This window comes from Sutterella megalosphaeroides (assembly GCF_003609995.1).
In the GTDB taxonomy this organism is placed as follows: Bacteria; Pseudomonadota; Gammaproteobacteria; order Burkholderiales; family Burkholderiaceae_F; genus Sutterella; species Sutterella megalosphaeroides.
The window spans coordinates 1,782,793-1,839,902 of record NZ_AP018786.1; the positions used below are offsets into that span (position 1 = coordinate 1,782,793).

Below are 57,110 nucleotides of genomic sequence, written 5' to 3' on the forward strand. Positions count from 1 at the left end.
CCGTCGCTTCGTTTCTCGCTTGGGTAGCCTCGTACCTTCCCGAGTCGCTCTCTTTCCTGAAAGCCGATCGCAATGCGGTCGCAACGTGCCTGATCGCGCTCGGGACGGTCGCGGACATCGCGCTCGCCGGCCTACTCCTCCGTTGGGCGCTGAGGCGGAACGTCTTTTCGACGAACGTCGTGTATTCGGTCGCTTTCGCGTCCTATGCGTCCGTGCATATCTTTGCGTCCTACGTATTCTTAACCGTCTACATTTTTGATTGAGTCGCCTCGGGCGCCGGGCGACCTGCGCGGACACCGGCGGAGGTGCTCACCCGCCCGACAGCTCGGCACTTCAACCACGCTCTGCCATGATCGACCCCGTAATCGCACTCATCGTCCTCTTCGCTCCCGTCGTCTCTTTGCTCGCTTGGGCAACCTCGAACCTTCCCGACTCATTCGCATTTCTTGAGGCCGGTCGCAACGCGGTCGCAACGGGTCTGATCGCGCTCGGGACGCTTGCGGACATCGCGCTTGCTTTCCTGCTTCTCGTTTGGGCGCTCAGACGCGAAAAATTCTCGCTGAGCGTCATCTCGTCGGTAGCCTTCGCGGCTTATGCGGGCGCGCACCTCTTGGCGTCGTATCTCTTCGTCACTCTCGTGATTCTCGATTGAGTGTCTCGAGAGACTTGCCCGGTCTAAAGACCCCCCGCTTTGACGCACCGATCGTGCCTGAAAGCCTGAGAGCGACCGTGCTGGCTATCGCGCGGCCGCTCACCTCATCTTCCTACACCCAACGCGATTACAGCACCGCCGAGATCTGCAAGGCGAGCCTCAGAACGTAGCGCCCGTCCGCGAGCCTCTGAATCGCCGTTTCTCCCTCTCGCGTGGGCACCTTCGCCCACACCCGATACGTTTCCATCAGAAAATCCCCGAAGGCGCTCGACGTCGGCTCAAAGACGATCCGCGTCCCGTCCGCTTTCGTGAGGACGAACGCCCGACTCTGGCGTTCGACGCCGTCCCAACGCACGTCGGGCGTCGCCCCCGCGTGGAAGGCGAGCAGCATGGCTCGTACCTTGTAGCGGAGCATCTCCACGACCTCCGACGGGCAGAGGACTACGCCATCCGTCCATCCGAAGCCAAGGCGGTTCGGGTTCTTTTCCGACGCGAGCACGTCGGCGAGGCGCTCGACACACTCCATCACGGTCGGCATGCGCCCGACCTGGCACGCGTCGTGCGCGTCATGCGCGTTGAAATGCGCAGTTTCGCCCGACTTTCCGGGCGTCTTTTCAGGCGCCCCATCCGCCACCGCGAGGAGCAACGCCGCCACGAGTTCCGGGCCGCGCGAGTCGATAAGGCGTAGCGTCGCGGTGAAGTTCGGCTGCGCCTGAAGGAGCTGAAGCTCGAACCCCGCCGCGCGTAACGCCAGCAAAAGCGCTTCGCCCGCCGATTCCGCGAGAGCGAGCGCGTCGTTCCCTTCCTCATCGGTGAGCGGTCGGTCCGCGCGTCGAACCTCAAACTCAAAGGTCGATGCGTCACTTCCCGCTACGAGCGTTTCGCGTCCTTCGAACGGGCTTCGCACCGAACGTACCGAGGCACGCAGGCTTTCTTTCGCGAGCGCCTTGGCGACGCAGTCGCCCACGAAGTCACGCTCGTGCGTACGGCTTTCCGGATGCACTTCACCGTCGCAGAGCGTCGAGAGGCCGAGAAGCACCCGAACCACATTCGGGTCGTCCGTCACAACCTTCGTATCGACCGTCGCCTTTTCGACGACGTCGAGCACCTCGCGCGTAGCGCGCTCAAGTGCGGTCTCGGTCCCGAGCGCCTGACTTGCGTCTTGGTCAGGAATGGAAGTCGGAGAGTGCTTCGTGCACGTTGCGAGTTTCGTCATTTTGCATGCCTCCCAGGAAAGCCATCACGCTGTCGGGGCCGCGCATTTTCACTCGGCTCGTCCGTCGAGCGATCCGTCGGATTCCCATCGGGTGAGCAGTCCGTGTAGCGTGCTTTTTCTAACGTCGAGGTCGATTGTGCCGGATCTCGCACGGGTAGTCCGGGGTCCGCGGGAAGCTCGGGCGGCACCGGCAACGCGGTCGGTGCGCACGACGCAGGGGCCGCCGAACGGGGCGCCGCCCGCAACAACCCCCGCTCACCCTCCTCGACCCCCGACACCCCGAACCGATCGGCTGCACAATGTTCCGAAGCCGCGTGCGAAACGCGCCCGCGAGGCCGCCCGAGAGGCCGCTCGCTCAACGTCCGCTTCCGCCTGCCGCGCCAACCTTTTCGAGGAACTTTGATGACTCTTGCCGAACACCTACGCAATTTTCTCTGGAACGACCGCATCGGTTTCGCCCGCTGGAAAGTTGCTCGCGAGCTGCTGAAAAAGCGCCCCGACTTTTTCAAGAAGCCCTCCTGCGGCGACCTCGAACTGCTCTCGGAACACATCGACGGGATGCCGACGGGCAGGACGGTTTTCTTTCCGCCGTCGGGCGTTGCCGGCATCGTCGCGGGCATGGACGACAAATTCGGGCGCGACGATTCGTCCGACCGCCTCTTTCCTCCGATCTCCTGCCGCTGGAAGGACGAGGAAACGCCTGTGACGCCCGAGGCCATTCGGGCGGCGAACCTGGACCGCATCCGCGCGTTGGGATTCGTTGAAAACGGGCTCATCACGGCAACCCCCTCGATTCGGGGCTACGTGCTCATGACCTTCGACGACGCGACGGGCGAACAGGTCCTCATCCTCGTTCCCATTCGCGTCGTCCTCGAGCGCCTGCGCATGGGCGAGGACTACCGCAACATCCCGCCCGTCGAGGGCGAGCATCATCTTGACTGGTGGGCGGAACTTCGCCGCCGCTACCCGAAGGAGACCTTTTGGGTTCCGAGGCAGTACCGGCGATGAGGCCGGCCCAAACCGCGCCCAAACCGCGCTCAACCGCGTCGCATCGTGCCGCATCGTGCGCAAACACGGTGATGTCGGGCCGTCGACCAAGCTCTTTTTTTTCACACCCGACCATGGACATTAAGGACATCGAGAATATTGAGGACGTCGCAGCCGAGTTTCGCCTCAATCCGCTGCAAAAACTCCTCCGGCGCATCCGCATCGCCATTGCCCGAAGGCGCGTTTTCCGTGCCATCGCCAAGCGCAATCCGAAGGCCCTCACGCAACTCTCCCGCGGCGGCATCGGGCTCCTTTCGATGCGCTGCGACGGGATGCCGACCGGCCGCACGGTCGACTTCCCGCCGATGGGCGTGGCAGGCATCGTCGCCTGGATCGACGACAAACTCAAAGACGGGCCCGAGCGCGTGTTCCCGGCGATTTCGGATCGCTGGAAGGACGACGAGCTCCCCTCGACCCCCGAAACCATCGAAGCCGCGAACCTCGACCGGATCGTCGCCTTGGGCTTTTTCGAGGGCGACCGGTTTCTCGTCGAGCCTAACATTCACTCAGGCGTCTTGATGACGTTCAACGACGAAACGGGCGAGCAGGTCTTTCTCACCGTCAGGATCACGGAGATCCTCGGGCGTCTCCGCATGGGCGAAGACTATCGCAACATCCCGCCCGTTGAGAGTGCCGACGGTTCGGACTGGTGGGCGGAACTGCGCCGCCGCTACCCGAAGGAAACCTTTTGGGTACCGAGGAAGTACCGGCGCTGAAACGCGGGGCTCTCGCGTTCGTATTCGGCCTGAACCGAAAAGGAAGGCGAGCCGAGTTCCGTCGACAAGCATCCGACCGTCGGGGAGGCGCCCGGTGACGCATGACCGCGTCACACCGCCCGACGCGGCGGGCGGGTGCGACGCCCCGCCTCCGCTTCACGAAACAGTCCCGATTCCGGTTCCGGGTTGAGCCGGAACGACGAACCCTCATCCGGTCAACCACCCCTCCTTAAAAGGAGAGGCTTGAGCGATCAGGCCGGTTGACCAGCCTCAGTGATCCGAAAGGAGAACTACGTTGCAGTTAGGTTACACGACCCGCCCCGGGGTGCTTCCTCAGCTCCGGGCTCCGGAAACGGCAGAAGCAGACAAGCTTTGGGTAAGCACGAAACGGTCTGCCGTTGCAATGCCGGACTGCACCATTGGCGAGGGGAATTCAACTTCTATGTTGATGTCACGGGGGTAACCCCCGATTAACAGTAAGGTTTACTAAACATGTCAGTTTCAGTGTTTGTTCAGGACAGGAAGCACCGGCCTCTGATGCCGTGTCGACCCGCTCGGGCGCGAAGGCTCCTGAAATCGGGCCGAGCTCGCGTCGTGAGACTCTTCCCGTTCACGATCCGTTTGACGGATCGGTTGATCGAGGACTCCAAGCTTCAGCCCGTCCTCGTGAAGATCGATCCGGGCTCCCGTCGCTCGGGCTTCGCCGTTGTTCGTGTGGACGAGAAGGGAGATCATCATGCCCTCTTCTTCATCGAACTCGTTCATCGCGGCGCATCCATCCGTGATGCATTGACCGGTCGCAGTGCCTGTCGCCGTTGGCGACGCGGGAATCTCCGCCATCGTGCCCCGAGGTTTCTCAACCGCACGAAGCCGCAGGGATGGTTGCCTCCGTCGCTTCGACACCGCGTGGATACCGCGACCGCATGGGTGGCGAAGCTCGTCAAACTCGCGCCCGTTACGGGGATCGTGGAGGAGCTCGTCAAGTTCGACGCGCAGAAGGTGCAGAACCCGGAAATCTCGGGCACCGAGTATCAGCAGGGGACGCTCTTCGAGTACGAAGTGCGCGAGTATCTTCTTGAGAAGTTCGGCAGGAAGTGCGTTTACTGTGGAGCGGAGAACGTTCCGCTCAACATCGATCACGTGGTCCCGAAGGCGCGTGGCGGTTCGAACCGCGTCTCGAACCTCGTGCTTTCCTGCGTGGACTGCAACCAAAAGAAGGATGCGCAACCTGTTGACGTTTTCCTGAAAAATCGCCCCGAAGTGCTTGATCGCATCAAGCGTCAAATCAAGAAGCCCCTTCGAGATGCGGCGGCGGTCAACGCAACGCGTTGGTCGCTCTTCAACGCGCTGAAGGCCTTCGGCCTTCCCGTCAAAACGGGGTCGGGCGCACTGACGAAGTTCAACCGCCATACGTTCGGCGTTCCCAAAGAGCACTGGCTCGACGCGCTCTGCGCGGGCCGGGTGAACGGGGTGCACTATCCCAAGGGGATGGGCATCCTTCAAGTCCGTTGCACGGGACGGGGGAGCTATCAGCGCACACGGGTCGACAAGTACGGCTTCCCGCGCGGCTATCTGACGCGCCAAAAACGCGTTCACGGTTTCGCCACGGGCGACATGGTGAAGGCCGTCGTTCCCTCGGGGAAGAAGGCCGGAGCCTACCTGGGACGCGTGTCTGTCCGTAAAAGCGGCTCCTTCAACATTCAGACGCCCGAAGGCGTCATTCAAGGTATCGGTTGGCGTCATTGCCGACTGCTTTCTTTCAACGACGGATATGGGTATGCGTGGCTTTGCCCCGCACCTCATTCCTTCCCCGTCTGAAGACGGGGGTTTCCTGAGGTATTTCTATGAAAACCCCCTACCGGGTCAAGGCCCAAACGGGGAGTTTTCTATCGGACGTATGTCACCGCTATTTGACTGTGCCCCCGAGGAATGCAAGCCTGCGCTTCGGACGGACGGCAACCCATGAGGAACATATTGTTAATTTCTCAAGATGTCTTTGCAGATTAGCTCTTTATGCGTAGGCATGGGACGGCAACAATAACAGGGCGCATCGGACCGGATGCGCCCTCAAAGACCAACCAAAGGAGAGGGGTCGGTACGACCCCGGATGATCTTATGCAACTGTCTGCTTTTCAACCCAAACTCGTGGCGCTTCTGATAGCCGGGCTCTGCGCAACCACCGCCGGCGCAGCCGAAGTGCAAATCTACGGGATCATCGACGAAGGCTTGTCCTATATCCGCACCGACGCCGACAACGGCTCGGAAGCGAAGGACACCTTCGGGCTGACGTCCGGCATCACCAAGGGATCCCGCTTCGGCTTCAAGGGGGCCGAAGATCTCGGCAACGGCCTGAAGGTCGGCTTCATCCTCGAAAACGGCTTCGAAGTCGATTCCGGCGAATTTGCCGCGGCGACGAGCACGCGCATGTTCGGCCGCGAAGCTTCTCTCTACGTCGAGAGCGCCGACTACGGTCAGCTGGCCTTCGGGCGTCTTCAACACATCACGGCCGGCTACGGCACCTGGGGCGTCGCGGCGGGGATCCTGAACCCGTACGCCATCGGTTGGAGCAATCACGTCGTCGGCTACAAGAACGTCTTCGGCTTCAATTCCGGGCGTCTTGACAACGTCATCGCCTACAAGTCGCCGACGGTATCGGGCTTTACGTTCTACGCGCAGTACTCGGGGAACACCGACCAGTACAACGGGCCCGACGGTGCCGTTGAAAACAAGGGTTCGGCCGATCGGTACGGTTCGCTCGCCCTCAAGTATGCGGGCGGCGCTTTGACGGCCTTCGGCTCCGTCGAATGGTCGGCATGGAGCAACGCACGGAGCGAAACGCGCGATGCCGACGACGGGATCGCGGTGACGCTCGGTGCGAACTATGCTTTCGACTTCGGTACGCTCTACTTGGCCGGTCAGTACTTTGATAACCAGTGGAAGCTCCCGAGCCCCTCGGAAATCGAGCCTCTCGCCTTCAAATCCGCTTCGGGCGCCTCGGATCGTATGGTCCAAGGTTACGGCTTGATTGCCGGCGCGAAGATCCCCGCAGCGGGCGGCGACGTTTTGCTCGCGCTCGGCATGCGCGACGCCGAGCTCGTTAATCATTCGGACGTGAAGGCCTTCCGCGTGAGCGGCACGGTGGGCTACAAGTATCCGCTGAGTAAGCGCACGTACCTCTACTCGGCCGCGAGTTACACGCGCGACGATCAGGAGAAGCAAAAGAGCGCCGGCTCCGAAACCACGGTCAATGTGAACCCAAATGCCATGCAGGCGGTGCTCGGCCTTTGCCACACCTTCTGATAGTGCGAAACGCCGTGTTCGCTTGATGAGGGCCCTTCCGTGAGGAAGGGCCTTCGTTTTAATAACCGCGTTCGAGTACGGCCTCGGGATCCAGACCGAATTTTCGGTACCAGCCCGTCCAGCGAGCCCGGCCCTCCCGACCTTGCTCTTCGGCGAACCAGTTCATGAAACGCATCAGGTCCTCGTTGAGAAGGTTCCTTTCGCGAATGACGAGCGAATTTTGCCAAAGCGGTCGATGCCACTCTTTGAGCACGGGGACGAGTTGGCCCGACTTCAAGGCTCCGTCGATGACGCCGAGCGAGAGGTCGAGTGCGATGCCCATGCCCGCGAGCGCGGATTGGTAGCAGGTCATGCAATCGCCGTAGACCGTTGAGAGCCGGCGGTTCTTCTTCCGAGCGGGACCGCTGTACGCCGACCGGGCAAGGAGCCCGAGCTTGTCGGGGAGCGGCTGACGCTTGAGCGTTTCAAGGTCGAACATCTCCTTCAAACTGAAAAGCCGGGTGGTGACGGGATAGTAGCGACCCGTGCGAATCAGCAACCGATGGTGCACCAGGTCTTCGACGCGTTCGGGCGTTCCGTTCTCCTCAAGGTAGGCGGGAGAGGCGACGATGAGGTTCGTCGCGGTCAGGAAAGGACGGACGTGAAGGCCCGAGACGTTCGTGGGACAGTAGGGCAGCATGGCGACGTCGACCAGTCCGTTCTGCACGTCCATGTGGTCGAGATTGCTGAAGATCTCGAAGTCCACGTTCGGATCGACCTCCTGGTTGTAGCGATCCATCAGCAACACGAAGAATCGGCGGGCGATGTTGGTCGGTACGCTGAAGCGGATCGTGACGCGAGCTTCCGACTCGGAGAGAAGCGAGGCTTGCTCGATCAGGTCGCGGTGGAGGTCGAGCATCTCCTCGATTTTGGAGAGCAGAGGCTTGGCGTTCGCGTGAAAGCGCATGGGCTTCGTCGTCCGGTCGACGAGCGGAATTCCGAGCGACTTTTCGAGGCTCGCCAGCAACCGAGACGCAGCCGAGAGTTCGATGTCGGCGGCCACGGCCGCTTGGGTCAGACTGCCCGTACGTCCGAGAGCCAAAACCAGACGCCAGGCCGAGAGGTTGTCAAGGTTGTCCGCCATACCGTTGTCCTCCGAAAGGTGTAATTGAGATCTTGTGAAAATCACAAGTTGTGATTGCGTCTCGGGTATAGCTTAACCCGTTCCCGCTATTTAGACTACCCCGTATCGAAAGCGCCGGGACCAACGGCGTTCCTCGACTTTTAAAGGAGAAAACCATGACCGATATTTCCCGCCGCAACTGGCTCAAAACCGCCGCAGTGAGTTCCACGCTGATGGCCGGCGGCATCACCGCCGCTTCGGCCAAGGCCGTCGATCCGATGCCTTCCAAGTGGGACGAAACCTTTGACGTGGTCGTCATCGGTTCGGGCTTCGCGGGGCTCGCCGCCGCCATCGAAGCGCGTCTTGCGGGCGCCTCCGTGTGCGTGCTCGAAAAGATGCGTACGATCGGCGGCAATTCCATCATCAACGGCGGCATCATGGGCGTTCCCGGTTCTCCCATGCAAAAGCGCGAAGGCCTCGAAGACTCGCCCGAACTCATGGCCGAGGACATGTTCCGCGAAGGCGGCGGCCTCAACCATCGCGAAAAGGTCCTCCACATGTGCAAGCAGGCTTTGCCGACGTGGGAATGGACCGTGAAGGAGCTCGGCGTCGAATGGGTACAGGAACGCGTCGCGCAGGAAGGCGGACACTCCGTTCCCCGTTGCGCGATCACGAAGAACGGCTCGGGCTCCGGCATCGTGTTGAAGGAAGTCGAGAAGCTGAAGAGCCTCGGCGTTGTCCCCCGCACGCGCGTCTTCATGGAAAAAATCATTCGCGATGCCGACGGTCGCGTCAAGGGCGTTCAGGTTCGCGAAGGGTATAAGTTCCCCGATGCGAAGTCGGGCAAGGTGAAGTTCATCGCCGCCAAGCGGGCCGTCGTTCTGGCGCACGGCGGGTTCGGCGCGGACGTGAAGTTCCGCTCGATTCAGGATCCGAAGCTTACCGAAAAGCTCGGCACGACCTGCCAGCCGGGGGCCACGTCCGAAGCATGGCGCGAATCCGCCCGCATCGGCTGCCACATGATTCAGACCGACTGGATTCAGTGTGCGCCGTGGACGGCGCCGAGTGAAAAAGGCATGGGCATTGCGCTCTTCTTTGCGCAGGGCGCCGCGGCCATGTTCGGCGTTTGGGTCGAAGACAAGAACGGGACGCGCTTTGTCGACGAGCTGGCCAATCGCAAGGTTCGTGCCGACGCGATCATGAACCTTCTCAACCAGGGGGTGCACTGCTACGCCGTGGCGGACGCGAAGGGCGTGGAGCCCATGGGGGTTTCCCGTCCGGGCCTTCTCGAAAAGATGCTCGAACGCAAATGCGTGCGTCGTTACGACACGCTCGAAGCACTCGCAGCAGGCGAAAAGATCAACCTCGAAGGGCTCAAGAAGAGCATCGCCGAGTGGAACGATGCCGTTAAGACGGGGCACGACAAGCACTACAACCGCTACGTCAACAAGAAGGCCGTTCCGATGGGCACGGGTCCCTGGTACGTTTCGACGATGGTGCCGAAGGTTCACCACTGCATGGGCGGCATTTACACCGACATGCACGCGCATGCGCTCGACATTGTCAACGACGAACCGATTCCGGGGCTCTACGCCGCGGGCGAAGCGTCGGGCGGCGTGCACGGTGCCGTGCGTCTCGGCTCCTGCGCCGTGACCGATTGCATCGTCTACGGCCGTATCGCCGGTCAGAACGCCGCCAAGGAAACGCCTTGGAGCTAACCCAACCATTCGCGGAGGAGGAAGCTTCGCCTTCCTCTTCCGCCACCGCGACAGGTCTCTTATGAAACTCAAAAATTTTTGTTTCGGTCTTCTCGCCGGAACGCTTGCCGCAGGGGTCTTCGCCGCCGAACCCGGCATCGCGTCGCTCCACGGCGAAAAGGGCGTCGCGTGCGAAGCATGCCACGGGCCCGACAAGGCGAATCCGACCGAACCGACGACCGCAACGTGCACGGGTTGTCACGACGTCAAGGCGCTTGTCGCCAAGACGGCCGGCGTGAAGCCCAACAATCCGCACATGTCACCGCACTACCAAGATCAACTCGACTGCACGAACTGCCATCGCGGGCACGAAGAGTCGGAGAACTTCTGCAACCAGTGTCACGACTTTGATTTCAAGGTCAAGTGAACGAACACCGTGAGTCGAGACACCATTTCTCTGCCGTAGAAACAAAGCGGCGATCGAAATTCGCAGTGTGACTCGCAGTCCGGCGCGGCTTGTGTCCGCGCCGGATTGTTTTTACGGGTTTGACGCGTCGACGCCGACACGAACCGTCGTGCCGAGGCAACGCGAGCCGATGATGCGACGACGGCTCGTTTTCCCCATGCTTCCATGAGCTTTGAATTCCGGCTCCGCAGCGTTGCGACCGGACAACTCGAAGAACTCAAGGATCTGCAAGGGCCGGTTCGCGAAGAAAATCTCCTCATGAGCGGGCCTGCCGGCCCGGGCAAGAGCTTGTCGACCGTGAGACCGGGAAAACGAGCTGTGCGCGTGTTGCGCGAAAGATACCGCACTTACTTCATCAAGGAGCGCGCCGTGAACGAGCAACTCGATAACGCAACCGCCGGATACGCAGGGAGTCGCGCATCCGGCGGTAACAAAGAGCCGATCGCTCAAGAGGTCGTTCAGTAGACGTTGCCGGACGTGTCGCCCGCCGGCTTCGCATTGCGTCGCGGCAGGCCGACGACGAGATTGGGTTTGGTCAACGACGCGCTCGGCAGGGGAGCGATCTCGGCGTTCGCACCGTGCTTGCGCCGCAACTCCTCGATGTCGCCGAACTCGATCGCTCGATGAGGACAGGCTTCCACACAGACGGGAAGAAGTCCCTTTTCGAGCCGGTCGACGCAGCCGTCGCACTTACGCATTTTTCGGGCTTTGCGGTCGAGTTGGGGAGCGTGATACGGACAGGCCGTCGCGCAGGCACCGCACCCGATGCACTTGGATTCGTCGATCAGCACCAACCCGCCCTTGTCAAGGTGCTTGGCGTGCGCTTTCGTCGGGCAGACCTTCACGCAGGCCGGGTCGGCGCAGTGGTTGCAGGCGTCGGACACGTAGTAAGCGAACACGTCTTGCTTCCACGCACCTTCCTCCGTGCGTTTCCACGTGCCGCCCGCATACTCGGTTACGCGCCGAAGCCGGATCCCGGGTTCCGAACCGTGCTTGTCCTTGCAGGCGACCACGCAGGTCTTGCAGCCCGTGCACTTGGCCGCATCGATGAAAAAGCCGTATTGTTTCATGATTCGTTTCTCCTTCAGGCCTTCGTGACTTCCACAAGGTTCGTGTGCATGCCGCTGCATTTGCCGACCGGCGTCGGCTCCTGGCTGGTGATGGTGTTGGCGCACGCACCGCGGTCGATACCGTCTTTGTCGGGCGTGTACCAGCCGCCCTGCGGGAAGGCCACCAGCCCGGGAATGATGCGGGGCGTCACCTTCGCCGGAAGACGAATGGCACCGCGGTCGTTTTTCACGATGACGTCATCCCCCGTCTTGATGCCGCGCGGCTCCGCATCGATCGGGTTGATCATGAGTTCGTCGGGAGCGATTTCCTTGAGCCACGGAAGGTTGGCGTAGGACGAGTGCGTATGGCCTTTCCCGTGGTAGCCGTAGGCCTCAAGCGGATACTTCGCTTCAAGCGGGTCGCCCTTGCCGAGCATTTCACGGGAAACGACGTAGGAAGGAAGTGCGGTGATTTTCTGCCCGATCCCTTCGGGGAGCGGTTCCTTCTCGGCTCGTTCGGCGAGGCGTTCCGAATAGATTTCGATCTTGCCCGAAGGCGTCTTGAGGGGCGACTTCTGCGGATCGCGCCGGAAGCTCTCCATCGTGATCCCGGTGTCGGCGGGGACCGAATAGCGCACGATGCCGCGCTTCCAGAATTCTTCGAAGGGCGGCAACTCGGGCGCTTTTTCCCGGGTTGCTTCGTACGCTTCGATCATCCAATCACGGTACGTCTTCCCTTCCGTGTACTTGTCCTCGACACCGAAGCGGCGAGCCATCTCGCGCATGATTTCGTAGTTCGGCTTCTGCTCCCATTGCGGTTCGACCGCTTTCTGCATGGCGATCAGGTAGCACTGGCCGCCCACCGAGTAGGAGTCCGCCGAGAAATCGTCGACTTCCGGACCGAGAACGTCGGGAAGAACGTAGTCCGCAAAGCGGGCGGTCGGCGTCATCATGTTGTCGACTACGACAAAGCAGTCGATGAGTCCGGGCGTACGCAAGAGTTTTGCCATTTCGTTGCTGCCCGTGTGTTGGTTGATGACGTTGTTGCCCTGCGTCTCCCACATGAACTTGATGTTCGAGCGCAGGCCCGTCGTGTTCTTCGCAAGCCCGTTTTCGACCGTCATCGACGCGGCATCCGTGACGGCTCGATGCCACACGTTGAGACAGATCGACGCCTTGACCGGATTGGGCGGCACGGGAATGGAGGCGGCAAAGCCCGCTTGGTCGGCTTCGCGCGCGCCGTTGTTGGTGCCGGGAAGTCCGATCTGACCCGTGAGGATCGGGAGCATGGCAATGGCCAGCGTCAGGCTGTCGCCGTTGGCGTGCCGTTGCGGGCCCCAGCCCTGGGCAACGAAGAGCGGCTTCGTTGTGGCGATCTCCCGAGCAAGACGCACGATGGTTTCGCTCGGAACGCCCGTTTCACGCGCGGCCCACTGCGGCGTTTTTGGGAGTCCGTCGGGACCTTTACCGAGGATGTAGCTCTTGTAGTCGCTGTTGGCCGGAGCGCTCTTCGGGAGGGTCTTTTCGTCGTAGCCGATGCAATAGCGATCGAGGAACTCCTGATCGACCAGGTTTTCCGTAATCATGACGTAAGCCATGCCTTCGACGAGCGCGGCGTCCGTGCCCGGCCGGATCGGCACCCACTCGTCCTCGTTGCCGAGCATGGAATCGGTATAAATCGGATCGATCATGATCATGCGGGGCCGCCCCTTGCGAACGGCGCAACCGAAGCCGAAGGACTGTCCGCCTCCCGACGCACGGGTAACGGCCGGATTGTTGCCGAAGCCGACATAGAGCTTGGCATTGGCAATCTGTTCCATATACGAGCCGACGTTCGTATCCTGGCTCAGAGCGGCACTCGTGTAACCGGTCGCGGCGAAGTCGCCGAAGAGGTAGGGCCAGGCATGTTGGAACTGACCGGCCGAATAGTCGGAGAAGAAGTTCAGGTTCCCGCCGATCAGGTTGAAGAAGCGTTGCGTGCACCGACGGGAGTTCACGGCAACGCCGTTGTTGCCCGAACCGTGGTTGATGAAGACCGCTTCGTTGCCGTATCGGGCGATCGTGGCCTTCAACTTTTCGGCGATTTCGTCAAGCGCCTGATCCCAAGAAATGCGTTCGAACTTCCCGTCGCCTCGTTCCCCGACGCGCTTGAGCGGGTATTTGAGTCGATCCGACGCGTAGAGCCGCTGACGCATCGACCGACCGCGCAGACAAGCGCGAACCTGCGGGAAAGCCCCGCATGCGACGTCGCCCGTATTGTCGGTTTCGATACGAATGACCCGACCGTTACGGGAGGCAAGTCGAAGTGCGCAACGACTGCCGCAATTGACCGTGCAGGCGGACCAGGTCCAGGTCTCAAGATCGGTTACAGCCTCGCCGACCGCTTTGGCCAGCGGCGTAAGGGGAAAAGATGCGAACGCGGTCGCCAGTCCCGCAACCTGCAGGAAGCTGCGGCGGGAAAGTGATGACGTGCCCATTTGGGATCTCCTTTTTCGGACTCGGATTCTTCGTGGCGGCGAAGCCTCCGAGCGTTTGAAACCCCGTCATTGTCGGCATCCTACGGTTTCGGAACCATAGCGTAACCGGTCATTTGATACGTCATTTCAGACAGTTGGGGTTTCCCCTGTCCTCCAGCCGGATGTGTGAACCGTCGACGTCTTTGTGCTCGTAGTCGATGGTCCAGTCCGGATCTTCGCCCGTCAACAGGAGAGTTTTTCGGAAGTTGCCGGGTGTCTTGCCGAAAATCTTTTTGAAAGCCTCAATGTAGGCCGACGGGGTTTCGAAACCTGCGTTGTAGCTCGTGCTTTCGACGGATCGGCCGTCGTTGAGGTCGTTCAACGATGCCAGCAGCACCATGTGCATGCGCCATTTCGCGAAGCTCAGTCCCGTTTCGCGAGACACCAGACGAGAAAGAGTCCGCGCGGTCATGTTGAGACGAGCGGCCCAAGCCTCGTTCGAGAGGTTCCGGCATTCGGGCGTCAAGAGGTTCTCGGCGATTCGGCGCAGAACAGGATGGTTGGATAGGGGCGCGAAGCCCTTGGGGAGCTCCGGTGCGTGACGGAGCTCCTCGATGAAGAGCTTTGCAATTCGCTTCGCATGCAGACTTCGGTCGGTCGATCCGTAAACCTTGGTGAAATGACGAATCATCTCGAAGGTCATCGGGTTCAACAGAATTCGCACGGGGCGCGGCGGGAACGTGCGGGCCACCTGCGGGGCCACGTAAAGCGTCATAAGCTCGGCCCCGGAATCCTGAATGCCGTTATGGAACGTTCCCGGCGGCAGCCACGCCGCGGCGTAGCGAGGCAGAACCCAACGCCAGTCTTCGAGTTCGACGCCGCACCGTCCGCCGCTCAGGGGAATGCTGAACTGCCCGTTGGGGTGCGAGTGCAACGGAACGGTAACGCCTGCCTTTTCCGTCTGAACAAAAACGGTGGCAAACGCGTAGGGGATCGTATCGTTGAAGTTGGGGGCATTCTTCGGCCACTTTGTAGCAAGGAGAGCGGAGGACATCGGAGAAGCATTACCTATCGGAGGAGGAAGACTCGAAGCGCTGATCGAACCCTACACCTTCTCGACGTCTGCGGGGGACGTGCCGTTGAGCACCGTAAAGGCGGCGGAGAAGACTCGGTAGGTTGTCTTGGCCGATCGAAGCAAGGAGCGTCCCGGCGGTACCGACGGAGTCAGCCGCAGAGGATCTTGCGCGGAATGTCAAGCTTGTCGGCGGCCCGATACGCAGGGCGCTTCTCATGGAAAGCAAGGTGGAGAGCGTTGAGCTTGAACTCATGGGTGAACCGGTGGCGGGGCATGTCCATGGAAAAACTCTTTGAAAGAGGTTGCATCGTGCCTTAACTTCCCCGGGTCAGCGCGTCTGTTTTTCCGCCTTCATTCCAATTCCATTTGCGCCCTCGACGGGCGGGATAAGGCGGTCGAGCGCTCCTCGCACCCGAATGGGTCGTCGATGCCGGCGACAATGCCCGCAGCCCCCCGTTCCTCCTTCGTTGCGGGAGATGACGAAGCGCGCTATTACCGGAATGAATAACTGCACTATGGTGCTAGGCCGCACATACAGCTGGTCGGTCCGGAGAAGGCCGCGGATAATTCGAACATTCCCAGACCCCTTCCAGGAGAACAGGATGTCCCATCGTCCGCCCAAAAATCCGAGTTCGTGCGGGCTCACGCGCCGCAATCTTTTCAAAACCACGGCGGCTTGCGCCGCGGTGAGTTCTGTTTTCGGTCAACTCGAACGTGCCGTTGCCGCCGTTGCCCCGAAATTCGTCACCTCGACCCGGTCGATGCTTGAGACGAACGTCAGAGTGATCAACACCTATCACGAAATTCACTGCCACGGGCAGTGCATGCTCAAGGCGCACGTGCGCGACGGTCGTCTGCTCGCGCTCACTTCGGCCGGTGACGTACCGCGCGCAGAAAGCGCCGGGGACGAATCGATCGGCTGCATGCAACGTCGCGCCTGCATGAAGGGCTACGCAGAACGCAAGCGCCTTTATGCTCCCGATCGCCTCAAGTACCCGCTTCTCCAGACGGGCGAACGAGGCAATCTCGCCACCTTCAAGCGCATTTCCTGGGATGAAGCGATCGATCGCGCGTGCGAGAAGATCGAGTTGATGAAGGAGCGTCAAAAGACGCTCGGCTACCTTCCGATTTGGGAGTTGGGCGGAACACCCCTGCCTTTCATGGGGCCGTACCTCTCCGCGTACGGTCACCATTCCGCAGGAAACCAGAACGACTGCCTTTACAACGCGCTCGGTAAGGGCGTGACCGGCCATCCGGCGATCGACATGCTGAATTCGAAGTTCATCGTCGTCTGGTCGGCGGACCCGCAGACGACTTCGCCGCACCTGCCCTTCATTATGACGAAGGCTCGGGAACAGGGCATCCCGATCGTTGTTGTCGACAGTCGCTACACGGGTACGGTGGGCGCCATGGCAACGGGCGCGCCGGGCCTTACGCCGTGGATCGCGCCGCGTCCGGGCACCGACTCGGCGATTTTGGTCGCGATGATGAACACGATTTACAGCCGCGGCCTCCATAACGAAGCCTACTTGCGCAAGTATTGCTTCGGCTTCTATCCGAACGACAAAGTCGTCTCCCGGTCGCCGGGCAAGAATCCGGTTACCGGCGAAGCTTGGAAGGGACAGACGTTTGTCGTGCCCGAGGGGCAGAGTTTCGTCGAATATCTCGAAGAGCTCAACCGTGAAAAAGGCGGTGAGGCGGGCGTGCTGCGCTGGGCTGCGGAACTCTCCGGAGTCGATGCGAAGACGATCGAAACCTTGGCGCTCACTTACGCGCACGCCAAACCGGCCTGCCTCTATTCGGGATGGACGGCAGGCGGCGCGCAGCGCACCGGCAACGGCATGTATTACACCTGGTTGCTCCTCGCACTTGCGGCGATGACGGGCAACGCTACGGTTCGCGGCGGCGGCATCGGTTCGCTCTCGCCCGTGGACGGGATGTCGCTCAAACTCGGGCAGGCGCCCGGACTCGGCAAGGGTGAAAAGTCGAAGGCGATTCTCTTCTCGCAACATCTCTCCTCTCAGGTCATCCTCACGGGGCGCGATTCGCGTACGGCCGAACAGCTTCGCGACGACGTACTGCGCATGAACGGGATCGATCTCGGCGAGGATCCCCGATTGAGGATCGAAATGATTTGGCGCGGTGCGGGCTCCTGCGACACGTTCAATCAGCGCGGTGCCATCAACCCGAAGCTTCTCGCCTGGAAGAAGCTCGAATCGATCATCTGCTACGAACGCTTCATGAGCTCGACCGCACGCTACGCAGACATCGTGTTCCCGGTGGTCACGCATTTCGAAGAAAGCTTCTTCACGGGCAGTCGCGTCAAGACCGACACGAACGTCGTGCGCAAGATCGTTGAACCGATGTACGAATCGAAGCCCGACTGGGAAATCAACGCCATGATCGCGGAACGCCTCGGCCTTGATTACGGGCGTCGCGGTATGAGTGACGAAGAGGTGATGGCGATTCAATGGAAGGGAGCCAAGGTCCCCGAGGCCTACAAGGCGATCGATCCCGACTTCAAGTTGCCTACCTTCGAGGAAATGCTCGAGAAGGCCAACCTGCAACTGCCGACACCGCCCGAAAAGAGCGTGATTGCGGCGGCGAAGTTCGCACCGGGCGAGTTCCCGACCGACACCGGTCGGATCAACTTCTATTCGCCCTTCCTGGCCTCCCGCGGTCGTCTCATGCAGAAAGCGGCACGTTGCCAGTACGTTCGCCCGCCCGAGGGACGCGAAGACGTTGTGGAAGGTCGCAAGGGCGCGAAGGGCGTGGCCTATCCCCTTCAGTTCACGACGCCTCACATGCCCAACCGTTCCCATTCGAGCTTCGACAACACGACGATGCTGACGGACACGTTCGAGCACGGCGTGTTCATGCATCCGTCCGACGCTCGGGTCCGCGGGATTTCCGAAGGGGACATGGTTTACGTGTGGAATGATGCCGGTTGCATGAAGTTGCCCGCGATTCTCACGCTTCGCCAAGTGCCCGGCGTCGTGGCGATCGGCGAAGGCGCCTGGTATCAGCCGAGCGAGAAGGAGTTCTTCGAGGCTTGGTTCGATACGGACGGCGATGGCAAGCCCGAGAAACACACCGTGCCCGTGGACGTGGGCGGCGCCGTCAATACGCTGACGACCGACCGAGACATCGGGGCGGGGGATCCCTTCCTGCACACCCAGACGAGCAAGTCCGGCGGGTTTGCAGCCGGCGGAAACCTCTGCGAAGTATCGAAAACACTTCCGCATTGACGTGTGCACCACGACGAACGACTTCTAGGACGAATGAAATGACGCAATGGGCTTTTTACTTTGATCAACAGCGCTGCCTTGGGTGTCGTACCTGTACCGTTGCCTGCAAGGAATGGAACGAATGCCGTCGGGGCGACGCCTCTAAGCATCCCGCACTGGATGCGGAAAGCGCCGCAGGCTTCGACATCCCCGCTTCGTGGGGTGCGGGCGGACGTCCCACGGCTGAGACCGGACCGCACGACAAGGCGTTGCTTCGCCGCTTCGACATGAAGGAAACCTGGCGACGCGTGAGCTTCTTCGAGTTCGGAGAATGCGCGCCCCATGTGGAAATCGTGCCGCTCTCCATGGGATGCAACCATTGTGACGATCCGGCCTGCCTCAAGGTTTGTCCGGTCAAGGCCATCACGAAGGACGAGAAGTACGGCGCCGTGAAGGTGGATCCCGCCAAGTGTGTGAGTTGCGGCGCTTGCGAAGCCGCTTGCCCGTGGCACGTGCCGCAGTACGCTCGGAAGGGTTCCACCCCGATGACGAAATGCGACATGTGCACGGACCGACTCGACAAGGGGTTGAAGCCGGCCTGCGTGGCATCCTGCCCGGGCCGCGCGCTCGAACTCATGCCGATCGAAGAGCTTCGGCGACGTCACCCCGAGGCTGCGCAAATAGCGGTGGGCCTTCGTGAGGAAGATGTTCGTCGAACGAAGCCCAACCTTTTCGTGAAGGCTCGTCCGATGCGCGTCAAGCTCTGATCTCATTTCGGACTCCGGGGCAAGGAGCATAATTGATCCCCTTGCCCCGGGAAAAGACCGCATGCCCGGAGCGATTCGACGATTCGACGCTCCCCTTTAGGAAAACTTGCCGATGCACTTCAACGATCAAACCGTCGACGCCCGTGCGCTCGATGCCGCCAAGATCCGCGCGCTTCTGATGCTCTCGCTCGGCGCCTGGTTCGTCTCGGGCCCCCATCCCCGCGTTGCCGAAACATTCAGGTTCGTACTCGACTGGCTCGCAGAAACCGCCCCTGAGACGGCATCCCGGTTCGAGAGACTTCGAACCGCTCTGAACGCCGACGAGGACGGGGAAGCGCTGTCGCAAGCCGAGCAAGATTTCGCGCGCATCTTCTGTGTCGGGAAGGAGTTGTTCCCCTCAAGCGAAAGTGCGTTTCGAACCGGACTGCTCATGCAGGAGCCTCGGGATGAAATGCGCCGTTGGATGGCCGCCAACGGACTTGAACATGCCCCGGACGAGCGCACGCCCGAGGATCATCTCGGCATGGAACTGACTTTCGGCTATCACCTGCTCAAACGAGTCCTGGCGGCCGATGAGGCGCACGAAGCGCGGGCATCGACGGAGGCCGGTCGGGAGAACGCCGCTCCGGACGAGGTTCGCGAGGCGATGGAGCGCTTCGAGGCGTACGTGCGCGAACGCTTGGCGTGGCCGATCGAGGCAGAACCCCTTATCGAAGCGTTGCCCGAAGGCGTCACGAAGGATTTGCTGTGGTTGACGCTCTTCGTCGTGGAAGCGCGCTGGCCCTCGCCCTGCGGAACTCGCCGACTTTGAGAATGTGCAAAGCGAACGGTATTCGGTACGCCGCGCTCGGGAACCTCGTTGCGCGTGCGGTCGTCCTTGTGACGGGGACGGCGTGCGTTTTTGGGGTTCTCGCTACCGAGACAATCGTCCCGAAGGTAGAGACGACGTTGCGGGTGGGGATTCTCGAAACGGTCGGGAGACTTTCGAGCGCGGAAACATTTCTGCCGACCATTGTATATTTGCGCAAACGGTTGGCCGATGACGGTATTTCGCTGGAGGTCTCATACCACGACATCGAGTCGCTGCGTCGAGCCGTCGAACAGCAGGAGCTCGATTTTTTCATTTCGAACCCGGGGTTCTTCGCCGTCGCACAACAAACCTACGGGGCGCGTCACCTCACGACGCAGCGCCCGCGCGAGGCGGATGATCCGAACTTTGCTCTGGGCGGTGTCTTCATCGTGCGCGCGGAACGCACGGATCTTCAAACGCTCGAAGACTTAAAGGGTACGCGCGCCGTGGCGGTAGCCTCCAATGGCTTCGGCGGCTATTATGTCGGCTTGGGCGAAATCAAAGCGCAAAGCAGAGCCGTCGGATTCGACGGACGGGCCCCGGAACGGTTTTTCGACGAAGTACGCTTTACGGGTTACCCGATGCAGTTGGTAATCAACGAGCTTCAGCGCAATGGCGGCGCGGACGTCGGCTTCGTCAGAACCTGTTTGCTCGAAGAAGCCGAAGCCAAGGGGATCGTCAAATCCGGCGAGTTTCGCGTTGTTAACGAAAAGCCTTCGATTCCGGGGTTCCGATGCCGTCGCTCGACCGACCTGTATCCGGGCTGGGTCTTTGCGACGACGGCACGTGCGGGTGCGCAAGCTTCGAAACTCGTTGCGGCGGCGTTGCTTTCGATGCCTGCAGATGCGGAAGGCGCCGAGTGGAGCATCGCAAGCAATTTTCTCGCCGTGGATCGCCTTTACCAAACACTTGAGGTCGGGCACTACGCATACTTGCGTCACTTCGACGCGAAACGTTTTTTGCTCGCCTACTGGCCGCACGTGCTCCTCCTCGTCATTTTGATCTTGGGTGGCATCGCGCATGCGATCAAGGTGGAACGGATCGTACGCGAGCGCACTGCTTCGCTTGAGAGTGCGCTGGCCGAACAGCGGCACTTGGAGGCGCAGGCGCGCGACGCTGGGGAACGACTCGATCGGATGCAAAAGATGAGCGTGATGAGCATGCTCTCCAACATGGTGGCACACGAACTCAAGCAACCGCTCGGCGTCATTTCGAACTACACGGAAGGCATTCGGGATTGGTTGCGGGAAACAAGCCGAGCAGAACAATCGAAGGGTTTGCTTGCAAACGAATCCGCTCCGGACTGGGAGCTTCTTGAGACGGCGCTCTCCGAAATCGAATCTCAGAACCGACGTGCCGCCGAAATCATCGATCATGTTCGCGGATACGCCAAGGGGGAGGCTCGACGCATCGAGCGCTTCACCGTGGCGAATCTTTTGGAGGAAGGTGCGACAACGTTTCGAAAGCTCTACGGAGAACGCTGTCGTCTCGAGATTGAAGAGAATGAGACGCTATCGCAATGCGTGCTTGAAGGGAGTCGCATGGAACTCGGTCTGGTACTCCTCAATCTGCTTAAGAACGCGGCTGAAGCGGTACGCCGCGACGCGGATCCGACCGTTTGGCTCTTTGCGGCGCCGCCGCCCGACATTCGTTTTGCCGACGGCATCGGCTTTTGCGTTCTCAACAAGGGAACGCTCTCCGACGAAGTGCTCGAGCGCGTGTTCGAACCCAAGAAAGCAGTGCGCGACGGCGGGCTTGGCCTCGGACTCGCCATTTGTGCTCAAATTATGGAGCGAGAGGGCGGAGCGGTGAGCTTGAGGCGAAGGTCGGACGGCTTTGTGGAGGCTTGGATGATGATGTACGAAGCACGATAGGATCGAACGCATGACGATTTCAAACCCTAATTCCGAGACTTCTGCGGTTGATGATGCCGTACTGAAAGCCGCATCGGTGGTGCGCATTGTGGATGACGACGAAGCCATGCGGCGCTCGTACGCGTTCATGCTCACCATGGCCAAGTGGCGCACGAAGCTCTATCCGAGCGCCGAAGCGTTTCTTGACGAGGACGACCCGGAGATTCCCGGAGCAATCATCCTCGACGTACGCATGCCCAGAATTTCCGGCTTGGCGCTTCAGGATCGGTTGAGTGCGGACGGCAACGACTTGCCCGTGATTTTCGTCACGGGACACGGTGACGTCGACATGGCGGTACGTGCGGTCAAGCGCGGAGCTTTTGACTTCATGCTCAAACCCGTGGATCCCGTGCGTCTTAAGAAAGCCGTGACGGAAGCGATACGAGCAAGCTGGATCAAAGCCAACGAGGCGCGTCGTACGATGGACTTCTCGGGAAAGTGGGCCTTGCTCACACAACGCGAACGCGAAGTGTTTCAACTCATCGCCGAGGGATGCCTCAACAAGGAAGCAGCCTTTCGTTTGAACATTGCCGAGCGCACGGTGAAATTCCACCGCGCTTCGGCATGCCGAAAGCTCGGTGCACGCACGCCTCAGGAAATTGCGGCGATCTGGTTGGCGCTCAAAGAAAGCGTACGGTCATCGGGAGGGGCGTGAGAGCCGTGACGGACCTCTCCCATTGCGGGAACGTCGTCCGTGCGCCCCCGATCCGTAAGACGAAAAAGAAGGGCGGCCCGTAAGCCGCCCTATTGGAATACGATCAGGACTTCTTTCCTGCGATTTCCAGCGCGGCAATTCGACCGTACGCCATGGCCTTGCAGACCGCAGTGCCCGTCATGTACGCCGCGCCGTGCACGCCGCCGCAAACTTCGCCGCACGCCCAAAGGCCGCGGATCGGTTCGCCGAAGACGTCAATCACTTCGCCCTTCGGATCAATCCGCAAACCGCAATAGGTCGCGATGATGCGTCCGCGCGAGCGGTACAGATAGAAGGGCCCCTTCTCGATCTTGACGAGCTTGCCGAAGCCCGAAGTCAGGGACGTACGACCGAACTCGGTGTCCTTACCGAAGTCAACCGCTTGGTTGTAGCGCTCGACCGTCGCCTTCAACGTTTCGGGCGGGATGCCGGCCTTCTTCGCCGCCTCTTCGAGCGTGTCGCCGCGCAGGCAATAGTCGGTTTCGCCGCCGTTGTCCATCGGCGAGAGGAGCTTCTTGTACTTGGCGCTCTTATTCCGCATCGCAACTCGCAACGGTTCGTCGAAAAGTTGGAAGTTGTTCGGATCCTTCTGAACAAGAGCGGCGTCGGCGAGAAGCTTGTAGGAGAGCGACTCGTTGACGAAGCGCTTCCCGTCGCTGTTGACGATGATCGCGCCGTCGTAGTACCCGTGCAACGTGTCGGCCGAGTACTTCTTGGCATCGGGCCTGTAGCCGAACGTGGCCTTGATGTACTGCGTGTCGAGCGTGTCGGCGCCGTAGGCCTGCGCCATCAGCATGCCGTCGCCCGTATTGCCCATGCCGCCTTCGGGCTCGGTCTTCATCATAAGAGGGTTGTACTTTTCGAGCAGCTTCGGGTTGCGCGTAAAGCCCCCGGACGCAATGAGGACGCCCCTCTTCGCCTCGATGTACAACGTCTTGCCGTCCTTGGTACGGGCGCGCATGCCGTTGATTCGCTCGGCGTCGGAGTCCCAGGTCAGGCGTTCGACCCTCGTATTCATCAGAAAGTCGACGCCCTGAGCTTTGTCGTATTCCCAAAGCTTTCCGATGAGATCGGACGGCGTGAAGTGGTGCGCGCGCGGCACGCTCATGCCGGAAACCGCCGAAACATGATCGGGCTTCAAACCGAGCTCTTGGGTGACGAACTCATAGGCCGCGCGTCCCGACTTGATCATCGCCTTAACGAGCTCGGGGTCGTTGCGGTGCCCGCCAACTTCGAGCATGTCTTTGAGGAAGATTTCTTCGCTGTCTTTGATTCCCGCTGCGCGCTGCTCGTCGGAGTCCGCCACGGACCACTCGCCGCCGCACAGCAACGTCGAGCCGCCGACAAGCCCCATCTTTTCGACAACAAGCACGTTGAGCCCCGTCTTCCGGGCGAAGGCCGCCGCCATCAACCCGCCGCCGCCCGCGCCGACGATCACCATGTCGGCCGAACGGTCCCATTTTTCCGGAGATTTCGTAGAAACGGCCGAAGCCGGCGCCGAGGCCAGACACCCCGCTCCGGCGGCAAGAGCCAAACCAAAGAAATTGCGTCTTTGCATGGAACCTCCTCACCGCGAGCAATCTCGCGGTTCTCAAGGCCAAGGTAGCACGGTCGAGCGTTTCGGATAATAGTGTTTTTCCTGTTGGCTTCCCGAATAAAGGATCCAACGGCAGCCGCCCGCCCGCCGAAGCCGCATGTCGCAAAAGAGCCGAAGCGACGCCATCGAAAAAGGCCGCCCTCCCGGCGGGAGAAGCGGCCTTTTGATCGCACTCAAGCACCCCGGCCCGCGCGCATATTCTGCGAACGCGGCCGCGCACGGTCCCGAGGCATTGTCGGCCAAAGGAAGAAGTTTCCTTCGGTCGGCTCGAAGCAGTTGATCCGGACTCAGCCTTTCACGAATTCGGCCACGGCGACGCCGAAGACCGCTGCGCTCGTGAGCTGCGCACCGCCCACGTAATTGTCGTAGAAGAGGCCGCCCACGGCGTTCCCCACCGCAAAGAGCCCGTCGATCGGACGATTTTCGGTGTCGAGCACCTGACCGTTCGTGTTGATGAGCGGACCGCCGAACGTAGCCGTCATGCCGCCCTGGAAGGGCACGATGTAAAATGGCGCCTTTTCAACGAGCGGAGCCTTCGGGAGCGTGTTGACGGGAACGAGTGCGCCGCGCTTGTCTTCTTTCACCGCCTTGTTGTATTCGGCCACGGTCGCAGCGACCTTGGCGGGATCGAGCCCGGCCTTCTTTGCCGCCTCTTCGATCGTATTTCCGACGTACACGGGCGCACCCAGACGAGCATAGGAGTCCCAGTCGTTGGCCAGCACGGGATTCTCACGACCGGTCTGATCCGTCACCATGAAAGCCCAGTTGTCGGGCGTCATCGAGGCGACGTCACGAGACATCTGAACGTAGGTTTGCCCTTCGTTCGTGAAGCGCTCGCCCTTTCGGTTGATGCACACGCCGTTGTTGACGATGTTGAGCGGGTTTGCCCCCGTGGGACCGTGGATCGGACCGCAGTGGTACTGATCGACGTTAACGACTTTCGGGAGGAAGGGAGCGGTGAGCGCGATGTTTTCGCCCGCAATGATGCGCGAACCGCGAATCGGCATTTTCGCGCCGCCCGAGCCGATGTACTGCGTAACCATAGCCTGATTGGCGGAGAAGCCGCCCGTCGCGATGACGACGCCCTTCTTCGAGCGGAGTTCGGAGAGACCTTCCTTCGTCTTGATACGAACGCCGTTGATCGCGCCGGTCTTTTCATCCTGAAGGATCGCCACCGCCTTTGTGTTGAAACGAAGATCGACACCGAGCGCCTTGGCTCGTTCAATGAGACTCAAGCTGAGCTGGCCGCCGCCGGGCTTGACCTTGCCCGTCACGAGGTGAGCGCGAGAGAGCATCGGCCAGACAAGTTTGGATCCGGCCGAGAAGTTGATGCCCGCGGACTTGTGCAACCACTCGAGCGTCTTGTCGGCGTCTTCGGCAACCTTGCGCGTCAACTTCGGATCGCCCTTGCCTTGAGAGACCTTCATCATGTCTTCGTAGAAGGCGTCGACGCTGTCGGCGTCGTTTTTGCCCGCCTGGAACGAGGTGTGAACACCGAGGAGAAAGCCTGCGGCGTAGATCGTGTTGCCCGCAGAAGTGGACATCTTTTCAAGGAGCGTCACTTTGAGACCGAGTTCCGCCGCACGTACGGCGCAACAAAGTCCGCCGCAGCCCGCACCGAGGATAATGAGATCCCGATCGGCCGAGGCCTTGGGCGAGGCGGCCATGACGGTTTCGACGGAAGCGGCGGCACCGATGGCGCCCGCTGCCGCGGTCTTGAAGAATCCGCGACGGTTGGTGAGTTGACTCATCTGTTTTCTCCTTGATCATTGAAAGGCTTGCGCCTTGTTCGGCGTCCGCCGGGTGATGCTCGGCAGACGCTCTGTACGTTCATTTTGCGTCCGGACGTACGTTCCGGCGAGACGCCGCAGGGACTTGACCGGGAGAAAAATTCGTGCTAATCAGGGAGCTCTCGAAGATTCGGGCATTGCGGTCCGTCCTCCGGACGCGGCGCACCTGCCCGCGACGCGTCCCATCGTCAGTGCCGCGCTCAGGCCGTTTCCGCCGATGCGATTCGCGCCGTGGAGGTTTCCGACAATCTCCCCCGCCGCAAAGAGCCCCGGAATAGGCCGCCCCTCGGCGTCGAGTACGGCACCCTCGGCATCGATCGTTACGCCCCCCAGCGTGGAATGCACGTTGAGAACGACACGACTTCCCCAAAAGGGCGGCGTCACGATGGGTTTGCACGCCACGCGCGCGCAGGAAGCCGTTTTCGAGCGCGTCATGTCGTTGTGAGCGTCGAGGCTCGCACGCAACTTCAAGGGGTCGAGCCCCAAAGCACGTGCGAGCATCTCGGGCGTTGCCGCCCGTACGGCGTCCCCGGTTTCCAGTCCCCGGTAAATGGCCTTGCGACTCACCCGGTCGTAGGATTCGACGGCGGAGTCGTCGGTGACAACGAAGGCGCCGCCCCCGGGGGCGCTCAAAATGGCGGCCGAAAGCGACAGGCGCGAGCCCGCCGCATCCTTGAGGGCGCGACCGAACCCGTCGACGAGCACCGAACGACCGGCGTCGAGGTCGAGACGCACCTGAAAGTTCCGATTGCGTTTGGCGCCGGGTACGGTCTGCACGCACTCGAGATTCGTCAGACGCGCTCCGATGCGTCGGGCTTCAAGCATGACTTCGCCGGTACTGCCGGGGGCATTGTCCGAAGGAAGCTCCGCAAAGCCGGGAGCGAAGCGCCTCAAAAGCTCGGGATTCGCGCCGTAGCCGCCCGCAGCAAGCACCACGCCCCGGCGAGCGACGACACGCCTTGCCCTGCCCTGCTCATCCGTGAAAATCGCCCCCGTCACGCGACCGCTCGCTTCGTCGCGCAGGATCCTTTCGACCTTGGCATTCGTCATGATTTTTCCGCCCGATGCGAAAATCGCCTCGGAGAGCATTCTCACGTAACTTGATCCTCGAGGCAGGAGCGGCTTGTGCCCGCGAGGCCATTCGGCCCCCCAGGTAGTCACCGTCTCGGGCAGGAAACGAATGCCGTGACGCTCCAACCAACGAAGCGTCGCGGGCGCTTCGGCGGTAAAGCGCCGTACGACCTCGGCATCGTTTCGACCCGCACCCGAGGCCATCGTCTGCTCGAAATGCCAGTCGATCGAATCGCGCACGCCCATCGCTTGTTGTCGCTGCGGGTCGGCGGCATTGAAAAGCCCGCTCGCAATGAGCGTGTTTCCGCCGATCGCGGCTTGCTTCTCAAGAATGACGACCTCGACGCCCGCTTCGAGTGCGCTCAGCCCTGCAGCAAGGCCGGCGCCGCCCGCCCCCACGACGAGTACGTCCGTGACTTCGGTTTCGGGTTCGAAGCCGAGCCATTGCGCGACGGTTTCGAGCGGGCCCGCCGACGCGAGTTCGGGCGCGAACGCGTACGCGCCCGACAGCATCAAGACGTGTCGACGCAACGTGTTCGGCATGACCTTTGTTTTCATCTTGACCGTCACGATACGTTCTCCATGTCCGATCGAACGAGACGTTCGCGGTCCATTTCTTCCGAAAGACGTTCGCGCTCGGAAAGGAACGTCGCCAACTCCGCGGCATTGTGTATGCCGAGCTTCGCAAAGAGCGCGCCGCGTCGCGTTTTGACGGTCTCTTCCGTAAGACCCAAAACTCGAGCGACCTCACGATTGGAAAGCCCCTTCGCGACGAGCAACGCCGTTTCGCTTTCCGCCGGGGACAGTCTCGACCATTCGGCGTCGTTTTCGCACCAGGCCCGCAGGACGGCCCGACGGTACGCGTGCTTGGCGCAGGCGGATCGCAAAACGTCGACGAGTTTCTCGGGGTGAGGGGGCTTCACGAGAAAGTCGAACGCGCCCGCCTTCACGCAACTCATGGCCATTTCGACGTTCCCGTGCGCACTCAGGAAGACTACGGGGAGGTCGCTCGCTCGGGCATTGAGTTCGGTTTGAAGTTCGAGTCCGGTCATCTCCGGCATGCGCACATCAAGAAGCAGACACCCTTCCCGCTCCGGATCGTCGTAGGCGAGAAACTGTACGGCACTTTCGTAGTGACGGACCTGCAAGCCGGCCACTTCAAGCACGAACGTGAGCGATGCGGCAACGGTCAGGTCGTCGTCAACAAGACGAACAAGCGGCGGAGTCGTGTTTTTCATGCGAAATCCCTGTTCAAGTTGCGGGTTGACGGGGTCGATGCGGCGTCAGGTGTTGCGAGCGGCAGCGTGAGCGTCGCTCGCAGGCCTTGCGGCTGACGGCGATCGAACGCAAGGTGACCTCGGTGCGCCTCCGCAATCGAGACGGCGATGGCCAGACCGAGGCCGAGTCCTTCCTTCTTGGAGCTCGCGTGGGGCTTCCCCAGGTTGCCGAAGACGTCATCGGAGAGCGCCTCGCCGTTGTCTTCCACGGTGACGAGCGCACGGTCGCCGTCCGCTCGGAGCGTAACTTCAAGCCTCCCGTCCGCGGGATTCGTCCGTTCGACGGCCTCAAGCGCGTTTTTGATGAGGTTGACGAGCACGAGCTCGATTTCGAGGGCGTCGACATCGACCCAAACCGGTGTGTCGGGTTGACGGCGTTCGATCAAAACGGAGGACTTCATGGCGCCGGCGTGTTGCATGGCGCACGAGAGAACCGAACACAAATCCGTTCGCTCCGGCACGGGCATCTGGCGCTTCGCGGACTGTCGTACGCGCTCGACGATGTCGGCCGCAAGATAGGCGGCCTCCAGCGAACGATCGATGGGAAAGGCTTCGCGCGCGGGATCGAACGTACCCTGCTCGCGCAACATCTTGATCCCCGTAAGGTAGTTGACGATCGCGGTGAGGGGTTGCTTGAGCTCGTGTGCGAACATCGCGGAGAGTTGTGCGACCATCCCGGCACGCTCGAGGTTGGCGAGCGCCTGACGGCTCGCGCGCAAGGCTTCAGCGGCAGCCTCGCGACGGTGCGATTCACGCGTGAGTTCTCTCGTCCGACGTCGCACCAACAAGTTGACGCGTACGACATGTACGGCGAGGATGAGAAGCGCCGCCGCCAGGGCCGCAAGCGGCACCTTGTACCGCTCGACGAGGGCCGACGGCGACATGTCCCGCAGATACGCCCAGGGGCCGAGTTGCAGACGCTCCATCAGTTCCAAAACGCGCTGACGGTTGTTGTTCGACACCCAGTCGTAGCCGCGTCGGTCGGGCGGCGCCGTGAGTACGGCCACTGTTACGTCGCGCACGACGTCGGGATGTGCGTTCGGAAGCGACGCGAGCATCATGTCGGGAAAGAGTTCGGTCGAGCGTTTGCAGCCCCCCGCACCGACGGGCGGTTGCTCGTTCACGACGCGGAGAGCCTGCGGATCGATCGCACCCGCCGCAACGGCCTCTTCCAAGGCGCAGGTGGAAAGGATGGCCGCTTCGGTTTGGCCCGAGAGCACCATCGTAGCGGCATCGGGAACGTTCCACTCGGTGAAGAGCACTTCGGAGAAAAAGTGCTCGGGGTCGAACCCCGCTCGTGCGATTTCGTTCATCGGGACGAGCCAGCCTTCGAAGGCGGCGGGACTCGTGGTGGCGACGCTGCGTCCCTTGAGGTCCTCGAGTGTTCGGACGGGGCTCTTTGCAGGCACGACGAAGACGGCGCCGATCGTGCGATCGACGTTCGCGCTTCCGGCAACCCTTCGTGTGGCGATCTCCTCGAGGCCGAGCGCGTCAAAGCGCACGGCGTCCCCGCTCGAAAGAATCAAAAAAGTATTGGGCTTGAACTCAACGCGTTCGAGATCCGTCCCGCGAGCAAATTCGAAGGTTCTCACCTCGTACTGCGGGAGCTTCGCACGCAACGCTTCGACAAGCGGCACGAAGCTGTACATGTAGAAGTCGGGCGTGAACGTGTCGACGAGCCCGATCGTGATGACCGGACGCCCCGGAGACGATTCGTCCCGGGCATCCCTCTCGGCTTCTGGGGCCGCAGCCGAAGTCCGACTCTCGGCCGGCACGGCAAGCACAAGCCCGAGCGCTACGGAGAGCGTAACGAAGAGAGCCCGCAAACAAAGCGGTGGAGTGCGTTGGGACATGCGGGACGGTGCGAACAAAATTTCGAATTCAAGGGGCGCAGGGCGGACGGATTCGACGGAACATTTTAAGCCGAGCATGTCGCCCGCGAAAAAGGCCGCTCTCCCGGCGGGAAAAACGGCCTTTTGATCAAAGTCGGACACCCCGGCCCGAACGCGTTTTGAGCGACTGTCAGGCGACCGTCGGGCGCCCGCCGTCGCGCACGGTTCCGAGGCGCTGTTGGCTGAAAACAAAGCAGGCTGACGCCCAGCGGCTTATTTTTCCTCAGCCGCGTACCCGCCCGCGATGCGGCCCGACGTGTAGGCGATGCCGAGACCCGTACCCGACGTATAGACGCGACCGTAGTACGGACGATTCTGAACTTCGCCGCCCGCGTAGAGACCCTTCACGGGCGAGCCGTCGGCGCGAACGACCTGGAACTTGTCGTTCACCTTGACGCCGCCCATCGTTCCGCCCGTCTGCGGCACGACGCGCACCGCATAGAAGGGCGCCTTGAGGAAAGGCTTCAGGTAGGTCTTGGGCTTCTTGAACGCCTTGTCGTCGCCCGTTTCGCACGCTTCGTTGTAGGCGTCCATCGTGCGCTTCAGGGCTTCGGGCGGAACCCCCATCTTTCGGGCGAGCTCTTCCCAGGTGTTGGCACCGACCGCAAGCTCGGCGTCCGGATAGTCGACGAGCACCTTCACCTTTTCGGCGTCCGCACTGTCGACGATCGCCCAAGCCTTTTCCTGCTCGGCCACGTAGTCGGTCAAGTACGGGAGATTTTCGTTAACGAAGCGCTCGCCCTTCTGGTTCACGAACACGCGGTCCTTGTACTTGTCCTTCGTCGTAAAGGTCTTCGTGAGTTCGGACTTAAGGCTGTTGACGTAGAGCCCGATCACCCAGGCGTCGTCGTACATGACGCCGCCCGCCTTGACGGCCATGCGAATCCCGTCACCCGTAGCGCCGACCGTTGCGACCGAGAGGTCCGCAAAGGGCGCGTACTGCGGAACGAACTTCGCGAGCATCTCCTTGTTGTGCGCGAACCCGCCGGTCGCAAGCACCACGGCTTTGGCGGAGACTTCGTAGCGGGTCGTTTTGTTGTGCGCGGTTACGCCGACCACAGCACCGTCCTTCACGACGAGGTCGTCGACGGGGGTCGCCGTACGAATGTCGACGCCCAACTTGTCCGTATAGGTCTTGAGCGACTCGATCACGAACCGCCCGCCCGCAGGCGACGAACCGCGACCCGAAGCGGGAACGGGCGACTTCAAGGGCGCGTGCGCGTAGCGCGGGCCGCCGTAGCCGAAGGGACGGGGCGACGCATATTGGTGGCCGACGTTCGTTTCGAGCCAATTGACCGTTTCCGTGAACTCATGCCCCATCCGATCGACGAGCTTCACGTCCGGAAAAGCGGGGTTGCCGCCCGGGAAGCTTCGCTTCTGGTCGTCGAGCCAGATCTTGATAAATCCTTCGGGCGTCGCGTCGGTGACGCCTTCCTTCTTTTGGAGGTTGGTCGATCCCCCTGCAATCGCACCGCCCGCAAAGGCGGAGGAGCCGCCGATCATCGGCATCTTTTCGAAAACGATCACTTTCGCACCCTTTTCGGCAGCGGCCGCGGCGGCCGCCATCCCGGTGCCGCCCGCACCGACGACAACGACGTCGGCCGAGAGCGTTTCAAGGGGCAAGGTCGCCGGGTCGATCCCGGCTTGGGCGCAAAGCGCCATGAGCGAGACGCTCGCGGCGACGACGGTTTTTGCAATTCTCATCTTTTGTCTCCTTCTTTTCGTGCGGGGAATAAAGAGCCGAGTCGCCCCGCGCAACCCGATAAGTTTAGAACTTGTGCGTCAACCCGATCGATGCTTCGACGATGCCGTAGGTGTCGGAGCCTTCCCGCCTCACGTCGATTTCGTCGTTGGCGTAGGAAGCAACGCAGTAGATCGACGTACGCTTCGAGAGGAAGTATTCGTAGGCGGCCGAAGCGCCCCAACGCGTCGTTTTCTCGTCGAGTGCGTTTTCGTCGTTCGACGGGTCGCTTTCGAAGTACCCCGCGGCGAACTTCGCGTCGCCCCCGCCCGCCGGGATGTTGACACCCGTCGTAATCGAGAAGCCGTCCTGGTAGCGTGAGGCCGCCGCGTCGAAGGACCGGAAGACCTTCATCGCATCCGTTCGGGCGTTTTCGAAATACTGAGCGCCCGCGAAGAAGCGCAGCACGCCGAAGTCGTAACTCCCCGTTGCCGTAACCGTAAAGGCGTCGTCGTCATCCCGTGTCGTCGGTGTGTTGCCGTAGTCCCAGGTATCGAGAACGAGTGCCAGATTGAGAGCGTCCCGCTTGTAGGTCGCACCGATCGCGGCGAAGCGGTCGACGTGCGAGGAACCTTCTTCGAACTGAATGCCGTCGGTTGCGGCGTCGTAGTCCTTCTTGGTGTCGATTCCGAAGGAGTACTGCGCCGAAAATTGCAGGCCCGCATACTCGGGCGTGCGGTAGGTCACCGTGTTGTCAAAGCGCAGGTACCCGAAGAAGTAGTTGTTGTTCGCGACCGAATACGTTCCCCAGGACGTGCCGAAGGGCGTACCCCAACCGGTCAGCGCGTAGGTGCCCGCGCCCGACGAGAGTGCACCCGTGCGACCAAAGGCGATTTCTCCGAGCGCCCCCTTCAGGTAAACCGTGCTTTGGCGCCCGAAGAGGCGGTTCGAGAACGTCATGGCACCGTCGTCGGGCGTGAAGCCCGATTCGAGCACGAACCCTGCTTCCCAACCGTTGCCGAGGTCTTCCGAGCCCTTGAGGCCCCAACGGGAACCCTTGTTGACGTTCGAGCGTAGCGAGAGCGCGCCTTCGGACGAGGAATCTGCCGTCCGGGCAGCAGAGCTCTCGGCATCAAGCGACGTGTGCGTATAGGACAGACCGAGGTCTACGTAGCCGTAGAGTTGAACGTCGGCGGCCGAAGCAGCGTTGGTGAAAAGACCGCCGGCCGCAAGGAGCGCGGCGTGAGCGATGATGGATTTCTTCATGGAAATACCTCAGGAAACCCCCGTCTTCGGACAGGGGGAGAAATGGCGTGCGGGGCGAAGCCACGCACACCCGCATCCGTCGTTGTAGGAAAGCAGTCGGCAATGACGCCACCCGATACCTTGAATGACGCCCTCGGGCGTCTGAATGTTGAAGCGGCCCGACGCACGGCACGGTCGGCGCGATGCGCGCGGACGGCATCGAATCGCAGCCGGTCCGAGCGTGGGAAAAGACTGCAAAACGGGCGGCCCGATGCGCGGTGTCATCGAGCCGCCCTTGTCGTTTGCGTTCGCGTTCGAGCGACCGTCAGAGTTCAATGCCGAAGAGCGCCTGCGCGTTCTTGTACATGACCTTTTCGTAGACGGCACGGTTCGGGATCAGCTTTTCGTAGCGCCCGACCGTTTCTTTGAAGGGAAGGAGCGGATAGGCCGAACCGAAGAGGAAGCGGTCCTGCAGGAAGCCGTTCGCCGCATCGACGTACTCGCGCCAGCCCGGGACGCCGCCGAACATGTACATGTCGCCCGCGAGATAGACGTTCGGGTACCAGTAGCACACGCCGAGGATTTCTTGCACGTGCGGCCAACCGCCGTGCGCCATGTAGAACTTGCACTTCGGGAAGGCGGCGGCAATGTCCGCAACCGCCGCATGGTCCGTCGAACGAATGAGGTTGGGCGAATTGTTCCCGCCCGTCATGATGGCGACCGTCAGGCCCTTTTCGGCGCAGAGGTCGTAGACCGGATAGAGCTTCGGGTCGTTGGGCATGGTCGAAACTTTGGCGCGGCCGGGCTCGATGTAGACGCCCTTGAGCGGGCCGTTCACCGCGTACTTTTCGACGAGCTCCATGTTTTTGTCGATCGGATCCGACGCGTCGAGCGTGCAAAGCGACCGAATGCGACCGTTGAAATGCTCCTGCATCTTCACGAGGCTCTCGTTCGGGATGTTGCGCTTCATGGCAAGGCCCATCGTGATCCCGGCCTCGTCCATTTCCTTCAGCATCAACTCTTCCGATTCCTTCGCGACGGAGGGAGGCATCGTCCAACCGGTGCGGGCGTAGGCCGAGCCCGATTTCGCTGCGGGGAAGGTCTTCAGGAATTCACCCCAACGCGGACGAAGGCGCGCGTCGATGACGGGACACGTGGGCTTTTTGAAAACGAAGGGCTCTTCGCTGTCCCACGGCACCATCTGAGCGCGAGCCGTGGTCGTCAAGCCCGCACCGACCGCAAGACCGAGACCGGTCCCCAGGAACGTACGTCGATTCATAGGATTCTCCTTTGCAGTGCACGCTCGGTCCCGCCGATTTGTCTCATTTTGAGAGTGCTCGGTGCACTCGGCAATTTCGGCGCTACGTGACCGCAAGGACGAAATTTATATTAAAGTCGGTTTTTGACTCCATACGTAGAATCGCGGGCTTGCAATTCACGGAAAGGCGTCTGATGTGCAACGGAAGTTCGGTGACTCCGGTTCGGTGCATGTGCGGCGGATCGACTGTCGTACCGACCGTCACAGCCGATTTTCAAGCAGATCGCCTCCCGACGTCGACGAGCGTCCTACGGAGCAAGGGCCGATCTCTTGAGTGCACGAGCACTTTCGCAACACTTGCGCGCAACGTCTTTTCCCGCCCGAAAGCCCGCGTCTAAAATGGTCGAACGCGAGTCCCACCGCGGTCGCGCGGCGAGCCCTCGCGGAAAACCGGACCAAAGGAGAAGAATCATGCAAAGACGAGAATTGCTTCGAAACGGAACGCTCGGCGTGATCGGCGCCGTCGGAACAGTCGGGGCGAGCCTCACGGCAGGTGCGGCCTCGGCCGCGGACCTTGACGCAAAAGGCTCCGCGCGACCGACGTTCGATCGCACGGTCGACGTGCTTGTGATCGGTTCGGGCTTTGCGGGTGCGGCGGCGGCCTTGGCCGCGGCGGAGGCCGGTGCCGAAGTCGAGATCGTCGAAAAGATGGCGTTTGCGGGCGGCAACTCCGCGCTCTCGGGCGGGATGATGGCCGTACCGGGCTCGTCGGTGCAGAAAAAACAAGGCATCGAGGATTCGCCCGAGAAGCTCGTTGAAGACATGCAGCGCATCGGCATGGGACTCGGCGACCCCGAGCTCGTGCGCGCGCTCTGCAACGAAGCTGCGGACACTTTCGAATGGACGCGTCGCCACGGCGTCGTCTGGAACGAAAATCTCACGGGCAAAGGCGGCCATTCCGCGAAGCGTTGCATGGTGACGAAAGAAGGCACGGGGCAAGGGATTTTGAAGCCCTTCTACGCGGAACTCGCGCAGAAAGGTGTTCGCGTGCGCACGAAGGCCTTCGTCTCGCGCATTTTGCGAGACGAGTCGGACGACGCGACCGCCGGAGCCGTAACGGGCGTCGAGCTTCGCGAAGGGTATGTCTTCGGGAAGCCCGACTCCGGAAAGCTCGTGCGCGTCGGCGTGCGTCGCGGAGTTGTCTTGGCCTACGGCGGCTTTGCCGCCGACAAGGCCTACCGACGCCGCCTCGACCCGAAGCTTTCCGACGACCTGAAGACCACGAACCAGCCGGGGGCCACGTCCGAACTGTGGCGCGAAGCAAGCCGCATCGGTGCTCGCATCATTCAGGCCGACTGGATCCAGTGCCTGCCGACGTGCTCTCCCAAGGAAGAAGGCATGGGACTTGCCACTCACTTCGCCGACATCGCGGGCGCGCTCTACGGTTGCTGGGTGAGCACGCTCACCGGTGCGCGCTTTGCAAGCGAATTCGCGGACCGCAAGGTGTTGACGGACGCCATCATCGGCGTCATGGGGAAGGGCGGGCAGGCGCTTGCCGTCGCGGATGCGAACGGGGTCGCGGAAATGGAGAAGGTTCGCCCGGGGCTTCTCAAAAAGGTGGTGGAGGCGGGCGTCGTGACCGAGCACGCTTCGCCCGAAGCGCTCGCCAAGGCCTACGGCATGGATCCCGCGGCGTTTGAGGCGGGTATTCGCGACTACAACGCGCTCGTGCGCGCGGGCAAAGACACCGCCTTCGGGCGACCCCTCGAAAAGGCCGCAAAGGAGCTCGCGCTCGATCGCGGGCCCTGGTACGCGTCCGTCATGAGTCCGAAGCTTCACCACTGCATGGGGGGCGTCACGGTCAATGCCGCCACCGAAGTGCTCGACGTCATGACCGACCGTCCGATTCCGGGGCTCTACGCCGCGGGCGAATGCGCGGGCGGCATCCACGGGGCCGTGCGTATCGGTGCGTGCGCCGTCATGGATTGTCTCGTCAACGGTCGCAAGGCGGGTGCCGCCGCGGCCGCGCGGAAGGCTTGAGCTCGACGCTCGTCCCGATGCAACAACGGCCTCCCGGATCGAACAACGCTCGACGGACGGCCGTTGCAGGCGTTTCCGGCACTTCGACGCTTCGAAAGGCGTTCGACGTGCCGGACGCCCCCGAACGAATCTCAAGTGTTTGCGGGTCGTCGGCACGGCCCGGCGCCCTACTCCAGCTGGCCGTCGACATGCTCGAAAGCAAGCAGCGGCCTGCGTCCGATCCCGAGTCCGAAGCAATCGGGAAATCCGAGACCGCCGCGCTCGAATCTCATCGCCTTGACCGTTGTCCTTTCGTTCTTGCGGTCGAAGCATCGCCGCCTTACGGCGTCTTGAATTCCCACGTATGGCATTCGGCACAGTAGTTCACGCCCGCTTTGTGCCCCTTGTGGCATTCCGTGCAGGGCAGGATGCCGTCGTGCTGGGCGTGCGGGTTGCCTTCGGCTTCGTCTTTCGGTTGCGTGAGTTTCACCAACTTGTCGTAGTCGCCGTGGCAGTCCGTGCAGACATCCTGATCGTCCTTCTGCTTCATCACGCCCGGAGCCTTGGGATCGTGGCAGCTTTCGCAAGGTACGTTGTACTTCTCAACATGGCGGTCCGCCAGAAAATCGGAGGCTACAGCATGGGCGGAGAGAGCCAGAGCGAGCGCCCCGGCCAAAAGAGAAACAATCGCTTTCATGGCTTGGGCCGCCTCGCCTTGTTGGGGAGAGGCGGCACGAAGAAAAGACTCAAACGGCTTGTTGTGCCGCGGCGTTTTCGCCGGCTACGCGACCGAAAACCAGGCATTCGGCCAAATTGCCGCCGCCCTGATAGACGAACTTGAAGACGGAGACGATTTCGCCTGCGGCGTAGAGATGAGGAATGGCCTTCCCGCTCCAATCGAGCACTTCGCGCTTTCCGTTGCAGAGAAGGCCTCCCGCCGTATTCGGACCGCCCGCCATCATCATGGCGGCATAGAACGGGCCTTTGTCAAGCGGTGCCAGCGTGCTCGCGCGACGCCCGAGTTTGTCCTTCCCGGACTTGCAGCCTTCGTTGAACTCGGCCACGGTGGCGGCCAACACCTTCGGATCCATGCGTTCCTTGTTTTCCGCCACCTGCCGAATCTTTTCACCGAGTTCCTCCATGGTATCGGCCTTCAGGACGAGTCCTTCCTCAACGGCCGACATGTTGTCGCGGCTCCAGTTGACGAGACCGTACCCGACGACGGAGTTCCCGAGGCTCACGATCGGCTTGGATTTCCGGAGCTCTTCGTCGAAGATGAGCCAGGAGGGGGTTCTCGGATAGGTGAGATTGTCGATGTCGAACTGCGTGGCCTCCCGATAGAAGAAGTACCGACTCGGATCGTCGGTGATCTTCGTTTCGGCCTGGTAGCGCCTGCCGTAGTTGTCTACCACGATCGTGTGCTTGCCGCCGACCGTCGGGGTCACGCATCCGATGCGCATGCCGTTTTCACGTCGATTCGTCACGACGATGACGCGAGAACAACACGATGCGACTTTCGCGAGGCCCGCGCCGACCTCCTGCCCCATCGCAATGCCGTCGCCCGTATTGCATAGGGCGCCGTAAAACGCCCAACCGTTGATGCCGGGGCCGGTGAGGAAAGCCTCGCGCATCCGGCGGTTGTATTCGTAGCCGCCCGAGGCAAGGACGACGCCCTTTCGGGCTCGAATGAAAAAGGGCTTCCCGTCGCGTTGTGCGGCCACGCCTACGATGACGCCCGCTTCGTTCTTGATCAGATGTTCGGCTCGGCAATCGAAGACTTCCGTGATGCGGTCCTTGCGCTTTGCAACCCCTTCGCGCAGGCACCGGAAGAAGGCTTCGCCCGCATACGTTTCCTTCTTCGGGGATTTCCAACAACTGGCATTGCCGTCCTTGACACGCGGAACGTATGTGGCTTTATAGCTTTGGTAGTCGCACGCCTTGGCTCCGGGGAAGTTCGGGAAGGCCGCACCGTGAGCCTGCGGCGTAAAGACCGCTCGAAATTCCGGGTCCAGAGACTTCATGAAGTCGACGTTTTCGGGACAGTACTTCACCCAGGCCTCCGCCAGGTCGTCGGAGAAGTCCGCCTGCTCGCCCTCTTCTTTCCAGGGCAGGTTTTCGCCCGAGAACATCGCCTTCGTGTATTCGAAGAGCGCCTTCTTGTCGCCGTCCTTGCCCGGGCAATGGAAGATGCCGCCCGACATGCGCGTGTTGTTGACGATCTCGGCTTCCTTTTGCTTGTCGAGAAGGAGAACCTCGGCTCCTTTGTCGGCGGCGGCAATGGCCGCGGCGGCACCCGCACCGCCGTATCCGACGACCACAACGTCGGTCTCAACCGAGAACCGCGTTTCGGCGGCCGCGACCGTCGTGGAAAGACCGAGCGTTGCGGAGCCGAGCGTCGCCCCGGCAAAACCTTTGATAAACGTACGACGAGAAACTTCGCTCATAAACAACCTCCGAAAGAAAGCGCCCCCTCGGACAAGACCCGAAGAACACCGTCCGAGAGAGCTCTCGGGTTCAGAGTAGAACGTTGCGGATTACGAAAAAAGCGAAGGAACCCTTAAGGAAGGAAGTCGAGAAGTGCGGCCGCCGTCGGAGTGTGATTCCGAGCGCACGAACGAAAACGAGCCGCCTTACGAAAAAACTGTTTTGGCTCCGCCTCAACTTCCGGGCCGCCCCCTCGACCGGCCACGGGAGACGCTCCCCGAATCGGTCGCAGAAGCGAACCGCGGTTCGATCAAAAACCGAAAAAGCTTGTTGTACTTCTCTTGTATTTCACTGAGAAAAGCGGGAATTTCGCTTTTTTACCCGGAAACGCAGAATGATCGCATGCGTTTCATCCGGGCAAAAGGAGGCCCTCAACATGAAAACTTCGACCCCCCTCATCGCCGCGCTGGCCCTGACGGCACTCAGCTTCAACGTCTATGCCGCGGGCGGCCACAGCGGCGCCAAAGTCGACCTCCCCGTTCAGGGGAAAATCGGCGAAGTCATTCTCAACCCGTACGAGATGGCCCCGCTCACGGCCGTCATCCGCAACGGCGGTTACGTCCTCAAGAACGCCCACGTCAAGGTCTTCCCCAAAATGAAGGGCCGCACAATCGAATACGACGTGACGGACAACCTTCTGATGACCTACGGCGGTATTCCGGTGATCGGCCTTTACGCCGATTACGTCAATAAGGTCGAAGTCTCCTACACGCGCGTCTACAAGGGAAAGAGCGAAAAATTCACCGAGACCTACAGTATTTACGCCGCTCCCCTCTACGGGAACGTCAACGGCATGGCGCGCTTTCCGCAGCCTTTCTTCAACGCGAACGTCAAGAAGGTCGATCCCGAATTCGCGGATCGTCTCTACCTCGTCAACAACTTCCAGGGAAAGCCCTCGAAGGGCGTGCGCGTTTCCTGGAACAACCCCGAAGGCGGGGCGCTCGAATGGAATTTCGAGCCCCAGGTGGCCGTCATCGATACGGCGGGCGACATCCGCTGGTACCTCGATGCGTCGCCCATTTACGACATCAACTCGATTTACAACGCGGGTTGTTTCATGGGTTTCCGACAGAACGACGACGGTCAGATCTCGTTCGGGTACGGGCAACGTTATGCCAAGATCGACCTCATGGGGCGTCAGATCTTCAACCGGATTCTGCCCGAAAATTACAATGACTTCTCGCACTCGATGGACAATTCCCCGAACGGGAACTATTTCCTGCGCGTCGCAAGCTCGAATCTGAAGCTTGAGGACGGCCGCAACGTGCGCACGGTGCGTGACGTGATCGCCGAAATCAACCCGGCCACGGGCAACGTGGTCGACGAGTGGCGGCTCTTCGAAATTCTCGACCCGTATCGCGACACGGTCCTCAAAGCTCTCGACGAAGGGGCCGTCTGCCTCAACATCGACGCCTCGAAGGCCGGTCAGACGATGAGCGCGGAAGAGCTTGCGAAAGTCAGCGCCTTCGGCGACATCCTCGGTACGGGCCCGGGTCGCAACTGGGCGCACGTCAACTCGGTGGACCACGACACCGAAGACGATTCGATCATCATCTCCTCGCGCCATCAGTCGGCGGCGATCAAGATCGGTCGCGACAAAGAAGTGAAGTGGATTCTCGGTTCTCCCGAAGGGTGGAAAAAGCCCTGGGCCGACAAAGTTCTGACGCCCGTCGACAAGGAGGGCAAGCCCATTCCGTGCGAAGGCTCCGTCTGCGAAGGCGACTTCGACTATCCGTGGACGCAGCACACCGCCTTCAAGATCGACGAGAAGAGCAAGGGCGACATCCTCTACCTCTCCGTCTTCGACAACGGCGACGCCCGCGGCATGGAGCAGCCCGCCTTGCCGACCATGAAGTACTCCCGCGCCGTCGTCTACAAAATCGACCAGAAGAAGATGACGGTCGAGCAGGTGTGGTCCTGGGGCAAGGAGCGCGGCTTCGAGTGGTACAGCCCCATCACGTCGATCGTCGAATACCAGAAAGACAAGGATTCGGTGTTCGTCTATTCGGCCAATTCGGGCGCCAAAGTAAACGAACACGGCGGGATGATCAGCGCGCCGAACCCAACGCTCCTCGAATTCCACTGGGGCAGCAACGAACCGTCGCTTGAAATCCAACTCGAAAACTGCGCGGGCTACCAGGCGATGCCGATCAGCATCGAAAAGGCCTTCGACGCCCGCAAATAAATTCCGCCTCCGGTCCGCGCGCGAACATCCCGAGTCCTCCGCGCGCGGCCTCGTTTCCGACCCCGAAGAGGTTCCCTCATGACCACCACCGGCAAAACACGTTCAACACTTTTCCTCGCGCTCCTTGCCGCATTGAGCGCGCTTTCCGTCGCCCAAGCGGCCGACATGCAGCTTTACGGACGCGTGAGTACGTCGCTTCGCATGACGAATGTCGAGGGCGGCGACACGTCCGTCGACATGAACAACGAAGGCTCACGCTGGGGCTTCAAAATCCACGAATCCCTCTCGCCCGACCTTTCGGCAAATGCCTACCTCGAAGGCGGCTTCAATTCGGACGACGGCGGATTTTCCAACAGCGGCCGCAGCAACCTCGATACCACGCTCTTCGATCGCCATGCCGTCCTCGCACTCCGGTCGAAGACCTACGGCGAAATCGGCTTCGGTCGCAGCGGCTCCGTCAACTCGGCCGTCGAACCCTACAGTCTCGTTTATTTGCCGCTCGACCCGGTGAACGGTGCTTACTACGACATCGTCTCGTTGTCGGTGATGTTCGGCGCCGACCCGCGCGCGAACAACACCCTCACCTACGTGTCGCCGCGCATCCTCGGCTGGAAGACGGGTTTGAGCTACTCGTTCGCAACGACCGATCAGGAGTTGCCCGACAGTCGCGAAAACAACCGGCTCCTTTCCTTCGGCGCCAATTACGAAGGCGGCCCTCTGGGGATCTACCTCGGCGCCTCCTACGCCCGGAACGGCGAATCGGACGCGGCCTCCGCCGATGCGGGCAAGAAATACGCGCGTGAAGACAGTCAGGCCTACACGATCGGCATGACCTACAAACCCGACGAAACCTGGAAGTTCTACACCGCCTTTCAGTACCAGAGCGATTACCGCAACGTTGCGGGTTGGAAACTCGACCGGGGGGCCGTTGCCGATCCGCTCGACCGCAAGCACGGCATCGACGGCATCTCGGCCATGGTCGGGTTCAACTACCGCATGAGCAACGGTCTGCGCGGCACGATGAGCTACTACTACTTCGAAGGCGACCATACGCTTGTCGACGGTACGGAGGAATCCGGGAAACGCCAAACCGTCAACGCCGTTCTCGACTACCGCCTCTCGAAGACGTTCATGCTCTACGGCACCGTCACGTACTCGAAGGGCGGCGACGTGCTCGACACCGCCGACTGCTCCAAATGGGTGTCGCGCATCGGCGCGATGAAGTTCTTTTGAGCCGAAACACGCCTCCGAACGTCCGTCGCCGGAATCCGTCGAAGGTCCCGCAAGCGGCATGGCGACGGACCGGAGCCCGGGGGCGTCGTGCGCGCTCTTGGCCGACACCCCTTTCCCGTTTCTCCTTCGCGTTTTTCCTCGGGTTGGGCGAGTCGGCCGGTCTCTACAATCGGAAGACCGTCCGAGCTCGCGACGAACTTCGTGCAAAGCTCGACGCCGGAGCACAGTGCGGAAAAATACGGCTCCGAACACACGGCCTCGTACGCGCCCGAGCCCCCTTGCGGACGTCGTCGACGGACGAATCTTTTGAACCACGACGGATTTTCCCATGGAAGGAAACGGCCCGCTGAAGTACTGCGATGTCTCGGCCTCGCTTCTCAACCTCAAGTTTTCGGACATCTTTCTCTTCGTTCTGCTGCACGACCGGCAAAAACTCTCCGACGTCGCGCGGGAGATGAAAATCTCGGTACCGACGGCCGAGCGTCGGCTCAATCTCTTGCGCGAGGCCTTCGACGATCGACTCTTCACGCGCGGCGGCGCCAACGGTGCCTTCATGATCCCGACCGCTCGTGCCGAAGCGATCTACGCATCGGCCGCTCAGATGCTGGAAGGATACGTCCGAAGCCACCGAACCCCGACCTTCGATCCGTCCGAAGTAAGTACCTGCTTTCGCTTCGCGCTCAACAGTCACGGGATTTTCTTCCTCGGAACGAATTTCTTTCAGAAGCTGAGCGAAAAGTGTCCGAAAGCAACCGCCATGATCGTGAAACCCGCCGATGACATCATCGACATGTTGCGAAGCGGCGAAGCCGACTTCGCCATCTACCACCGACGCCCGAAGGAAAACGAGACCGGCATACATACCATGCCGATCCATCGATGCGAAATGAGCATCCTCGTTCGAAAGGGACATCCCCTCGAGAAAAAAGCCGAAACCGTTCGTCTTACGCCCGAAGATTTGCGTCCCTACCCGGCGGTGCGCCTCTACTCGAAACCGCGCAAGTACCGCATCGAGCGTTACATCGACACGTTGCTTGCTCCCGAGGTCGAACAAACGACCCAGGTGGCTCTTCCCTTCTTCGCCGTCGCCCCGTACCTTCTGCAGATGAACGACCGAACCTGCATTTGTCCCACGGTGATCGGGCGGTACTGGGCGCAAACGGGGCTCGTCACGTGCCTCTCGGCGGATTTTGTCCGAGCGACCGACCTTCATCTCATCTGGCACGATCGAACGCATACTCTCCCCGAATTCCAGTACGTCCGTTCGCTCTTGGCCGACTCGCGCAGAACGGCCTGATTACGCCCGACGAGCGAGCGAAGCGTCGCCCTCGCGCAAATCCCGCACGGACTCTCCGTTGCCGTCCTCTTGTCAAGCCCGGCGTCCTACGGAAAACTTCCGATTCGTTTCCGGCACCGGCCTTCCTAGACTGGCGAAATTCCAACCCGAACGGGCAGTCGACGAAGCACGGCTTCGCGGCGCGCTCGCCGAACTCCAAGGAGGTGTTTATGGGAAATCATCGTGCGTTCTTTCTTCGATCTTCCCTCTTTCGAGCGCTTGTCGCCGCCCTCGGCACCGCGGGATTCCTCGTTGCTTCGGGCGCCGAAGCAGGTCCCAATACCGTCTATTCCTACACGGTCGAAGCGCACAACGCGCCGATGACCGTAGACGTCATCCTCAAGGACGGCAAGATCGTCAACATCCTCACCGACAACCGCGAAAGCCCGGGCGTCGGGAAAAAAGCGATCGAACTCCTCTCGAAGGCCATGATCGAGCACCAAACGGTTGCGGTCGACGCGATCACGGGCGCGACCGTAACGAGCTTCGCGCTGCGCGGTGCGGTGACGGCGAACCTCAAGGCGGCGGGACTTGACACGGCGAAATTCCAAACGAAAATTCCCAAAGCGGAACTCAAACCCGAGTACGCGACGGAAGTCGCCGTCGTAGGCGGGGGCGGAGCGGGTTTGGTCGCAGCCGCGGCCGCCGTCGAAGCGGGTGCACGCGTCGTCATCATCGAAAAGCTCGGCTACCTGGGCGGAAGCACCGTTGTTTCGGGCGGCGGCTACAACGCCCCCGACCCCGAACGGCAGGATCGCCAGGGAATCGAAGACAGCGTTGAGAAGTTCTACGACGACACCCTCCGGGGCGGTCACGGCACGAACGATCCCGAACTCGTCAAGGTCCTCACGAGCCGCGCGCTCGAAGGGATGCACTGGATGGAAGGAAAAGGACTTGCGTTCAAACCCAAGGTCACCACAATCGTCGGCGGCCTCTATCCGCGCGGACACAGCGCCTACGGAGGCGGCTACGGGTACGTTGCCGCGCTCGAAAAATTCCTTCGAGCCTATCCCGATCGCGTGACGGTCCTCACCGACACGACCGCGAAAAAACTCGTCAAAGACGCCTCGGGCCGCGTCGTGGCCGTCGAAGCTCTACACAACGGGAAACCCGTGACGATTCGCGCCTCGAAGGGCGTCGTCATGGCCACGGGGGGCTTTGCGGCGAACGTCGAACTTCGACAGAAATACAACACGGGCGTCTGGAAGGAACTCGTGCTTGACGAAAAGATTCCCTCGACGAACAACTTCAAGGCTTCGCAAGGCGACGGCCTCAAGCTTGCGGCGGATGCGGGCGCCGACCTCATCAATCTGAGCGACATTCAGCTTCATCCGGGCGGAGCACCGAAAACGGGCATCATGTCTTCCTGGCCGAGCGGGCGCAACCGCATCTTTCTCAATACCGCAGGGGAGCGCTTCGTCAACGAAGACGCCGCGCGCGACACGCTCTGCAAGGCGATCTTCAAGGAAGGCGGCACCTACTGGATCGTCTCGAACCATGTCAAGTACCCGTCGCTTGCAACCGTCTCGAAGAACCTCACCGTCGGCGAAATGATCGAACTCGGGCAGGCCTTCTCGGGCGAAACGATCGAAGAGCTCGCGGGCAAAACGGGCATGGATCCGACGAAGCTTCGGGCGAGCATCGACACCTACAACGCCGTCGTGACGGGCAAAACGAAGACCGACGCCTTCGGCTTCACGAAAGCGACGAGCGACGACCGTCCCATGACCGAAGGTCCCTACTACGCGACCCCCATGGTACCCGCCGTGCACCACACCATGGGCGGCATCCGAATCGACCGCGACGCGCGCGTTCTCGATGCGAACGGAAACGCCATCCCCGGGCTCTTCGCCGCGGGTGAAGTGACGGGCGGAGTTCACGGCGCGAACCGCGTGGGCGGAAACGGCATTGCCGATGTGGTCGTCTTCGGACGTATTGCAGGAGCGGGCGCGGCCGAACCGTAAGCCGCTCGCAGTCGCGGCCCTCACCGAGACCGTGCAAGTCACGAAAAACCCGCAGGACTGTCCTCACGCATGCGACGAATTCCTGCGGGTTTCGTTTGGAGCCGATCTCCGTCGACGATAGAGAAAGCGCCGCCCTACTTCGGGCGTCGCAGCCGGCCTCGTTCGGAAAGAGCGCTTGAAAAAACTCGCCCGAGACCGAAGTCCCGGGCGAGGCATCGTGCGTCGGACGTGTTGCCTCACTTATGGCAGTCGGCGCAGAGATTCTTGGCGGGCGCGTGCTCCTGATGGCACTCGGCGCAATCGAGCAAGTCGTCGTAATGGGGCGACTTGTGCGGGTTGCGCACCATGGGCGTCTTGATGGTGATGCTGCTCATCGAGCCGTGGCACCCGGTGCACTTTTGCGTGAGCGAAGCGCTCGGGTGCTCCGCACCGGGCACGTGACAGGTTTCGCAGGCCACGCCCTTGTGATGGCGCATCTCAAGAGAGGCCGCCTCGGCGGACGGAGCAAACGAAGTGCCGAAGGCCGCGAGGACGGCAAAACCCGCGAGGGTCGAGAAGAATCGGTTTTTCATTTCGAATTTCCAATGATTCAGATCTTACGGAGCGCGGCATTGCGGCCGGCGATGCGACCCATGGCAAGGCAGTCGGTCGACGAGGTGCTGCCGAGACGGTCCATACCGTGCACGCCGCCCGTGACTTCGCCCGCGGCGTAAAGCCCCGCGATGGGACGGCAGGTCTTGTAGCTCAGCACCTCGGCCTTGTCGGTAATGCCGACGCCGCCCATGCAGTAGTGCAGTTTCGGCCAGAAACGGATCGAGTAGAAGGGCGGACGCAGCTCGATCGGCTTGTCGATCGGCTTGCCGAAAGCCGTATCCTTGCCGGCGCGGACCATGGCGTTCCACTCGTCGATTTGCTTTTTGAGTTCGTCGACCGGGGCGCCGTAGAGAGCGGCGAGTTCCTCGACGCTTTCGGTGCGCTTCGTCGTGCCTTCGCGAAGGCTCGTTTCGAACCCGGGACGATTCTTCGTCGTTTCTTCCGAGCAGAAGCCGAACGGGAAAACGGGATTCCCGTCCTTGTCGAGGCACTTCATTTCCGCTTCGGAGCGTTCGCGACGCGATGCGAGTTCGTTGACGAAGCGGCGGCCGTTGCGGCTGTCGACCATGATGCCTTCGGCAAAGATGTAGTCGGCGAAGACGGAACCCGCACCCGCACCGAATTCGTCGGGCGTCGCCCAGGGACCGATCTGGTAGATGTCGAGCATGACGGGCATGGCGCCGTAGCCGAGCAGCATGCGAATCGTTTCCGAAGTAGCCCCCTTCTGGCTCGTGCAGGCGAGCGTGCGGTAGGGAGGCATCGACGTCGCGATGAATTCCTTGTCGGAGCCCCAACCGCCCGAAGCGATCACGACGCCCTTCTCGGCGCGCACGGCGTAGGCTTCGCCCCCCTTCTTCGTATCGAAATCGTACTCGGGGACCACTTCGACGCCGACCACTTCGTCCTTCTCGACGATGAGGTCGCGCACGAAACTGCGATTGCGGAAAACGACGCCCTTCCCGCGGAGCCACTTGTGCATGGGCACGCAGATGCCGCCGCCCGAATAGTTCGAAGCGAAGATCGTGCGCGGTGCGCTGTGACCGCCGAGACGAATCACGTCGTCGGCGAACTTGACGCCGCAGTCGACCATCATGTCGTAACAGGCGGGCGCTTCCTTCACGAGCGCGTCGACGAGCGCTTCGTGGTTGAAGCGCTGGCCCGCACGCAGCATGTCTTCCTTCATGAGGGCCGCGGAGTCTTCGATGCCCTTCGACTTTTGCAGACCGCTGCCCGCAAGCGACACCTGACCGGCGTTGATCACCGAATTGCCTCCGAAGACGTGCATCTTCTCAAGAACCAGCACGTTCTTCAGACCGTTTTCAAGCGCGGCATAGGCGGCGGCAAGCCCCGTGAAGCCGCTCCCGACGATGACGAGATCGAACGTTTCCTTGGGCTCAAGCCCGCTGCGTTCGGAATTTGCGGCATTCGCAACACCGGCTTCGACCAGCGTCGCGGCCGCGAGGACGGACGCGGCGGATCCTCTGAGGAAACCGCGGCGCGAAAGAGCGGATGAATTCATGACTTCTCCTGTTTGACACATGCAAAAAATTCTCTCTTAGCGAGAATTCTCAGTAAGCGAGAATTTACTACTTTTTGCGCGGTACCGTACAATAGGGAAAACCCGAGACTCCCGAGCTCGGGACCGCATCGTTTTTCGCAAGACCCCCGAAGTCATGACACAGAGACGCCAAACCAGCCAGGAAGGAAGGCAGATTCGCCTCGATCGGATCGTGGAAATTCTTGAATTGGCCGCTTCGACGCGCGAAGGGATTCGCCTCTCGGACGTTGCGGCCGGGCTCGGCATCCCGGTCTCAACGGCCTACCGGCTGCTGGCGGAAATGCGCCGTGTGGGCATGCTCGAGGCCGCGAACGGTCGCGGGCGGCACACCCTGAGCGCCGCCTTTGCGGGTCTCGGCCGGGCGGCCGAACTCAACGAAGCGCGTTTTGCGAGCGCGGAACCCTACGCTTCGGCTGCGGCCGACCGATTGGGCGAGACGATTTATTTGACGGAAATGAAGGGACGCGTCGTGTCGCTCGTAGGATTCCGCCGCCCGAGCACGGGAGAAGGTCTCCACCCGGGGAACGCCTTCCCCGTGCACGCTTCCGCCGCCGGCAAAATCCTGTGGAGTTTTCGCAACGACGACGAACTCAAGCTCGAGCTCGAACGTCCGCACACGAAGTTCCGAACGACGACGCACGTCGATCCCGAGGAGATTCGGGCCGAACTCGAACGCGTGCGGCGCCGGGGCTTCGGCGTACACGACGAGGAATGGGACGAAGGCGTCTACACGATGGCCGTCCCGATTTTCGCAGGACGCAGAATCCCCGCCTTCGCGGTCGGCGTCATCGCTGAAAAAGAACGCCTTCTCGCCTCGTTTTCCGAGCAGGCGGTGTTCGAGACGCTTTGCGACTTGCGCGATGAGCTCGAAAAACATTGGACGCCGTAATTCGCGCTTCTTCGCGCTCGAACGTCTCGCAGTTTATGTTTTTGTCGAAGGACGAAAGTTTTTATTGCAGGCCTCCCGAACCGACCGCGACGCGCGCATTCTCGAAGCGAGCGGGAACGTCAACGCCGCCTCGATCGCCGTCCGCAGCCGTCCATCGGTTGCCGACCGTCCGAAAAGGATCGGCTCCAATTTTTTGTCGGACCTCTTGCAAAACGAAATCTTTCCTGCTAATATTCATGGCTCGGACGGATGTCATCAACACCTCTTGGCCATGAGTTCGATCGTGCCTTAGTGTTTTTGGCGAGAACATCCTTCCGAGCATGAAAATCCTCAGACCCGAGCGCTTGGCCCGATCGCGCTCGGGTTTGTTGTATCTGCGGTCCGCCACCGAAAGCTCGAAGAGTTTCGGCGTATCCATTCCCGCCTTCCGCACCCTCGCAAGCGATTCGTAGACGTTTTCGAGACCGCCCGATACCGTTCAATACCGACATTTCACCGGGCAACCCAGACGCCCGGAGCGCCCGCCGACCCTTACCGCATCGTGCGACTGGAATTTGAATCACCTCCGGCATTTCGGATCTTCGAAAGCACCGACGGGACAACTTTGTCCCGACTTTGAGCCGAACGTCGCCGAGCATCGAGAAAAAGCGTTCGGCTCAGCGGCATCATAGCCGGCCGCTCACGGCGCAGCCGCTTTCCCGACCGTCCCGTCGCTTTCTACTTTCTTCACCGTCTCCGCCTTCTCGACCCTCACGAACGCGTGCTTCGCGGGTCCGACGACCTCGAACACCATCCCGTTCCAAAGTTCCTTCGTCACGGCAAAGAGCACGTCGTCCGCTGCGATGGGTTTCGCGTCCCCGACCGCAACGAAGTCCTTCGTCAAGGTTTCCTTCCCGTCTTCGTCGTGCTCGCACCGGCGCTCCAGCAGCCGAGCGCGATCGCCCAGCCGCAACGGATCCCGCCCGGCCGTCTCGACGACCCGCCAAAAGAAACCCTTCGCATCCTGCGTCCATCCGTTGGAATCGACGAGAAGCGGCGCATAGATTCCGTTGTAGTTGCGTTCGAGCTTTGCCTCCGCCCCGTGGTACACGGCCTTCTTTCCGTAGTAGACACAGGCGAGGGCGTATTTCGTACGCACAATGCGGTCTTCGAAATCGCAGTACCGCGCAACGAAGTCGACGTACGCATCGTCCGAAATGACCGCTTTCGAGCGGTAGAGCATGTCGTCATGGCGCGCGCAACCGCTCGGGTCGGGCGTTTCGATGACGCACAAGCCCGCCCGAGCCGATCCCGGCCCGAGGAGAGTCGCGAGTCCCGTCACACCCGCCATCCCCAAAAATCCCGCTCGGGCGAGAAGCCCGAAGGCCTCCGCGCGAAAGCGCCCGGAGCGCCCGGAAAAGGACCGATGCCCGAGAGCTTCCGAATCCGAAGTCGAACCCGAAATCGAAGCCGAAGACAACCCCGAAGCGTCCGAACCGCGCGACGCGACGAAACCGAAACCCGAAGAAATCACGAAGCACACCTCCGAAAAACGACACGGCGAAGGAAAGAAAGCATACTCGGCCAGCGAGCCCGCAAGCGCCTGCAACCCGCCCCGACCGCCGTGCGTCCCCGGCGATCCGGAAACCCGATGGCCCGGGAGCTCAAGAACTCGGATCGCAGCCGAAGCCCCGCCGAGGCTCTTGAAAGGATACCGAGACGCGAGCAAGCACGGTGCGGGCAGAGTACGAGCACGGTGCGCCCCCGATGCCAAACATCCGGCCAAACCGCCCGCCGCACGATCCGCGAGCGGTCACACATTACGAGCGCATCAGCACCCGCTCGATCTCGTCCGCCCACCGATGCGCGATCGCGATCCCCTCCTCCACCGAGCGCCGCCAGGCGCTCGCAAACTTCACTTCGTCGTCCCGAAGCCCCAAGGCCTCGACGTTCCTCCCTACGGCGTTGAGCGCTCCCGCAACGTGTGCCGTCGTGCGACGCATGCACTCGAGAATCCGCTCCAACGGGAAGTCGCAGTCTATGCTCAGAAGGATCCAGTCTTCGACGCCCACACGATCCCGCTCAAAGGCGTCCCCGACCGCCATGGCGAGCCTCGTGTCGAGCTGCGGCGCGAGCGTATCGCGAAGTACGGCGACGTTCACCAAGTCATAGAGCGGCGTCGGGCTCAAACCTTTCGCGGTGACGAAAAAGGACCAGTTCTTCCCGTGCGCGTCGGAATTCCCAACGATGAGGTTGAAGACGAACGCCGACCACAGGAAGACGAGAAACCTTTGCGGATCCTCGGCCGAAGCGACGAGATCGGTCACAAGGGGCCAACTCACGCCGTCGCGGATGTGCGCGACGTCGCGACCGGACCCGTAGGGCTGCTCGTATTTGCGAGCGACCGAGAGGCCCGTCGCCTGACAGGCGTCGATCACGTGCGTGCGCAAAACCGTGCCTTCCCGTCCGCGATCGGGTCGCCAAAGTCGGTCGAACCGCTCGACCTCCAGAGCGCGAACGCCCTCCGGACCGCCTATGCCAACCATGCGAACCTTCGCCGTCGGAAAACCGCTCAGGGCGGCCAAGCGCATCGTGAGGTACTCGTTCAAAACGAGCATCGGCATCTCTTCGGAAGCGAACTTGAGAATATGCGTCGAGGCCCAATCCGGTCCGTCAACTAACCCCCAGCCACCCTCACGACACATCACGTTGAGCTTGCGCTGTACACCGGCAACCGACAATCGGTAACGGTTATCCCAAATGGATATCGCCGCAGCGCCCCGAAGGCGTTCGAGCATCTCCTCGTCGGTAATCCGACGAAAGACATTCGCACCTTCGACCGCGCGTACGGGCTCCTCGCGGTCAGGCAACTGTAACCGGACCGCTCCCGGGAGATCGTTCCGAAGCGCATACGCAAGACCAATAACATTCGTACGGTCTACCCGAGCAATCCGTCGAAGCTCCTGCAACTCCTCGCCTTCTGGCAAATAGTTTTCGAAGAAATTCGAGACGACCGCTCCGCTGTGCCTCCGACCGAGCGGCAAAGCGGGCGACAGCGCAAAGGCACTCGGCGAAGCCTCCCACTTGGACGCGTACGCCAGTTCCCAACCCGACTTCGAGCCGCCTCCCGTATCCATGAGATCAGCGACGTGCGACGTGCCGATCCAAACCTCGAAGGTCACGCTTTCATCCGAACCAATCGATGTTGTCTTCGCTATTTGTCGAGTACGTTCCATTTCGAATTTTCCTCAGATCTTCGGCGCTCGGCGCGTTGAAAGCAAGCACCAGTCCCACAGCGCTCAATACCTTCAGTAGCGTCGAGTAGCGGACATCCCCGCCCGCTTCGAGCTTGATGAGGGTGCGCTTCGATACGCCCGTGAGCCGCTCCAGGTCGTCGAGCGTGTAGTCGAGCGCCTTGCGCTTCAGTCGCACCGACTCGCCGATCTCCTCGAGACGCACCGCGTTCCAAAGCACGATGCCGGGCTTGGCGACGATGACGGGCTCGCGCTTTTTGCCGCGGCGACGCGTGCCGGTCCGAGCGCCGTCCGGAGCATCGTTCGCGGGGTCCTTTCGGGAGGGACTGCAAGATGCCGGGATCGGTTCAGAGGCCCGCAAGGCGCTTAATGAGGTGCCCTCGGCAGGAAAGGGGGCTCTCTCCAGTGAAGTTGTCTGCACTTTTTGGCTCCATTCCACAATTCAAGAACTTTTCTTCACTTTACACGCCTTCGAGTCGAAAAGTGAAGTTTCATTCGTTTTTTCTCTGCAAACTCAAAGAAGTGAAGTTCGGTTCGCTTTTTGGCTTCGCCCGACGAATGGTGAAGGACGCTTCACCGCATTAAGAGCCGATCGCCGCCCGAGCACGTCACGTCACGCCGCTCCGGTTCGGTTCCGAAGCCTGCGACGCGCTTGACGAGGCACTCTCCGCAGGGAGGAGCTCTTTTCCTTGGTGAAGTTTTCCGCACTTTTCGGTTCCGTTCCGAAATTCATGAAGCTTTCTTCACTTTACACGTCTTCGAGTCGAAAAGTGAAGTTTCAATCAATTTTTCTCCTCAACCACACGGAAGTGAAGTTAAGTTCGCTTTTTGGTTGCAACTCAGGAATGGTGAAGGCTTCATCGCATTGAGAGCCGATCGCCGCCCGAGCGCGTCACGCCGCTCCGGTTCGGTTCCGATGCCTGCGACGCGCTTGACCAGGTGCTCTCGGCAGGGAAGGACTCTTTTGTTGTTGCAGTTTTCTTCACTTTTCGGCTCCGTTTGGAAAATTATGAAGCTTTCTTCACTTTACCCGTCTTCGCACTGAAAAGTGAAGTTTCGTTCGTTTTTTTCTCTGCAAACTCAAGGAGGTGAAGTTTCATTCGCTTTTTGGCTTCACCCGACGAATGGTGAAGGACGCTTCACCGCATGGAGAGCCGATCGCCGCCCGAACGCACCCGAGCACTGCCGAACGATGCCGATCCTTCGCGAGCGAAAGCTCAAGGCGGTACCCGAGCGCGCGCAGCGCTTTGGCAATGCCGTCGATTTTCGTCGCATGCCGCAGGTCCGTGAGGCGATGCACTTCCTGGCGGGTGACGCCCAACCGGCGGGCCAGCTCCGCGGGGCGAACGCCCGACTCGACCATGGCATTCAAAAGCAACACTTTGGCCGCCGCCGAAGTCGGCACTTCGACGAGCACCTCGCCCGCCTTCGGGACGGAAGGCGACGGAACGGCCCGCTCGCTTTCGACGTAGAACTCGAGCGCCGTCAAAAGCGCGTCGGCCGCCAGGTCGAGCACCTCGTTCGGGCCCTGTCCTTCGGTGAGCGCTTCGGGAATGTCGCGAAAAGACGCGATGAAGCCGCCTTCGCCGTTCGGCTCGATCGTTGCGGGATAAGCAAAAGAAGACGTCGCAAGCGCCATGGTAAACCTCATCGGTGAGATGTGAGACCGCACGCGGCCGGTCTCCGGGTATCGGTCGGCCGCACGGCAGCACGCCCGCCGGCCTCGAAAGGTCGAACGCTCAAACACTCAAGCGCTCGAACAGGCGAACGCCCGTCGGTGGGCGTACGGATTCGACGAGAAGTGTAATCAAAGTTGATGACGGCGTTGCGCCTCCCATCGGAACCCTACGGTCCTCTTCGACCTCTTCGACTTCGCCCGGAAGCACGGAAGGAACGGCAGGATCGGCCGGAAGCGCCCGACCTTGACAGGCGGGAACGTGTACGCTACAAGTTCGCGAAGCACATCGGACGCGCATCGAAAGCCTATGCCCCCTTTTTGACGGCAACGACAGGCCTCCGAGCGATGAGGCGTGCGGCCCCGACGAAAGAAGGCCGCGCTCGGGGAGCGGGCCGAGAGCCCGACGGCCCGGCAACCCTACCGACAGGCCGATCGGTCGATCGGCCGATTCGATTCGGCCCGGGCGCAAAGAACGAACACAACGAGAGGAAAAGCGGATGACCGAACACGATCTCCAAAAGCAAGCGGAACTCTTCAAGGCGCTCGGTCACCCGAGCCGGCTTCGGATGGTGATCGCGCTCGGCGAAGGCGAAAAGTGCGTGTGCGAGTTGCGCGAACTCGTGGGGTCCGACGTCTCCACCGTTTCGAAGCACCTCGCGGTCATGCGAGCGGCGGGACTCGTCGAATCCTTCAAGCGCGGCAACTTCGTCTACTACCGGCTTCTGCGCGGGTGCGTAACGACCTTCATCCGTTGCCTTGAAGAAGCCGAGAAGCCCGAAGCGCAAAAGAACGACATGCAAACGCCCGCCAAGCAGACCGATGCGTGCGGCTGCTCCTGCGGGCGCGGCAAAGAGAAGTAAGGACGATCCTCAGGTCAGGGCATTCAAGGTCCAGCCGACGAGCGTGAAGATCGCGACGAGCACGCCGAGAAAGAGCGCAATGAGTCTCGGGCGCATCACTTGCTTGAGCATCATCGCTTCGGGAAGGCTCGCCGCCACCGTGCTCATCGTAAAGGCGAGCGTGGTACCGAGCGGGAGGCCCTTCGCAAGGAGACTTTCCATGACGGGGACAACCCCCGTCACGTTCGTATAAAGCGGAATCCCGAGCAGCACCGCGGCGGGCACCGCGGCGAGGTTGTCGCTGCCGAGATTCGCCGCGATCCAATCTTCGGGCACGAACCCGTGCAAAAGCGCCCCGATCCCGACGCCCGCAATGCCCCATACCCACACACGGCGGAAGATGTCGCGAGTTTCGCCGACGGCGAAGCGGTGCCGCGCGACGAAGGTGAGCGATTCGCCGTCGTATCGGGTGTCGGTCTTCTCACCGCGCTTGAGCGCCTCAAGAAGAAAAGGCTGCAACCAGCGTTCGGCCCGGAAGGCGTCCATCAGCATCCCGCCCGCAATACCCGCGGCGAGCCCCACCGCCACGTAGAGCATCGTCGTTTCGGGCCCCAAGAGCCCCCAGAGCAACACGACCGCCACTTCGTTGATGACGGGCGAGGTGATGAGAAAAGCCATCGTGATCCCGAGAGGGATGCCGCCCATCGTAAAGCCGATGAAAAGCGGCACGCTCGAACACGAACAAAAGGGCGTCACGGCCCCGAAGAGCGCCCCCGCACCGTACCCGACCAGGCGGTTTTTGCCCGAAAGAAAGGCCCGCACGCGCTCGACGTTGAGACTCGCCCGACAGAAGGCGAGCACGTACACCATGAGAACGAGCAGAAGCAGGATTTTCACCGTGTCGTAGAGAAAGAAGTTGAGCGCTTCGCCCGTGCTCGACTCGGACGAGAGACCGAGGACGTCGAACGTCACCCAAGCAGCGAGGGGTTCGTTCGCCCAATAGAGCGCGCTCCAGACCGAAAGAGCAACGGGGGCGGCGAGAAGGAGACGGCGCGTCTCGGGCGTGGCAATGGGTTCGGACATGATGCTTTCCGTAACTTCGCAGTAGGGGAAACAGGCGGGGCGACAACGCGTCGCACGCCTTCGGTGTCCGAAGTGTATCGCTCTTTTCCTATTTGGTCAAATTACCAAATATGGAAATCGAACCCGCCGACCGCCCTTTCAAACCCGCGTGCGAACACGCTTGTGACGCGGCGCACGGCGTGCTAAAGTGGTCGTTATATGGCCATATGGCCAAATAGCAAAATATTTGAAACGCCGACGCGTCGCGAAACGCGAGGCGTCGCATGAAAGGAGAAGCAGATGAAGATTCAGGTTTTCGGTACGGGGTGCTCGAAGTGCGCCATGGCGTTCGAGCGCGTGCGCTCCTGCGTTGAAGGGCTGGTTGCGTCCGGCGAACTTCCGCCGGGGGTCGAGGTTGAAAAGGTCGAGGACGTCATGGCCATGATTCGGCTCGGCATCATGTCGACCCCCGCCGTCGTGATCGACGGGCGCGTGGTTGCGACGGGTCGCATTCCCGATGCGGACGAGATTCGCGCCTGGGTGTCGGGAGGTACGGACAGCGAAACGGCGAACGCCGCCCCCTCGTGCGGTTGCGGCGGGTGCGGCTGCGGTCGCTGATCGAACGCACATGACGGACTCGGAAACGGTATGCGGGTTTCGAGTGCCGGCGGTGCGGGACAACGGTCGGGCCGCACGGTTCGTCATTCGTCCGCGACGCGCGGTATGTTCGGCGCTCGCCCCGGCGGCCCTCTTCGTCGTGTTTGCGGGAGGGACATTTTCGGCGGCCTACGCTTCCGGACCTCGGGTCGCCGAACCCGTGCAAGAAACGCGTGAGGCGCAGCCCCTCGTGGTGAACGTAGGCGCGGCCGCTTGCGTTCCCTGTCGTCTGATGGCGCCCGTACTCGAACGTGCGGCGCGACGTTACGAGGGGCGCGCACGAATACTTGTCGTTGACATTCGCACGCACCGCGAAGCACTCAAGACCTACGGCGTGCGGATTTTGCCGACGCAGATTTTCTTCAACGCCGCGGGCGAACGGGTCGCAACCCACGAAGGATTCCTGAGCGAGGCCGAGTTGACGCGCGCGATCGACGAGCTCGTTGCCGTCGACAAGTAACCCATGGATGCTCTCTTTCTCGCCGCTTACGAACTTCTTGCGCAGGCAACGCCCGTCGGGGCGTTTGTTTGGGGCGTTGCAAGCCTCCTTCTGAGTCCGTGTCACCTCGCATCTGTACCGCTTCTCACGGCCTATGTCTCGGGCGGTATCGGCCGCACGGGCTCTCGGGAGGCGGTCGTCTGTTCCTTTCTTTTCGGCTTCGGGCTTTGGCTTGCCGTCGGGACGGCGGGGCTTGCGTGCGCCGCGGCCGGGCGTTTGCTCGGCGATTTGCCGCCCGCGGCGAGCCTCGCCGCGGGTTTGGTCATGACCGCATTCGGTCTCGAGACGGCGGGCGTCCTTTCGCTGCGCCTCCCGACGGCAAGCCTCCCCGAGGTGCGTCGGGGACGCGCGGGCGCCTTCGTGCTCGGCGCGATGTTCGGCGTTGTTTCCGGCCCGTGCACTTTCGGCTTCCTCGCCCCGATCCTTGCGGCGGCGACGGCGAAACCGACGCTTCTCGAAGGCACCGTTCTCGCGGCCGCCTTCGGTCTGGGGCATGTTTTGCCGCTTGTCGCGGCGGGTTGTCTCGCCGAGCGGACCGCTCGGCTTCTCGCCTCAAGCCGCTTTCGGCAAGGAAGCCTTTTCGGGCGTCGCCTTGCGGGCATTGCCGTGGCGCTCATCGGGCTCGGGCTTGCATGCTCGAGCGTGCTTTCGTTCTGAAGCAATTCGGTACGCTTGATTTTGGATTTTCAAATGAAACGCATTCTTTTTTGTTGCACGCACAACCGCTGTCGCAGCCGCATGGCCGAAGCATTGATGCGGGCAAGGCGCCCCGACTGGGAGGTCGTTTCGGCGGGCTCGAATCCCGAAGGCGGAGTCGACCCCGGTGCGCAGGACGCCTTGCG

At 61.5% G+C, this 57,110-nt stretch carries 49 protein-coding genes (2 of these 49 only partly in view); 25 read left to right on the top strand and 24 right to left on the bottom strand.

What is annotated here, in order from left to right; genetic code table 11:
• Both S6FBBBH3_RS07165 and S6FBBBH3_RS07170 read left to right on the top strand, forming a co-directional pair.
• Positions 1-263, top strand: the 3' portion of a protein-coding gene (locus S6FBBBH3_RS07165) for a hypothetical protein (RefSeq protein WP_120177096.1). 40 nt of this gene lie to the left of the window's left edge; only the last 263 of its 303 coding nucleotides appear in the window; its start codon lies off the left edge, out of view; its stop codon occupies positions 261-263.
• A gap of 86 nt (positions 264-349) precedes the next feature.
• Positions 350-652, top strand: a complete 303-nt coding sequence (locus S6FBBBH3_RS07170) for a hypothetical protein (protein ID WP_120177097.1) — start codon at positions 350-352, stop codon at positions 650-652.
• Between the two features lie 127 nt (positions 653-779).
• Here S6FBBBH3_RS07170 and S6FBBBH3_RS07175 read toward each other — a convergent pair whose 3' ends face one another.
• Positions 780-1,868 carry an HpaII family restriction endonuclease gene (locus S6FBBBH3_RS07175; RefSeq protein WP_120177098.1) on the bottom strand — a complete coding sequence of 363 codons (1,089 nt, stop codon included), beginning with the start codon at positions 1,866-1,868 and terminating at the stop codon, positions 780-782.
• A 402-nt stretch (positions 1,869-2,270) separates the two neighbouring features.
• On the opposite strand from S6FBBBH3_RS07175, the gene S6FBBBH3_RS07180 reads away from it, so the two are divergent.
• From S6FBBBH3_RS07180 to S6FBBBH3_RS07195, 4 genes are all read left to right on the top strand, one after another.
• Complete coding sequence (locus S6FBBBH3_RS07180) at positions 2,271-2,876, top strand: hypothetical protein (RefSeq protein WP_120177099.1); 606 nt, start codon at positions 2,271-2,273, stop codon at positions 2,874-2,876.
• Between the two features lie 113 nt (positions 2,877-2,989).
• Complete coding sequence (locus S6FBBBH3_RS07185) at positions 2,990-3,631, top strand: hypothetical protein (RefSeq protein ID WP_120177100.1); 642 nt, start codon at positions 2,990-2,992, stop codon at positions 3,629-3,631.
• Positions 3,632-4,123: 492 nt separating this feature from the next.
• Positions 4,124-5,449, top strand: coding sequence for an RNA-guided endonuclease IscB (iscB, locus tag S6FBBBH3_RS07190; RefSeq protein ID WP_120177101.1), 1,326 nt, complete (start codon positions 4,124-4,126; stop codon positions 5,447-5,449).
• A gap of 297 nt (positions 5,450-5,746) precedes the next feature.
• Positions 5,747-6,931 carry a porin gene (locus S6FBBBH3_RS07195; protein WP_170143867.1) on the top strand — a complete coding sequence of 395 codons (1,185 nt, stop codon included), beginning with the start codon at positions 5,747-5,749 and terminating at the stop codon, positions 6,929-6,931.
• Between the two features lie 58 nt (positions 6,932-6,989).
• Here S6FBBBH3_RS07195 and S6FBBBH3_RS07200 read toward each other — a convergent pair whose 3' ends face one another.
• Positions 6,990-8,054: a LysR family transcriptional regulator gene (locus S6FBBBH3_RS07200; RefSeq protein ID WP_120177103.1), complete on the bottom strand. Its 1,065-nt coding sequence runs from the start codon at positions 8,052-8,054 to the stop codon at positions 6,990-6,992.
• 155 nt (positions 8,055-8,209) lie between these two features.
• Between S6FBBBH3_RS07200 and S6FBBBH3_RS07205 the strand changes: the two genes are divergently transcribed.
• The 3 genes from S6FBBBH3_RS07205 (at position 8,210) to S6FBBBH3_RS07215 (ending at position 10,661) form a co-directional block, all read left to right on the top strand.
• Positions 8,210-9,751 (top strand): FAD-dependent oxidoreductase, encoded by a 1,542-nt coding sequence (locus S6FBBBH3_RS07205; protein WP_120177104.1) that lies wholly within the window; start codon positions 8,210-8,212, stop codon positions 9,749-9,751.
• A 61-nt stretch (positions 9,752-9,812) separates the two neighbouring features.
• Entirely contained in the window at positions 9,813-10,157 is a 345-nt protein-coding gene (locus S6FBBBH3_RS07210; RefSeq protein WP_120177105.1) for a cytochrome c3 family protein, read from the top strand.
• A 204-nt stretch (positions 10,158-10,361) separates the two neighbouring features.
• Positions 10,362-10,661 (top strand): hypothetical protein, encoded by a 300-nt coding sequence (locus tag S6FBBBH3_RS07215; protein ID WP_120177106.1) that lies wholly within the window; start codon positions 10,362-10,364, stop codon positions 10,659-10,661.
• On the opposite strand, the gene S6FBBBH3_RS07220 is transcribed toward S6FBBBH3_RS07215, so the two are convergent.
• The 4 genes from S6FBBBH3_RS07220 to S6FBBBH3_RS11345 all read right to left on the bottom strand — a co-directional run bounded on the left by S6FBBBH3_RS07220 (position 10,655) and on the right by S6FBBBH3_RS11345 (position 15,057).
• Complete coding sequence (locus tag S6FBBBH3_RS07220; RefSeq protein WP_120177107.1) at positions 10,655-11,266, bottom strand: DMSO/selenate family reductase complex B subunit; 612 nt, start codon at positions 11,264-11,266, stop codon at positions 10,655-10,657. The two genes, S6FBBBH3_RS07215 and S6FBBBH3_RS07220, sit on opposite strands and share 7 nt — an antisense overlap.
• Positions 11,267-11,280: 14 nt before the next feature.
• Complete coding sequence (locus S6FBBBH3_RS07225; protein ID WP_120177108.1) at positions 11,281-13,722, bottom strand: DMSO/selenate family reductase complex A subunit; 2,442 nt, start codon at positions 13,720-13,722, stop codon at positions 11,281-11,283.
• Positions 13,723-13,843: 121 nt separating this feature from the next.
• Entirely contained in the window at positions 13,844-14,635 is a 792-nt protein-coding gene (locus tag S6FBBBH3_RS07230) for a helix-turn-helix domain-containing protein (protein ID WP_170143868.1), read from the bottom strand.
• Positions 14,636-14,925: 290 nt separating this feature from the next.
• Positions 14,926-15,057 carry a hypothetical protein gene (locus tag S6FBBBH3_RS11345; protein ID WP_269460458.1) on the bottom strand — a complete coding sequence of 44 codons (132 nt, stop codon included), beginning with the start codon at positions 15,055-15,057 and terminating at the stop codon, positions 14,926-14,928.
• A 321-nt stretch (positions 15,058-15,378) separates the two neighbouring features.
• Here S6FBBBH3_RS11345 and S6FBBBH3_RS07235 point away from each other — a divergent pair, with 321 nt between their 5' ends.
• The 5 genes from S6FBBBH3_RS07235 to S6FBBBH3_RS07255 all read left to right on the top strand — a co-directional run bounded on the left by S6FBBBH3_RS07235 (position 15,379) and on the right by S6FBBBH3_RS07255 (position 22,188).
• Positions 15,379-18,024: a molybdopterin-containing oxidoreductase family protein gene (locus S6FBBBH3_RS07235; protein WP_170143869.1), complete on the top strand. Its 2,646-nt coding sequence runs from the start codon at positions 15,379-15,381 to the stop codon at positions 18,022-18,024.
• Positions 18,025-18,062: 38 nt separating this feature from the next.
• On the top strand, positions 18,063-18,770 hold the full coding sequence (locus tag S6FBBBH3_RS07240) for a 4Fe-4S dicluster domain-containing protein (protein WP_120177111.1): 708 nt from the start codon (positions 18,063-18,065) through the stop codon (positions 18,768-18,770).
• Between the two features lie 112 nt (positions 18,771-18,882).
• Complete coding sequence (locus S6FBBBH3_RS07245) at positions 18,883-19,581, top strand: molecular chaperone TorD family protein (protein WP_120177112.1); 699 nt, start codon at positions 18,883-18,885, stop codon at positions 19,579-19,581.
• Positions 19,582-19,583: 2 nt separating this feature from the next.
• Complete coding sequence (locus S6FBBBH3_RS07250; protein WP_120177113.1) at positions 19,584-21,494, top strand: sensor histidine kinase; 1,911 nt, start codon at positions 19,584-19,586, stop codon at positions 21,492-21,494.
• 10 nt (positions 21,495-21,504) lie between these two features.
• Positions 21,505-22,188: a response regulator transcription factor gene (locus tag S6FBBBH3_RS07255; RefSeq protein ID WP_120177114.1), complete on the top strand. Its 684-nt coding sequence runs from the start codon at positions 21,505-21,507 to the stop codon at positions 22,186-22,188.
• A gap of 103 nt (positions 22,189-22,291) precedes the next feature.
• Here the strand turns inward: S6FBBBH3_RS07255 and S6FBBBH3_RS07260 are convergent, their stop codons facing one another.
• The 8 genes from S6FBBBH3_RS07260 to S6FBBBH3_RS07300 form a co-directional block, all read right to left on the bottom strand.
• Positions 22,292-23,785, bottom strand: coding sequence for an FAD-dependent oxidoreductase (locus S6FBBBH3_RS07260; RefSeq protein WP_120177115.1), 1,494 nt, complete (start codon positions 23,783-23,785; stop codon positions 22,292-22,294).
• A 326-nt stretch (positions 23,786-24,111) separates the two neighbouring features.
• Positions 24,112-25,575, bottom strand: coding sequence for an FAD-dependent oxidoreductase (locus S6FBBBH3_RS07265; protein ID WP_120177116.1), 1,464 nt, complete (start codon positions 25,573-25,575; stop codon positions 24,112-24,114).
• Between the two features lie 150 nt (positions 25,576-25,725).
• Positions 25,726-27,255 carry an FAD-dependent oxidoreductase gene (locus S6FBBBH3_RS07270; RefSeq protein ID WP_120177117.1) on the bottom strand — a complete coding sequence of 510 codons (1,530 nt, stop codon included), beginning with the start codon at positions 27,253-27,255 and terminating at the stop codon, positions 25,726-25,728.
• A complete protein-coding gene (locus tag S6FBBBH3_RS07275) occupies positions 27,252-27,923 on the bottom strand; it encodes a response regulator transcription factor (RefSeq protein ID WP_120177118.1) in 672 nt (223 codons plus the stop codon). Before S6FBBBH3_RS07275 ends, S6FBBBH3_RS07270 begins: the two co-directional genes overlap by 4 nt.
• On the bottom strand, positions 27,920-29,815 hold the full coding sequence (locus S6FBBBH3_RS07280; protein WP_170143870.1) for a sensor histidine kinase: 1,896 nt from the start codon (positions 29,813-29,815) through the stop codon (positions 27,920-27,922). Before S6FBBBH3_RS07280 ends, S6FBBBH3_RS07275 begins: the two co-directional genes overlap by 4 nt.
• 252 nt (positions 29,816-30,067) lie before the next feature.
• Positions 30,068-31,558 (bottom strand): FAD-dependent oxidoreductase, encoded by a 1,491-nt coding sequence (locus tag S6FBBBH3_RS07285; protein ID WP_120177120.1) that lies wholly within the window; start codon positions 31,556-31,558, stop codon positions 30,068-30,070.
• Between the two features lie 64 nt (positions 31,559-31,622).
• Entirely contained in the window at positions 31,623-32,801 is a 1,179-nt protein-coding gene (locus S6FBBBH3_RS07290) for a porin (protein WP_120177121.1), read from the bottom strand.
• A 304-nt stretch (positions 32,802-33,105) separates the two neighbouring features.
• Positions 33,106-34,059 (bottom strand): amidohydrolase family protein, encoded by a 954-nt coding sequence (locus tag S6FBBBH3_RS07300; protein WP_120177123.1) that lies wholly within the window; start codon positions 34,057-34,059, stop codon positions 33,106-33,108.
• A gap of 450 nt (positions 34,060-34,509) precedes the next feature.
• Between S6FBBBH3_RS07300 and S6FBBBH3_RS07305 the strand changes: the two genes are divergently transcribed.
• Positions 34,510-36,078 (top strand): flavocytochrome c, encoded by a 1,569-nt coding sequence (locus S6FBBBH3_RS07305; RefSeq protein WP_120177124.1) that lies wholly within the window; start codon positions 34,510-34,512, stop codon positions 36,076-36,078.
• Between the two features lie 319 nt (positions 36,079-36,397).
• Here S6FBBBH3_RS07305 and S6FBBBH3_RS07310 read toward each other — a convergent pair whose 3' ends face one another.
• Positions 36,398-36,754 (bottom strand): cytochrome c3 family protein, encoded by a 357-nt coding sequence (locus S6FBBBH3_RS07310; protein WP_120177125.1) that lies wholly within the window; start codon positions 36,752-36,754, stop codon positions 36,398-36,400.
• A gap of 49 nt (positions 36,755-36,803) precedes the next feature.
• On the bottom strand, positions 36,804-38,501 hold the full coding sequence (locus S6FBBBH3_RS07315; protein WP_120177126.1) for an FAD-dependent oxidoreductase: 1,698 nt from the start codon (positions 38,499-38,501) through the stop codon (positions 36,804-36,806).
• Between the two features lie 416 nt (positions 38,502-38,917).
• Between S6FBBBH3_RS07315 and S6FBBBH3_RS07320 the strand changes: the two genes are divergently transcribed.
• The 4 genes from S6FBBBH3_RS07320 to S6FBBBH3_RS07335 all read left to right on the top strand — a co-directional run bounded on the left by S6FBBBH3_RS07320 (position 38,918) and on the right by S6FBBBH3_RS07335 (position 45,259).
• Positions 38,918-40,726, top strand: a complete 1,809-nt coding sequence (locus tag S6FBBBH3_RS07320; protein WP_120177127.1) for an aryl-sulfate sulfotransferase — start codon at positions 38,918-38,920, stop codon at positions 40,724-40,726.
• Positions 40,727-40,804: 78 nt separating this feature from the next.
• A complete protein-coding gene (locus tag S6FBBBH3_RS07325; RefSeq protein ID WP_120177128.1) occupies positions 40,805-41,959 on the top strand; it encodes a porin in 1,155 nt (384 codons plus the stop codon).
• A gap of 328 nt (positions 41,960-42,287) precedes the next feature.
• A complete protein-coding gene (locus S6FBBBH3_RS07330) occupies positions 42,288-43,256 on the top strand; it encodes a LysR family transcriptional regulator (protein ID WP_120177129.1) in 969 nt (322 codons plus the stop codon).
• A gap of 209 nt (positions 43,257-43,465) precedes the next feature.
• On the top strand, positions 43,466-45,259 hold the full coding sequence (locus tag S6FBBBH3_RS07335; RefSeq protein ID WP_120177130.1) for a flavocytochrome c: 1,794 nt from the start codon (positions 43,466-43,468) through the stop codon (positions 45,257-45,259).
• 236 nt (positions 45,260-45,495) lie between these two features.
• On the opposite strand, the gene S6FBBBH3_RS07340 is transcribed toward S6FBBBH3_RS07335, so the two are convergent.
• A complete protein-coding gene (locus S6FBBBH3_RS07340; RefSeq protein ID WP_120177131.1) occupies positions 45,496-45,831 on the bottom strand; it encodes a cytochrome c3 family protein in 336 nt (111 codons plus the stop codon).
• 17 nt (positions 45,832-45,848) lie between these two features.
• Positions 45,849-47,372 carry a flavocytochrome c gene (locus S6FBBBH3_RS07345; RefSeq protein ID WP_120177132.1) on the bottom strand — a complete coding sequence of 508 codons (1,524 nt, stop codon included), beginning with the start codon at positions 47,370-47,372 and terminating at the stop codon, positions 45,849-45,851.
• A 154-nt stretch (positions 47,373-47,526) separates the two neighbouring features.
• On the opposite strand from S6FBBBH3_RS07345, the gene S6FBBBH3_RS07350 reads away from it, so the two are divergent.
• Positions 47,527-48,300 carry an IclR family transcriptional regulator gene (locus S6FBBBH3_RS07350; RefSeq protein WP_120177133.1) on the top strand — a complete coding sequence of 258 codons (774 nt, stop codon included), beginning with the start codon at positions 47,527-47,529 and terminating at the stop codon, positions 48,298-48,300.
• A gap of 61 nt (positions 48,301-48,361) precedes the next feature.
• Here S6FBBBH3_RS07350 and S6FBBBH3_RS07355 read toward each other — a convergent pair whose 3' ends face one another.
• The 5 genes from S6FBBBH3_RS07355 to S6FBBBH3_RS07375 all read right to left on the bottom strand — a co-directional run bounded on the left by S6FBBBH3_RS07355 (position 48,362) and on the right by S6FBBBH3_RS07375 (position 53,172).
• The gene (locus tag S6FBBBH3_RS07355; RefSeq protein WP_120177134.1) at positions 48,362-48,718 is read right to left on the bottom strand and encodes a hypothetical protein; all 357 of its coding nucleotides are present in this window, start codon (positions 48,716-48,718) and stop codon (positions 48,362-48,364) included.
• 261 nt (positions 48,719-48,979) lie between these two features.
• A complete protein-coding gene (locus S6FBBBH3_RS07360; protein WP_123957667.1) occupies positions 48,980-49,813 on the bottom strand; it encodes a hypothetical protein in 834 nt (277 codons plus the stop codon).
• Between the two features lie 286 nt (positions 49,814-50,099).
• Positions 50,100-51,515 (bottom strand): HipA domain-containing protein, encoded by a 1,416-nt coding sequence (locus S6FBBBH3_RS11380; protein WP_120177136.1) that lies wholly within the window; start codon positions 51,513-51,515, stop codon positions 50,100-50,102.
• Positions 51,466-51,972: a helix-turn-helix domain-containing protein gene (locus S6FBBBH3_RS11280; protein WP_232008758.1), complete on the bottom strand. Its 507-nt coding sequence runs from the start codon at positions 51,970-51,972 to the stop codon at positions 51,466-51,468. The genes S6FBBBH3_RS11380 and S6FBBBH3_RS11280 overlap by 50 nt, the downstream gene beginning before the upstream one ends.
• 657 nt (positions 51,973-52,629) lie before the next feature.
• A complete protein-coding gene (locus S6FBBBH3_RS07375) occupies positions 52,630-53,172 on the bottom strand; it encodes a type II toxin-antitoxin system HicB family antitoxin (protein ID WP_331813067.1) in 543 nt (180 codons plus the stop codon).
• A gap of 536 nt (positions 53,173-53,708) precedes the next feature.
• Between S6FBBBH3_RS07375 and S6FBBBH3_RS07380 the strand changes: the two genes are divergently transcribed.
• Entirely contained in the window at positions 53,709-54,071 is a 363-nt protein-coding gene (locus S6FBBBH3_RS07380; RefSeq protein ID WP_120177137.1) for an ArsR/SmtB family transcription factor, read from the top strand.
• A gap of 9 nt (positions 54,072-54,080) precedes the next feature.
• On the opposite strand, the gene S6FBBBH3_RS07385 is transcribed toward S6FBBBH3_RS07380, so the two are convergent.
• Positions 54,081-55,133, bottom strand: a complete 1,053-nt coding sequence (locus S6FBBBH3_RS07385) for a permease (RefSeq protein WP_120177138.1) — start codon at positions 55,131-55,133, stop codon at positions 54,081-54,083.
• Positions 55,134-55,412: 279 nt separating this feature from the next.
• Here S6FBBBH3_RS07385 and S6FBBBH3_RS07390 point away from each other — a divergent pair, with 279 nt between their 5' ends.
• The 4 genes from S6FBBBH3_RS07390 to S6FBBBH3_RS07405 form a co-directional block, all read left to right on the top strand.
• A complete protein-coding gene (locus S6FBBBH3_RS07390; protein WP_120177139.1) occupies positions 55,413-55,730 on the top strand; it encodes a thioredoxin family protein in 318 nt (105 codons plus the stop codon).
• A gap of 199 nt (positions 55,731-55,929) precedes the next feature.
• Positions 55,930-56,229 carry a thioredoxin family protein gene (locus S6FBBBH3_RS11095; protein WP_170143872.1) on the top strand — a complete coding sequence of 100 codons (300 nt, stop codon included), beginning with the start codon at positions 55,930-55,932 and terminating at the stop codon, positions 56,227-56,229.
• A 3-nt stretch (positions 56,230-56,232) separates the two neighbouring features.
• Complete coding sequence (locus tag S6FBBBH3_RS07400; protein WP_120177141.1) at positions 56,233-56,925, top strand: cytochrome c biogenesis CcdA family protein; 693 nt, start codon at positions 56,233-56,235, stop codon at positions 56,923-56,925.
• Between the two features lie 33 nt (positions 56,926-56,958).
• Positions 56,959-57,110, top strand: partial view of an arsenate reductase ArsC gene (locus tag S6FBBBH3_RS07405; protein ID WP_120177142.1) — the 5' end (the start) only. It continues 304 nt past the right edge of the window; the window shows 152 of its 456 coding nt (coding positions 1-152); the start codon lies at positions 56,959-56,961; the stop codon falls past the right edge of the window.

Bases quoted from the DNA above. Each gene is read 5' to 3' on its own strand.
- S6FBBBH3_RS07390 (WP_120177139.1), top strand. From the start codon at position 55,413: ATGAAGATTCAGGTTTTCGGTACGGGGTGCTCGAAGTGCGCCATGGCG.
- S6FBBBH3_RS07260 (WP_120177115.1), bottom strand. From the start codon at position 23,785: ATGCAAAGACGCAATTTCTTTGGTTTGGCTCTTGCCGCCGGAGCGGGG.
- S6FBBBH3_RS07180 (WP_120177099.1), top strand. From the start codon at position 2,271: ATGACTCTTGCCGAACACCTACGCAATTTTCTCTGGAACGACCGCATC.
- S6FBBBH3_RS07240 (WP_120177111.1), top strand. From the start codon at position 18,063: ATGACGCAATGGGCTTTTTACTTTGATCAACAGCGCTGCCTTGGGTGT.
- S6FBBBH3_RS07185 (WP_120177100.1), top strand. From the start codon at position 2,990: ATGGACATTAAGGACATCGAGAATATTGAGGACGTCGCAGCCGAGTTT.
- iscB (WP_120177101.1), top strand. From the start codon at position 4,124: ATGTCAGTTTCAGTGTTTGTTCAGGACAGGAAGCACCGGCCTCTGATG.
- S6FBBBH3_RS07290 (WP_120177121.1), bottom strand. From the start codon at position 32,801: ATGAAGAAATCCATCATCGCTCACGCCGCGCTCCTTGCGGCCGGCGGT.
- S6FBBBH3_RS07245 (WP_120177112.1), top strand. From the start codon at position 18,883: ATGCACTTCAACGATCAAACCGTCGACGCCCGTGCGCTCGATGCCGCC.
- S6FBBBH3_RS07265 (WP_120177116.1), bottom strand. From the start codon at position 25,575: ATGAGTCAACTCACCAACCGTCGCGGATTCTTCAAGACCGCGGCAGCG.
- S6FBBBH3_RS07335 (WP_120177130.1), top strand. From the start codon at position 43,466: ATGGGAAATCATCGTGCGTTCTTTCTTCGATCTTCCCTCTTTCGAGCG.
- S6FBBBH3_RS07220 (WP_120177107.1), bottom strand. From the start codon at position 11,266: ATGAAACAATACGGCTTTTTCATCGATGCGGCCAAGTGCACGGGCTGC.
- S6FBBBH3_RS07305 (WP_120177124.1), top strand. From the start codon at position 34,510: ATGCAAAGACGAGAATTGCTTCGAAACGGAACGCTCGGCGTGATCGGC.
- S6FBBBH3_RS07250 (WP_120177113.1), top strand. From the start codon at position 19,584: ATGTGCAAAGCGAACGGTATTCGGTACGCCGCGCTCGGGAACCTCGTT.
- S6FBBBH3_RS07275 (WP_120177118.1), bottom strand. From the start codon at position 27,923: ATGAAAAACACGACTCCGCCGCTTGTTCGTCTTGTTGACGACGACCTG.
- S6FBBBH3_RS07330 (WP_120177129.1), top strand. From the start codon at position 42,288: ATGGAAGGAAACGGCCCGCTGAAGTACTGCGATGTCTCGGCCTCGCTT.
- S6FBBBH3_RS07195 (WP_170143867.1), top strand. From the start codon at position 5,747: ATGCAACTGTCTGCTTTTCAACCCAAACTCGTGGCGCTTCTGATAGCC.
- S6FBBBH3_RS07355 (WP_120177134.1), bottom strand. From the start codon at position 48,718: ATGGATACGCCGAAACTCTTCGAGCTTTCGGTGGCGGACCGCAGATAC.
- S6FBBBH3_RS07380 (WP_120177137.1), top strand. From the start codon at position 53,709: ATGACCGAACACGATCTCCAAAAGCAAGCGGAACTCTTCAAGGCGCTC.
- S6FBBBH3_RS07300 (WP_120177123.1), bottom strand. From the start codon at position 34,059: ATGAATCGACGTACGTTCCTGGGGACCGGTCTCGGTCTTGCGGTCGGT.
- S6FBBBH3_RS07320 (WP_120177127.1), top strand. From the start codon at position 38,918: ATGAAAACTTCGACCCCCCTCATCGCCGCGCTGGCCCTGACGGCACTC.
- S6FBBBH3_RS07345 (WP_120177132.1), bottom strand. From the start codon at position 47,372: ATGAATTCATCCGCTCTTTCGCGCCGCGGTTTCCTCAGAGGATCCGCC.
- S6FBBBH3_RS07225 (WP_120177108.1), bottom strand. From the start codon at position 13,722: ATGGGCACGTCATCACTTTCCCGCCGCAGCTTCCTGCAGGTTGCGGGA.
- S6FBBBH3_RS07375 (WP_331813067.1), bottom strand. From the start codon at position 53,172: ATGGCGCTTGCGACGTCTTCTTTTGCTTATCCCGCAACGATCGAGCCG.
- S6FBBBH3_RS07210 (WP_120177105.1), top strand. From the start codon at position 9,813: ATGAAACTCAAAAATTTTTGTTTCGGTCTTCTCGCCGGAACGCTTGCC.
- S6FBBBH3_RS07280 (WP_170143870.1), bottom strand. From the start codon at position 29,815: ATGTCCCAACGCACTCCACCGCTTTGTTTGCGGGCTCTCTTCGTTACG.
- S6FBBBH3_RS07215 (WP_120177106.1), top strand. From the start codon at position 10,362: ATGAGCTTTGAATTCCGGCTCCGCAGCGTTGCGACCGGACAACTCGAA.
- S6FBBBH3_RS11380 (WP_120177136.1), bottom strand. From the start codon at position 51,515: ATGGAACGTACTCGACAAATAGCGAAGACAACATCGATTGGTTCGGAT.
- S6FBBBH3_RS07235 (WP_170143869.1), top strand. From the start codon at position 15,379: ATGTCCCATCGTCCGCCCAAAAATCCGAGTTCGTGCGGGCTCACGCGC.
- S6FBBBH3_RS07385 (WP_120177138.1), bottom strand. From the start codon at position 55,133: ATGTCCGAACCCATTGCCACGCCCGAGACGCGCCGTCTCCTTCTCGCC.
- S6FBBBH3_RS07200 (WP_120177103.1), bottom strand. From the start codon at position 8,054: ATGGCGGACAACCTTGACAACCTCTCGGCCTGGCGTCTGGTTTTGGCT.
- S6FBBBH3_RS07255 (WP_120177114.1), top strand. From the start codon at position 21,505: ATGACGATTTCAAACCCTAATTCCGAGACTTCTGCGGTTGATGATGCC.
- S6FBBBH3_RS07350 (WP_120177133.1), top strand. From the start codon at position 47,527: ATGACACAGAGACGCCAAACCAGCCAGGAAGGAAGGCAGATTCGCCTC.
- S6FBBBH3_RS11345 (WP_269460458.1), bottom strand. From the start codon at position 15,057: ATGGACATGCCCCGCCACCGGTTCACCCATGAGTTCAAGCTCAACGCT.
- S6FBBBH3_RS07170 (WP_120177097.1), top strand. From the start codon at position 350: ATGATCGACCCCGTAATCGCACTCATCGTCCTCTTCGCTCCCGTCGTC.
- S6FBBBH3_RS07325 (WP_120177128.1), top strand. From the start codon at position 40,805: ATGACCACCACCGGCAAAACACGTTCAACACTTTTCCTCGCGCTCCTT.
- S6FBBBH3_RS07400 (WP_120177141.1), top strand. From the start codon at position 56,233: ATGGATGCTCTCTTTCTCGCCGCTTACGAACTTCTTGCGCAGGCAACG.
- S6FBBBH3_RS07205 (WP_120177104.1), top strand. From the start codon at position 8,210: ATGACCGATATTTCCCGCCGCAACTGGCTCAAAACCGCCGCAGTGAGT.
- S6FBBBH3_RS07315 (WP_120177126.1), bottom strand. From the start codon at position 38,501: ATGAGCGAAGTTTCTCGTCGTACGTTTATCAAAGGTTTTGCCGGGGCG.
- S6FBBBH3_RS07285 (WP_120177120.1), bottom strand. From the start codon at position 31,558: ATGAGAATTGCAAAAACCGTCGTCGCCGCGAGCGTCTCGCTCATGGCG.
- S6FBBBH3_RS07310 (WP_120177125.1), bottom strand. From the start codon at position 36,754: ATGAAAGCGATTGTTTCTCTTTTGGCCGGGGCGCTCGCTCTGGCTCTC.
- S6FBBBH3_RS07340 (WP_120177131.1), bottom strand. From the start codon at position 45,831: ATGAAAAACCGATTCTTCTCGACCCTCGCGGGTTTTGCCGTCCTCGCG.
- S6FBBBH3_RS07175 (WP_120177098.1), bottom strand. From the start codon at position 1,868: ATGACGAAACTCGCAACGTGCACGAAGCACTCTCCGACTTCCATTCCT.